Origin of the sequence: Dolomitihabitans soli (assembly GCF_022213955.1) — a bacterium.
Lineage (GTDB): Bacteria > Actinomycetota > Actinomycetes > Streptosporangiales > Streptosporangiaceae > Streptosporangium_A > Streptosporangium_A soli.
Window position 1 is genome coordinate 111,917 of the sequence record NZ_JAKNTW010000017.1, and the last position, 40,982, is coordinate 152,898.

Below are 40,982 nucleotides of genomic sequence, written 5' to 3' on the forward strand. Positions count from 1 at the left end.
TGTCCAAGCAGCTGGGCGAGCTCCGCCGGCACCGGCGCGTGGCCTCCAACCGCCTCAGCAGCGCCATCCTCTACGGCGCCTCCGTCGGCTGCGACGTGGCCGTGTACGGCGACCCGATGACCCTGGAGGAGGAACGGCCCGAGTACGGCGGGACCGAGCGCAGGCTCCGCATGTGGCCCGAACTGCACGGGACCGAGATCGACTCGACCGCCGCACGCGAGGTCGCCGCCTACGAACTCGGGTTCGCGCATCTCGCCGGGCCGGAGGAGCTACGGGTCCTGTTCGGCTGGGCCGACACGCGCCGGGGCAGGTGCGCGTGAACGAGGCGGAAAGCCACATCCCGCCGACGCGCGGCTCGCACAGCCCAGGCGCGCCGTCGGGTGGCGCCCGGACGGAGGGTGCGCGGAGCGGTGGTGTCAGCGGCCGGGTCGTGGCGGCGGGTGCGGAGGACCGGGCCGGGCCGGCGGTGGGCGCGGAGTCGCAGGCGATGCCGGAGAATCTGCGGCTGGTCGGCGGCGAGATGCTGCTCTGGTCCGACGAGCCCGTCCGCGCCGATGGTCGTGACGATTCGGGTGGCGCGGTCCTGCGGGAGCTGGTCGGGCGCGCGGTGCCCGCCCCCGGCAGGGTGCTGCTGGTCGGGCCGCATCCCGAGGGGTTCGTCGAGTGGCTGGCCGGCCGGGCGAGGTCCGTCGCCGTCGCGCTCAGGTCGTTCCCGGACGCCCGCAGGCTCGCCGCGCGGCACGCCGGCCACGATGGGGTCACCGTCTACTGCGGTCGCCTGGAGAAGCTTTCCGCAACGCAGCCGTACGACGTGGTGCTGGCTCTCGACGGATTCGAGCGGGTCCACTCGGCGGAGTCGCCCGACCATCCGTGGCGGGACACCCTGGCCGAGGTCGTGAGGCTCGTCGCGGCAGGCGGCACCCTGATCCTTTCGGCCCGCAACGAGCTGGGCGTCCAGGCGTTCGCCGAGGCCAAGCCGTACGAGCGGGCCGACGGCGACTGGTTCCCCGGCGGGCTCGACCAGACGCATCCCAGCGGTCACGAGGCGATCGGCGGCGAGCTGGCGTCGCACGGGTTCGGCGTCGAGCGCTGTTACGCGGGGTTCCCCACGGCACGCGCTCCGCAGGCCCTGCTCGCCGTCGAGGCGCTGGACTCGGCGGCCGCCCTGCCCGACGCGATCACGGCGGTGGCGTGCGCGAGGACGCACGGGGGCAGGCCGTTGCTGGCCGACCCGGGGCAGCTCGCCAGGAAGATGTTCAGGCACGGCCTGGCCGGTCGGCTCGCACCCGTGTGGGTGACGGTGGCCGGCCGCCACGGCGACCCGCCGGTCGCGGCCCGCACGGCGGACGGACCGCAGGTCATGGGCGGTGACGTGGGCGGCGCGGGCGGGTCGCCGGCTGCGGAAGCTGACGTGGGCGGGTCGCCGGTCGCCGAAGGCGGAGTGCGCGGGTGGCCGGTCGCGGAAGGCGGCGCGGGCGGGTGGCCGGTTGCGGAAGCTGACGTGGGCGGGTGGCCGGTCGCGGAAGGTGACGGTGTGGGCGGGGCGTTGCCGGACGCGCTGGTCGCGGGCGGCATGTGCGCGGGGGCCTGGGCGGTGGTGCACGAGGTGTCCCGCGGCCCGGCGGGCGAGTGGGTGCGCGACGTCCCCGCCGCGACGGCGACGCTGGTCCGCGATCGTGTACGGCGGGAGCCCCGCGCGCTGGCCGGACCCGTGCCCCGGGGCGCCCTGCTGGACGATCTGCTGCTCACCGCGTGTGCATTCGACGACGTCCGCCAGATCAGGGAGACGTTGCGGCACCTCGTGCGGTGGCTGGAGAGCCGGGCGGAGGGCGAGTCGCTGCCGGGCGAGCTGGTCTTCGCCACCACCGACAACCTGGTCAGCGAAGGCGACGATCTAGCGCTGATCGATCCGAGCTGGTCACTGGCCGAGCCCGTGCCGTTCGACGTGGCGCTCACCAGGATCCTGTGGCGCTTCGCCGTACGCCTGCTGAGCTCGGGGCAGCACCATCCCTGGCCGTGGACCATGGAGCCCGACCGGCTGGCTGTGACCCTCCTCGCCGTCTGCGGCAGGCCCTTCGACCGGGAGTGCCTCGACCGGGCGAAGGAGCTGGAGGAGGAGTTGGCCGTGACGCTCGGGGCGGGGACGCCCGGCGGCGGTGTGGAGGCGCCGGAGAGCTACCGGGAGGTGCTCGCCGTACGGGACAGGCTGCGTGACGCGGTGCTCGCCTACCAGGCGCGGATCGACCGTCTGGAGGCGAGGCTCACCCGCCGGGAGCGGGAGCTGCGCAAGGCCCGCAACAAGCTCAGGAACGTCAAGAAGTCCGCAAGCCGGACGACGCGGCCGCCACGGATCGCCGCGCGGCTGCTGCGGCTGCTGCGGGGCCGCCGCGAACTCAGAGAAAGGATGGAGATTCCTTGACCACCATGCCCTCGGCTCCGTGGACGCTTGACGGCGTCCCCGGTCTGCTCGACGAGACGGACACCCGTGTCCTCGACTGGTCGCTCGGCTACCAGTCCCGCTTCGGAATCAGGGGTGACCTGCTCGAACTCGGCGCCTATGTCGGGAAGAGCGCCATCCTCATCGGACGGCACCGCCGCGCGGACGAGCGCTTCACCGTGTGCGACCTGTTCGAGTCCGACGACGACGACACGTTGTCCAGGACCGCGTTCGAGGCCAACTACCTGGCCTTCCACGAGCAGCTCCCGGAGATCGTGCAGGGCCACACGGCGCTGATCCGCGACCACGTGGAGCGGAAGTCGTGCCGGTTCGTGCACGTGGACGCCTCAACCCTGTACGACGACGTCAACGACGACCTCGAAGCCGCCAAGGAGCTGCTCGACGGGGAGGGGATCGTCGTCATCGACGGCTACCGGGCGGAGACCTCGCCGGGTGTCGCGGCCGCCGTCTGGGAGGCGGTCGCCATGCACGGACTGCGCCCGATCTACCTGAGCCCGCAGAAGTTCTACGGCACCTGGGGCGATCCGGGACCGATGCAGACCGAGCTGGCCGCCTGGCTGGCCACCGACTCCGAGGACTGGACGGTCCTCGAGCAGTCGATCGCCGGCCGGCGGGTCATCGGCCTGTGTCACCTCTCGACGTTGCCCAGCCAGACTCTGCCGCTTCCCGAATGCCAGACCTTCGCCCCCTCGTGGACGGAGAAGACGCCGCCGCGCAGGAGACGCAAGAAAAAGAAGAAGACGCTCAGTCGTCGCCTGGCACGGAAGCTACGCATGGGTCTGGCCAAGGCGATCGGACGCAGCCGTTGAATCGGGGATGAACAAGTGCATCTGGTCGGCAACAGGTCCCAATTCGATCGTTTGTTGGAGACCGTCGAAACGTACTGGGAACACCGTCTCCCCGCTCCGGCGGGGAACGCGTGCGTCATCGTGGAGGTGCTCCACCAGGACATCAGGGTGGCGCTGCGGAACCTCACGGTCGCCAACGCGATCCGCCGGGTCGTCCCCGCCAGGCTGGTGGTCGTCACCGGCACGGACCGGCAGTGGAGTGAGGCGCTCTGGCAGGAGTTCGACGTCGACTGCGTCCGGTCGCTCGCGAGGGCCTTCGGCGCGTCCGAGGTCGTCAACGTGCACGAGGCGGCCACCCGGTGGACCGGCGGGCTCACTCGCCCCTTCCCGCCGAGCGGCGTTCCCCCGATCGACCCGGGCACCCTCGACGCGTTCGTGAACGCCACCGTGTGCCGGCTGGATCTCGTGCCCCGCCTGGCGCCCGGTTATGAGAACGATCCCGGCTACCGGTCGCGGCACCGTCGCGGTTCGGCCTTCTCCGCCGTCTACGACGAGGTGTTCGACGGGGTGGACCCGGTCGCGTTGGTGACCAGCCACGTCGACTACGACCAGTGGGGGCTGGCCGTGGAGTCGGCCATGCGCAGGGACGTCCCGGTCGTGCACGTGCAGAGCACCGGCTCGCTGAAGGCGTACGCCCTGTTCCCCCACAAGAGGGTCGGCGGCCTGAGCTACCGGGCCGAGCTGACCAAGCAGATCGGTGAGTACTTCGACCGGGTCATCTGGCCGAACAGGGACCTCATCCGGCCGGCCGCCGAGCTGGTCGCGCTGCGCGCCAAGGAGAATCTGGGGCGGCCCAGCTGGTGGCGCGCGGGCGCGTTCGTGGCGTCCGAGGTGCGCAACGAGGTGGAGCGCGGCCAGGTGCGCGCGCACGGCCTGGCCCGGCTGGGGCTCGACCCGGCCCGCCCGGTCGTCACCGTGTTCAACCACGCCATCTCCGACGCGCTCGGCTCCAACCACGAGATCTTCGACGACCTGGCGCACTGGTTCGAGTCGACCGCCCGGCACGCGGCGGACGACACCTCCGCGAGCTGGGTCTTCCTCGACCATCCCAGCCAGTTCAGATACGACTCCACCGGGTTCTTCCCGGCCATCGCGGAACGCTACTCCCACCTCCCGCACCTGGTCTTCGGGCAGAGCGTGTCGATCTCGAAGAACATGCTCTGGAGCATCACCGACGTAGGGGTGACCGTACGAGGGAGCGTGAGCAACGAGCTGCCCGCCTACGGCATCCCCGTCATCCAGGCGGGCTGGTCGGAGTGGAGTTCGTGCGGTCTCTCGTTCGTCGCGGAGAACCGCGAGTCCTACTGGAACCTGCTGGACGAGGCGATCGCGAAGGCCGCGAAGGGCGGCACGATCCTGGAGGAGGAGCAGCGTGAGCGGGCCAGGCTGTGGCTCTGGCTGTACCGCTCCGCCGCCGACGTCACGACCCCGCTGGTACCCCAGTGGGAGGTCGGCGCGGGCGACGACCTGCTCCGCGCGCTGTTCGTCAACATGAGCCACATCGAGAGTGACGGCGACCCGCTGTTCGCCGCCGTCGAGCGGCTGTGGACCCGCCGTGATCCGTTCCTCACCCGGTTCGATCTGCTGTCTCCGGAGGCTTTGCGATGACTCCACCCATCGGCGCCGGGTTCGGCACCATGTATGACGGGCCGGCCGACGTGCTGGTCCCGCCCGCGGTGGTCGACACCGGCCACACGCCCGGCCTCCAGGTGACCGACCAGGTCTACCGGGGTACCCGCGTGGCCGGGCGGCTGGCCTCCTCGGGGCTCGTCGGGCTGAAGGCGCGGGTCGAGGGGGAGGGGGTCCGGGTCCGGGTCCGCGTCTCCGTCGACGCCAAGTCGGTACGCCAGTGGGACCGGCGGGTCGGCACCCCGGTGGACGCCGGGCAGCTTCCCCGTCTGCTGCTGGTCAGGTCGCAGGGACGGCTGCGGCAGTCGGTCCTCCTGGATCCCCGCTTCGGCGGCCGGCCGCACGCCTGGGCCGTGTTCGACCTCGCCCCGACCGAGGTCCCCGACGACGGCCTGCTCCTGATCGAGCTGCTCGACGCCGCCGACACGCCCTGGGCGTCGCCTGATCTCCTCGCCACGCTCAAGGGCCGGATCGCCCCCTCGGCGGCGACCGGCGTCCGGATCGACCAGATCGAGCTCCTCCCGCTCGACACGCCCACCGACGTCCGGCCCCAGGCGGACGACGCCGACGGTCAGGCGGTCGTCGCCGGTCCCGTCGACGGGCGGACCTGTGAGGCCGCCAACCTGGTCAGCGCGGGCGGGGTGCCGCGCAGGACCAAGCCCGGTCCACGGGTGCTGGACGCGGGGCTGATGGTGGTGAACCCGGGCGGCGGCCCGCTCACCCTCCGCTTCGGCGTGCACAAGGGACGACCGGCCCGCCGGGTCGTCTTCCCGCCACCCGAGTCCGAGGAGGCCACGCCCGAGGACGGGGAGCAGCAGCCGACGCGCGGCGAGAAGGGCCGCCTGCGGCCCGCCGCCGACAAGGACCGTCCCCGCCGATCGAAGGACGGGGAACGTTCGGGCACGGAGAAGGACGACGAGGGCTCAGCCGTGGAGAAGAGCAAGGACCGGCCCCGGGCGGGCGGCGAGAAGGGCCGCAGGCGGTCCGGGGGACGGAAGGGCCGGCGGCGCGGCAGGCGGGGCAGGGCGCTGTGGCGACGCCTGCTGGGCAGGGTGCTGCGCGTCTTCCGGACGATGCGCCGCAAGACGGCCAAGCGGCTCCGCGTGGCCGGAAAGTGGTGGCGGGCGACGCTCCTCCTGCTCCGCCGCGCCGTACCGCCGGAGCCGTGGGTGCTGAGCCTGGCCGATGGCACGGCGGTGCCCGCGACGGTCACCCGGCAGGGGAGCGCCCTCTACCTGGAGATCGCCGTCACGTCCACCGCGCCGCTGCTCGTCGCGACGGAGCCCGGACCGGGCCCCGCTCCGGTCCTGGAATGGGTCAGGTTCAGGTAAGCGTCACGGGTGTGCGCGGCGGGTGGCCTGATCGCCACCCGCCGCGCACGATGTCGTGGCCGGCCGAGCCCCCGCCGGACGGACCCTGTTGAAACGGCTCACCTACGGCGTCACGGTCAGCCGAGGATGCCGCGGAGGAGGTCGATCACGCGGTCCTGGTCGGGTTCGGTCAGGGCCGGGAACAGGGGAAGGGAGAGCTGCTCGGAGTAGTAGGTCTCGGCGTTGGGGCACATGCCCCGGCGGTAGCCGAGGTCGGTGAAGACGGGATGCCAGTAGGCGGGGATGTAGTTGACCTGGACCCCGATGCCCGCCGCGCGCATCCGGTCGTAGACCTCGCGCCTGCGTCCGTCCTGGATACGCACCGGGTACAGATGCCAGACGGGGTCCACGTGGGGACGGCGGACGGGCAGGACCAGGCCGGGCACCCCGGCGAGCAGTGCGTCGTAGCGGGCGGCGAGCGCGGCCCGGCGCGCCTTGAACGCGCCCAGCCGGCTGAGCTGGCTGACCCCGAGCGCGCACAGCACGTCGGGAAGCCGGTAGTTCAGGCCGAACGTGTGCACCTCCTGGTGCCAGCCGCCCTCGTCGGGGGTGCGTTGCTCATCGGGGTCGCGCACCAGGCCGTGGTTCCTGAACGCCGAGGCCGCGCGCAGCCGGGCGCGGTCGGCGACGGCGACGGCGCCGCCCTCGGCCGTCGTCACGGACTTGGTGGGGAAGAAGGAGAACGTGGTGAGGTCGGCGATGGAGCCGACGGGCCTGCCGCGGTAGAGAGAGCCGATCGCGTGGGCCGCGTCGTCGATCAGCACGGCGTCCGCGGCGTCGGTGACCTTCCGCAGGTCGTCGTACTCCGCCGGATGGCCCGCGTAGTCGACGGCGGTGACGGCCCTGGTCCGCGCGGTCACCGCGTCCGCCGCCGCCGCCGGGTCGAGGTTCGCGGTGTCGGGCTCGACGTCGGCGAAGACGGCGCGCGCGCCGAGCAGGTGGGCGGTCGCCGCGGTCGACACGAACGTGATCGGCGAGGTGACCACCTCGTCGCCCCGGCCGATCCCGGCGGCCGCGTAGGCGACGTGCAGCGCCGCCGTCCCCGAGCTGACGCTGACGCAGGGCGAGCCCCCGGCCCACCGCGCCAGCTCACTCTCGAAGGACTGCACGGCCGGCCCGGTGGTGAGCCAGTCGCCGCGCAGCACGGCCGTGACGGCCTCGATGTCGTCCTCGACGACGGAATGCCTGCCGTACGGGAGCATCAGACCTCCACCAGCGACATCGAGCGGAGCTGGTCGACCGACAGCCAGCGCTCGTTGGTGTCGGAGCGGTAGGCGAACCCCTCGGGCAGCACCTCGCCGGTCTGCGGCGGCAGGTATCCCCAGGTGGCGATGGTGGGCTGGACGACGTAGCGGTCGGCGAGGCGCAGCGTGCGGCGGCCGTCGTCGGGCGCGATCATCTCCTCGTGCAGCTTCTCTCCCGGCCGGATGCCGATCTCGTAGGTGGGGCTCTCCGGAGCGAGCGCCTCGGCGAGGTCGGTGACCCGCATGCTGGGGATGCGCGGCACGTAGAGCTCGCCGCCCTGCATCATGTCGAAGGAGTCGACGACGAAGCGGACCGCCTGGTCCAGGGTGATCCAGAAGCGGGTCATCCGCTTGTCGGTGATCGGGATGCTGTTGCCCTCGCGGGCGAGGCGGAGGAAGAACGGCACGACCGACCCCCGGCTGCCCACCACGTTGCCGTAGCGGACGACGGCGAACCGGGTGGGATGGTTGGCCGCGTAGTGGTTGGCGGAGACGAACAGCTTGTCCGCGACGAGCTTGGTCGCGCCGTACAGGTTGATCGGGCTGGACGCCTTGTCGGTGGACAGCGCCACGACTTTGCGCACCTCCGCGTCGATCGCCGCCTCCACGACGTTCTGCGAGCCCGAGACGTTCGTCCTGACGTACTCGAACGGGTTGTACTCGGCGGTGTCGACCTGCTTCAGCGCGGCGGCGTGCACCACGTAGTCGATGCCGTGCATCGCCCGGGTCAGCCGGTCGCGGTCGCGGACGTCGCCGATGAACCAGCGCAGCCGGTCATCCTCCCCGAAGATGTGGCGCGCTTCGTACTGTTTCAGCTCGTCCCTGGAGAAAACGACCAGGCGGCGAGGAGAGAGGACGTCGAGCGCGTGGCGGATGAACGCCTTGCCGAAAGAGCCTGTTCCCCCAGTGATCAAAATCGACGATCCGGTCAGTACACTCACGGGGCCCCCTGCTTTGTGATTACTGGCTGTAGTCGACATAACTGAGCGGGTAGCATAGCGCGACCGCGCATGCACGCACGGTCGGTATGGGGAACGGGGCAATCGGGTGCGCATCATCGGGATTGTTCAAGCACGTATGGGCTCGACGCGGCTGCCGGGCAAGGTCCTTCGCGACCTGTCGGGCCGTACGGTCCTCGGATGGGTGGTCAGGGCCGCCAGGGCCTCCTACGCGCTCGACGATCTGGTGGTCGCGACGAGCACCGACGACGTGGACGAGGCGGTGGCCCGCGAGTGCGCCAGGCTCGGCGTCGCCTGCCACCGGGGGCCCGTGGACGACGTGCTGACCAGGTTCAGCCAGGTGTTGCACGACACGCCCGCCGACGCGGTGATGCGATTCACCGCCGACTGCCCGCTGCTCGACCCCGAAGTGATCCGTGAGGCCGCGCTGGTCTACCGCGCGCTACCCGATCTCGACTACCTCAGTACGGCGCTGCCGTCGACGCTCCCGCGCGGCACCGACGTCGAGATCGTGGGCCGCGCGGCGCTGGAGGAGGCGGACAGGCACGCGGAGACCTACCATCGGACCCACGTCACCTCGTACGTTTACACCCGTCCGGAAAGTTTCCGGATCCTCGGGCTGACTTATCGGCCCTCGGCCGCCGATCTGCGGGTCACCCTCGACACTGAGGACGACTGGCGGCTCATCCACGCGGTCGTCGAAAGTTTCGGTGACGGTCCGCCGTCCGTGCGGACCCTCGTCGAGTGGCTGCGGGCGAGACCGGAGATGGCGGAGATCAACGCGCACGTGCGTCAGAAGGCGTTGCAGGAGGCGTGAAACGGCGTGTCGGGATCCGCTGCGACGCCGGCCCCGCCACCGGGGTCGGCCATCTGGTGCGCTGCGTCGCGCTGGCCGAGGAGCTCCTGGCGCGTGACGACGAAGTGGTCTTCCTGGGCGATCTGGGCGGTCTCCCGTGGGCGGCGGCGCAGCTCGAGCGCAGGGGGTTCCCGCTGATCCCGGCGCGGCAGGCCCCCGAGACGCTGAGCGCGCAGGCCTCGGGCCTCGATCTCGGCGCCATCGTGCTCGACTCGTACGCGCTGCCGGCGGAGACGGGTACGGCGCTGCGGCGGGCGGGGATACCGGTGCTCGCGATCGTCGACGGCGACATCCGCGGCCAGTCCGCCGACCTCTACCTCGACCAGAACCTCGGTGCGGAGGAACGGCACACCGGGCTTCCCGTGCTGGCCGGGGCGCGATATGTCCTGCTCCGCGATGAAGTGCGCCGGTTGTCGGCCACGCCGTCCAGCGGCCGTCCGAACGTGCTGTGCTTCTTCGGCGGCACCGACGCGACCGGCGTCATCCCCCGCTGGGTCGGCGCGCTCGTCGCCACGGCCGTGCCGTTCTCGGCGACGGTGATCAGCCCGTCCGGGCTGGTGCCGCCGCCCGGCCTGCCGATCTCGGTGCTGCCGCCGACCGACGACCTGCCACGCCTGATGGCCACCGCCGACCTGGTGGTCACCGCGGCGGGCACGTCGATCTGGGAGCTGCTCTACCTCGGCGTCCCCACGGCGCTCACCTGGGTGGCGGGCAACCAGCGGGCCGGCTACGAGACGGTGGTCGGCCGTGGGCTCGCCGCCGGTCTCGGCACCGACCCGGAGGCCGCCGTGCCCGTCCTGCGCGAACTGCTCGCCTCCCCGGAGACCCGCCTGTCGTACGGCAAGCGCGGCAGGCAGGTCGTCGACGGCCACGGCCGGGAGCGGGTGGCGGACGCCCTCGCGATGATCAAGTGAGCGGGCCGGCCGGGGCTCGCTGACCGGATCCGGGCCGACGCGGGTATCGCGGTGGCTGGGCCGGTCGCTGCCGGTCAGACGAGATCCCAGGTCAGGGGCGTGCCGACGGTGGCGTCGCGGGTGAAGCGGCGGCCGGTCACCGCGGGCATCGCGTCGGGGTGCAGGCCGCCGGCCGGGCGGATGGACCTGACGTTCCGCTCGGTCACCGGATCTCCGGCGCGCACGTCGGCCACGACGTAGAGGGAGCGGCGGAAGCGCAGGCCCTCGCGTTCGCCCTCGGTCGGCCCGAGCCTGGCCTGCCCGAGCGACTGCCAGGCCCGCTCACTCTCCGTGACGAGCATGGCCAGCTCGGCCGGTTCCAGGGAGAAGGCCGCGTCGACTCCGCCGTCGTCGCGGGCCAAGGTGACGTGCTTCTCGATCAGGCAGGCGCCGAGGGCGACGGCGGCGAGCGCCGCGCCGATCCCGGGCGTGTGGTCCGACAGCCCGACCACGCCGCCGGTGACGCCCTGGAGCAGGGGGAGGGCGCGGAGGTTGCTGTCGGCGGGGGACGCGGGGTAGGCGGCGGTGCAGGCGAGCACGGCGAGCTGCGTGCAGCCCGCCTCCGTGGCCGCCTCGACCGCCGCGTGGATCTCGCCGACGGTGGCCATTCCGGTGGACAGGATCAGCGGTTTGCCGGTGCGCGCCGCGAGCCTGATCAGCGGCAGGTCGACGATCTCGGAGGACGCGATCTTGTAGGCGGGGGCGCCGAGCGACTCCAGCAGGTCGATCGCCGTCGGGTCGAAGGGGGCGGAGAAGGCGATGAGGCCGCGCTCCGCCGCCCGGGTGAAGATCGGCTCGTGCCACTCCCAGGGCGTGTGCGCCTGCTCGTAGAGCCGGTAGAGGTTCTGGCCCGCCCAGAGGCCGTGCCCGTCGCCGATCCGGAAGGCCGGGCCGTCGGCGTCGACGGTGATCGTGTCGGGCCGGTAGGTCTGCAGCTTCAGGGCGTGCGCGCCCGCCGCCGCCACCGCGTCGACGATGGCCAGCGCCCGGCCCAGGTCGCCGTTGTGGTTGCCCGACAGCTCGGCGATGACGAACGGCGGGCGACCGGGGCCGATCGCCCGGCCGGCTATGGAGATCACTGGACTTCCTCCCGGTCGAGCCTGATCCTGACCACCTCGCGGGCGACCCCGTCGACGTCTCTGGTGTAGGTGCCGGCCTCGGTGAAGCCGAACCGCCCGTGCAGCCGCCGTACGGCCTCGTTGGCGGCAAGCACCTCGGCGTACAGCGTGCGCAGGCCGAGCGGGCCGAACGCGTGCTCGATCGCCGCCCGCTCGACGCCGATCCAGGCGGGCAACAGGGCGCCCGCCCGCTCCAGGCCGTCGAGGTCGAGGTAGAAGCCCCAGGAGCCGCTGTGGTCGAGGGTGCCGAGGCCGGTGAAGGTGACCACTCCCGCGGGGGTGCCCTGGTGCTCGTAGACGAGGAGCCTCCTGGCGGGATCGACGCGCAGGTCAGCCCACCAGCGCGCGTGCTCGGCGGGGCGGATCTCGTGGCAGGTGAAACTGGCCGCCCTGACCTTCGGGTGGTTACGCCAGCGGCGCACCGTCTCCAACTCGTGGTCGGCCATCTGTCGCAGCATGAGTTTACCCTTCGCGCTGTTTCCACAACAGAGGGTAGCGAGCGACGGCATCCTTTACTGCATGGATCCGTTGCTCAGTGTGGTCGTCCCGTTTCATGACGTAGAGGGTTATCTGGACGAGTGCCTGCGGTCGCTCTCCGCCCAGAGGCTCACCGACCTGGAGATCATCATGATCGACGACGGCTCGCTGGACGGGAGCCGGCTCATCGCGAAGGAGCATGCCGCGCGGGATCCCCGGTTCACGCTCGTCGGATGCGAGAACCAGGGGCCCGGCCCGGCCAGGAATCTCGGCATCCGCCTGGCCGCGGGACGTTATCTCGCGTTCGCCGACGCCGACGACGTGCTGCCGCCCGACGCCTACGCGCGGCTGGTGGGGAGCCTCGCGCGAAGCGGGTCCGACCTGGCCTGCGGGGCGGTGGAACGGCTGAGCCCGGAGGGGCCGATGCCGTCGCCGCTGCACCACAAGCTGTTCAGGCGCCGCCGCGAAGGCACCCACATCACGAAATATCCGGACCTGGTGAAGGATCGGACGGTCTGGAACAAGGTCTACCGCCGATCCTTCTGGGACGCGCACCACCTGGAGTTCCCCTCCGGGCTGTACGAGGACGTACCGGTCGCGATGGCCGCCCACGTCTGCGCCACCGCCGTCGACGTCCTCCCCGACGTCGTCTACCACTGGCGCCTGCGCGAGTCGGGCGAGACCTCCATCACCCAGCGCAGGACCGATCTCGACAACCTCAGGGAGCGGCTCGCCTCCCTCCGCGGCGTCCAGGCCTTCCTCGCGGACCGGGCGCCCGAACTGCGGCCGGCCTTCGACCAGATGGCCGCCTCCTGGGACCTCGGGATCGTCGCCGCCGCCGTCGAGCAGGCCGAGCCCGGCGATCGGGAACGGCTGCTCGACCTGGTCGGCCCGTTCGCCGACGACCTCGACGAGACCGCGGTCGCGGCGCTCCCCGCGATCCGCCGCCTGGAGCTCCACCTGTTGCGCCACCGCCTGGTTCCCGAACTGGCGCAGGTACGGCGGGTCCGGCAGGAGGGCGACCCCGGCGAGGCCAAGGTCGTACGCCGGGGGATGCGCACCGTCCGCTGGTACGCCGGCTACCCGTTCTTCGGCGACCGGAGCAGGAAGATCCCCGCCGAGCTGTACGACGTGACCGGCGAACTGGAGCTGAGGGCCCGGGTGGACGAGGTCTCCCGGGCCGGCGAGCGGCTGCTGCTCGCGGGGGACGCCTTCATCAAGCCCTTCGGCGCGGCCCGCACCGGCCTGCGGTTCTGGCTCGTCGAGGCCAGGACGAAGACGGTCACCCCGGTCGAGGCGACCCGCGAGGGGCCTGCCCGGTTCGTCGCCGAGATCGACCCCGCGACGCTGGCCGGCGCCGGCCCGTGGGCCCTGCACGTCGAGGTGACGGGCCCGCGCGGGCTGACCATGGAGGGGGGCGTCCGGGCGTCGCGCGCGGCGGCACGGGAGGACTCCAAGGACGGAGTTCTCCAGGTCAAGAGCATGAAATCGACCGGCGCATGCCGGATCGCCCGGCGGAAACCGCGATCAGGTTCGTGATCAAACGCAGCGGTAAAGACTCGGTCAGGACAGCTTCCCAAGGTGGCTAGGCTCCGGTGCGGCCACGCCGTACATCATCATGCTGGCTCTCATGACGACGTACTCGCTAGCGGACGTACGTGCCGTGTGCAAACAACGCGACGCCTGGTGGACGGTCCTGCTCGTCGATCCAATCGCCTGCAGGCTCGTCCGCTTCCTGGCCAGCCGTACGTCGGTCACTCCTAACCAGGTCACCGCGGTCGCGTTCCTGATGGGAATGTGCGCGGCGGTCTCGTTCAGCCTCGGGGAGTGGCGCGCGCTCGCGTTGGGAGCGCTCTTCTTCCACCTCGGCTTCGTCGCCGACTGCGTCGACGGGAAGCTGGCGAGACTCAAGGGGAACGGGAGCACCTTCGGGTTGTGGCTGGACTTCAGCCTCGACCAGCTCCGGATGGTGGCCTGCGCGTTCGCGCTGGCCTACGGCCTCTACCAGCAGACGGGGAGGCCGGAGGCCGGCTTCCTGGCCGGGGTGATCATCGCCTTCGACCTGGCGCGCTACCTCAACGGGCCACAGATGGCCAAGGTACGCCGGACGATGCGCGAGCAGATGGTGAGCGCGCTGCGCGACAACCAGGAATCGCAGCAGAGCGCCGCGCTGGAGCGCCTGATCCGGAAGTCGTCGGAGGACGAGGACACGACGCTGACGGACCAGGCCAAGCATGGCCTGCTGAAGGAGCAGGCCAAGCAGGGCCTGCAGACGGGCTTCCGGTCGCGCTTCCCTTGGTACGACCGTGTGCGGCAGTTGCTGCTCACGCACCGGATCCGCACCCACATGGTCAGCGGCATCGAATACCAGATGGCGGTCTTCGTCGTCGGCCCTCTGCTGGGGCCGTCGGCCGTGCCGTACATCGTGGTGGCGGCGGGGGTGCTGCTGATCATGTTCGAATGCGCGCTGGTCTACAAGCTTTGGATGTCGACGCGTGACTTCAAGCGGGTCATGCGGCGGATGGCGAAGAAGCAGGGTCGCATCGACGCCCGGCTCATCCGCGAGCATCGCTAACACTTTCGGGGGTTTCACATGCAATCGGATCGACCGCTCTTCATCGTGGGCTGCCCACGATCGGGGACGACGCTGCTCCAGCTCATGATGCACGCCCATCCGCGGATCGCGATTCCGCCGGAGACCAGGTTCGTGATGGCGGCCTACCAGCGGCGGCTCTCGTTCGGGGACCTGGGGGAGGCAGGGCGACGCCGCGAGCTGGCCGAGTGGGTGGTGGGACGACGCCAGACCAGGTTCTACGAGCTGGGGCTGGACGCGGAGACCGTCACCGACGAGATCGTCGACGGGCCGGGCACGCTCGGGTCGGCGCTGGGGATCGTCCTGCGGTCCTACGCCGGGCGGTTCGGCAAGCCGCGCTGGGGGGACAAGCGGCCGTCGTACTTCCAGAACATCGAGGTGCTGCTGAGGCTCTTCCCGGACGCCCAGTTCGTGCACCTGATCAGGGACGGGCGCGACTGCGTGGCCTCGCTGAAGGAGATGCCCTGGTACAAGGGCAACGTCTACAGCGCGGTCTCCGGCTGGGCCGAGGCCATCGACTTCGCCCGGCACGGGGCCCAGCGGATGCCGCACGGCAGCTACCACGAGCTCCAGTACGAGCACCTGATCAGCGACCCGGAGACGACGCTGCGCGGCCTGTGCGACTTCATCGGCGAGGACTTCGACCCCGCCATGTGCGAGCCGCACCGGGTGGCCGGGGTCGCGGTGCCCGAGCGCAAGACCTGGCACTCCCGCACCCACGGCGCGGTGACCACCTCCCGCTCGGGGAGCTTCCGGCACCGGCTGGAGCCGTGGGAGATCTCGCTGTGCGAGACCGTGCTCGCCGACCGGCTCGCGGGCTACGGCTACGAGCCGTCCGGCGCGCCGAAGTCGCCGATGACCCGGCTGGCCGCCTACGAGCGGGTCGCGGCGCGGCGCAAGCTGGCCAGGATGAAGCGGAAGACCTTCGACCGCATCGTCCGGATGCGCGAGCCCAACCCGCTCGGCGCCAGGCTCACCACCGGCCAACTCGCCATCGCCGGGGTGCCCAGGCAGCGCAGCGCCTCGCCGGAGTTCGCCGGCATGTAGGAGCGGCCGCGTTCGGCCTGGAGTCGGCTTGTGGGAGCGGCTGCGTTCGGCCTGGAGTGCGCCGGCATGAAGCAGCGGCTGCGCTTGGACTGGAGTCGGCAGGTGGGAGCGGGTGCGTTCGGCCTGGAGCCTGCCGGCAGATAGGAGCGGCCGCGCGTCGCTTGGAGTCCGCCTTCAGGTAGGTGCGCCTCGCCGTACGGCTACCTGGCGAGGTGGGCGAGCAACGCCTCCCACCCGTCCAGGACCGACTCCAGCCGGAACGACGCGGCGTGGGCGCGGGCGGCGGCGCCGAGCCGTCGCCGCTCGCCGGCGGAGGCCATCAGGGCGGCGAGCGCCGCCGCGAACTCCGCCACGTCGCCCGGCGGGACCAGGGTTCCGGTCCGGCCGGGCAGCACCATGGACCGCACGCCGCCCGAGAGGTCGAAGGCCACCGAGGGCACGCCGTACGACGCGGCCTCTCCCACCACCAGCGGGAACCCCTCGTGCTGGCTGGACAGGCCGAGCACCGAGCCGCCGAGATACTCCGCGGCCATCGCCGAGGCGGGCACCCGGCCCCTGAACACCACCCGGTCCGCGACGCGCTCCGCGCGGGCGTGCTCGCGCAGCCGGGGCAGCTCGTCGCCGTCGCCGACCAGGTGCAGCTCCCAGGGCTCCGCCACGGTACGGCTCGCCAGGGCGAACGCCGTGATCAGCCGGTCGAACCTCTTCACCCCCTCCAACCGCCCGACGCCGAGCACCCGGGGCGCCTCCAGCGCGGCGGTCGTCGGCGGCCAGCCGGGCAGCGGGTTGGGAATGGACCAGGTGTTGGGCAGCAGCGCGTGGGTGGCGAACAGGCCGGCGTCGCCCGGACTCAGGAAGACCGCCTGGTCGAGCCGCGACCAGTTCCGCCGGATCGCGCCGAGGTGCCAGGTGCCGCGCGCGTGCTCGTACGACCCGTGGTAGTGCCCGATCGTCGTCAGGCCGGGCGGCAGCAGGTGGAGCGCCCTGCTCACCACGCCGGGCGAGGTCATCACGAGGTGCGCGGGCCCGATCCGTTCCAGCAGCGCGCGCAGCCGCCGGTCGCCGAGCCGCCTGGCGATCCGGCGCACCGGTCCCTGCGGGGTCCGGTGGATCACGTGCCTGCGGTAGGCCGGGTCCTCGACGTAGCCGAACGGGTCGGTCGCCCGGTGCAGCCCGATCACGTGCACGTCGTAGCCGCGACCGGTGAGCCCCTGCGCGACGGTGTGCGTGACGCGCTGGATGCCGCCCAGGGTGTCGGCGTCCATGCACGCGAACACGAACGTGCCGACATCGTGCCGTACGGCCGGCCGCGCGGGCGCGAGGGAGGTCACCGGAGCTCCAGCGGGGCGGCGGGCTCCCGCTCCGCCACGGCGGGACCGCGTCCGAAGAAGGCGTCCACCACTCTGGCCGAGGCGTGGCCGCGCTCGTCCTCGCACCACACGCGGCGGAACTCGGCGTACTTCCCGGCGAAGGACGCCGACAGCGTGTCCAGTTTCCGCACGGCCTCCACCAGCCCGGCGGTCGTGTTCAGGCACGGGCCGGGCGCGATGGCCGGCAGGTCGTAGTAGGCGCCCCGCTCACTGCGCCGGTACTCGTCCCAGTCGTCGATCAGGAACAGCATCGGCTTGCCCGTCACCGCGTAGTCGCACATCAGGGAGGAGTAGTCGGTGACGAGCGCGTCGGAGGCCAGCAGCAGATCGTTGACCTCGGGATAGGAGCCGGCCTGCCGTACGAAGTGGCGGACGTGCTGCGGGACCTGGAAGCGCTCGATCGGGTGGGTGCGCAGGACCAGCACCCACTCGGCGGACAGGCCGTCGGCCAGTTCCGCCAGGTCGGCTCGCACCGAGCGGCCGGAGGACTTGGCGTTGTCGCGGTAGGTCGGGGCGTAGAGCAGGATCCGCCGGTCGTCGGGGATCTCCAGCCGTTCGCGCACCCGGCGGCCGGCTTCGGGGTCGCCGTTCACCAGGACGTCGCAGCGCGGCGAGCCGAATCTCAGCACCGGGCCCGTGTAGTCGTTGGAGGGCACGAAGTTCCGCTCGAACTCCGCGCCCGGTGAGACCAGCGCGTCCCATCTGGCGACCGCCGAACGCCACTGCCGGCGCGGTCCGGCGAAGTCGCCGCGCAGGTCGGGGGCGTTGTAGCCGATGGTCTTGATGCCCTGGCCGTGCCAGGTCTGCAGGTAGCGGGTGCCGCGCGGCTTGGGGAAGTCGAGCGGGAAGCCGTGGCTGTCCACCCAGTAGGCGGCGCGGGCGAGGTGCCAGACGTACTTCCAGCTCATCCGGCGGACCAAGGCGGTGTCGGCGGGAAAGTGGTCCCGCCTGTGCCCGACCGACCAGACGACCTTGAGCGGCAGCCCGCGCCTGCGGATCTCCTCGTAGATGTAGCGCGGGTTGCCGGTGTAGCCCTTGCCCACGTCGGACTCGAAGACGGCCAGGTCGCGGCGGCGGGGCAGCAGCCGGATCAGGCCCTTGTAGACCTTCAGCTTCATCCCGGCCGTGCCCACCTTGCCGAGCGCCCGCTTCCGCAGCCGCAGCACCCGGCTCACCTGGCGGGCCGGCCCTTCGCGCCGCCAGGTCAGCCGCAGGACGGCGGCGGGCCCGTCGGGACGGGCGGTGATCGTGTGACCGGGCACGCGCACGGTGACGGGAGGCGTGCCGGGGGTGATCAGCAGCAGGTCGGTCGTGGTGTGCCCGTCCGGCCTGGTGACGGCGATCCTGGCGTCCTGCCGCCCGTCCGCGCCGAGGCGTCCCCGCACGATTCCCGCCAGGTCGACGCTGGTCTCGGTGACGTAACTGCCGTCGTCCTGCTCGACGGTCGCCAGCGGTGTCCTGCGGCCGTGGATCCGCAGCTCCGCCGTCCAGCCGGGGTTGCCCGCCAGCACGCCGAACGGGTCGAAGGTGCGGACGACCATCGCCAGCCTGGTCCCCGTGGCGGTGACCTCGGTGACCTCGTGCCGCAGCCGCGCCTTGCTGAACGGCAGTTCGGCCAGGCGCATCGAGGTGATGTCGAGCCCGGGTTCCGGCCTGGTCCCCCAGTAGGTGCGCCCGTCCGCCTGTACGGCCTGCCGCGGCGCGGCCCTGGGCCCGTTCAGCGAGCGGGCGGCGACCTCCAGCTCCTCGATCCGGTCGGCCAGGATCAGGGTGCAGCACACCCGCACGATCGGGTCGACGTGCCAGAACGTCTCCCGGTCGAGCTCCGCGATCTCCGCGAGGTAGGGCCGGACGACCGAGGCGAACTCCTTGACCCAGACCCGGTCGCGCGCCGGCAGCGGGTTCAGGTAGACGCGCATGTCCTGCCTCAGGAAGCGGCGCTGCCGTTCGCCGACCAGGTCGGCCAGGCCGTTCTCGCGCAGGATCGCGTCGCTGGCCCTGGCCGCCCGCACGCGCTGCCGTACGTTGTTCATCTCCTTGAGGTTGAGCGAGATCGACGTCTTGGCGTCCGGGCGTTCGACGGCGCGGTGCCAGTCGTAGACCACCCACGGGACGACGGCGAAGCGTCGCGCGGCGCAGTAGAGCCTGGCCGTGAAGACGTGGTCCTCGAAGTGGACGCCCTCCTCGAACCTGAGGCCGTGTTCCTTCAGGAAGCGCACCCGGTAGAGCTTGTTGGTCGCGAAGGAGTCGAGGAACATCTCCGGGTCCTCGCGGATGCCCTCGACGATCCGCCGCCGGTAGATCGCGGGGTAGTAGCGGTGGGTCTTCCAGCTCGACTCGTAGACCCGCTGCAACTGCCCGCTGACGAAGTCGGTCCCGGTGGACTCGATCTCGGCGAGCAGGCTCTTGCAGGCGTGCCTGGGCAGTCTGTCGTCGCTGTCGAGGAACATGATGTACGGCGCGGCCGCGGCGTCGAGGCCGTCGTTGCGCGGCGCGCCGCAGCCGCCGCTGTTGACGCTCCTGCGGATGGACCGGACCCGCGGATCCGCCTGGCAGAGTCTGGCGGCGACCTCGGGGGTGCGGTCCGTGCTCGCGTCGTCCACGATGATCACTTCGAGGTCGCGGAGCGTCTGACCCAGCACGGAGCGTACGGCTCGCGGCAGCCGGGCGGCGTCGTTGTAGGTGATGACGACGACAGTGCAGTCGGGCATGCGACCCCCCCAAGTCGGCATTGAGCCCTATTCCCGGCTTTAGGGGGTAGTTGTCCGCTCTAGGGGAGAGATGACGGTGTTTTTAAGGGTCAGCGGCGTCTGACCAGCTTGCGGATCAGCCACCCCGCGAGGAGCAACCCCAGCAGCGCCGCCGCCACCGGGGCGAGCCGCCTGAAAAGCGGAGCGCCGGCGATCTCCAGCAGATCGAGAGCCTCCTCGTCCGGCGTGCGCGAGGTGCGAGCCGTGCCCGCGGGGCGGGTCTCCGCGGACCTGCTCCCGGGCTTCGGCGTGGTCGCCGCCGGGCGGGCCGGCTCCTGAGCGGGCGGCGAGCCGGTTTCCCCGATTCCGCCGGCTTCCCCGGTTTCCGCGGTTTCCTTGGGTTCACCGGTTTCTTCGGGTTCGCTCGACAGCAGGGCTGAGAGGTTCACCGCGAACCTGTCGATCAGCTTGGTGCCCACCTCCGCCATCACCCCCCTGCCGAACTGCGCCGGACGGCCGGTCACGTTGAAGGTCGTCTCGACGGTGACCTTCGTCGTGTCGCCCTCGGGACGCAGCCGGGCCGTGACGGTGGCGCTGGCCGTACCGCTTCCGCGTGCCTCCTTGCCCGTGGCCTTGACAGTGACGGAACGGCTGTCCTTGTCGACGTCCTGGAACACCGCGGTGCCCCGGTAGGTGACGGTGATCGGGCCGACCTTGACCTTCATCCGGCCGGCGATCTCCTCGTCGGTCACGGAGTCGAGAGCCGCCCCCGGCAGGCACGGCGCGACCCGCTCGACGTCGAGCAGCGTCGCCCAGGCCTGCTCGACCGGCACGGGAACAGTGAACTCATGCTCGAACCGCATCGCCATCGATCCGCTCCTTCGTCTCCCGTACCCACGACACTACGATCCGATCCCGGCAACGGATAGCCCTGCCCTCTCCGGCCAGGTGGCGGTTCCTATACGACTCCCCTACCCGGTGTGTGATCACGTGACGCTTGAAGGAGTCCAAGGGCCATCACGGGCGACGTCCCCGAGACAGAGCCCAGACCGCAGCCAGGCGGCGAAGGTGTGGGCGCACGTGAAGCGCCGCGTCGTGAGCACGTCCTGGGCGAAGTCGACTGCCCTGCCGTCAGCTGCGAGTCGTGCGGACCACCTCGACGACCGGTTTCCGTCCCGCCGTGTCGGCCGGCGGGACGGAGAGCCGCGAAGTGAGAGACATGGTGTTCTCTCTTGGAGGGATGGGCCGGTCAGGCGCGGGCGGCGGTGAGCACCGCGCGGTGGGTCAGGACCCTGGCCAGGTGCCTGCGGTAGTCGGGTTGCGCGTGCAGGTCGGCCGGCGGCGAGGTGTCCGCCGCGGCGTCGCCGCACGCGTCCCTGACCGGGTCGGCGCCGCCGTTGGTCTCGCCGGGCACCGCCGGGGTGATCGCCACCCCGCGCAACGCCGTCTCCGCCGCCCGGGCGCGTACCGGGATGGACGCCATGTTGGTCAGCCCGATCCGCGCCTCCTCGATCGACCCGTTGGACCTGCGTACGGCTGCCGCCACGCCCACGATGGCCCACGACTGCGCGGTCCGGTGGAACTTCTCGTAGTGGTAGCCCCAGCCGGGACCGAGCTTGGGCACCCGGACGCCCAGCAGGATCTCCTCGGGGGACAGCGCGGGCTCCAGGTAGTCGACGAAGAAGTCGGCCGCCGGGATCTCCCGCTCACCCGAGCCGGAACGCACCACGAACGTGCAGTCCAGAGCCAGGGCCACGGCCGGCAGGTCGCCCGCCGGGTCCGCGTGGGCGAGGGAGCCGCCGAACGTGCCGCGATGCCGTACGGCGGGGTCGGCGACCGTGGCCGTCGCCATCGCCACCAGTGGGCACTCGGCGTTGATCAGAGGTGAGCGCACGACGTCGTAGTGCGTGGCCATCGAGCCGATGAACACGTGGTCTGACTCGTCGCGGATCCCCTGCAGCTCCGCCAGGCGGCCCACGTCGACCAGCGCGGTCGGGTAGGCCAGGCGAAGCCGCAGCAGGGGAAGCAGGGACTGGCCGCCGGCCAGCACCTTCGCCTCGTCGCCCGCGTCGGCCAGCGCGGAGCAGGCCTCCTCGACCGACTGCGGGCGGACGTAGTCGAACGCGGCGGGGATCATGCCGCTCCTCCGTTCAGTGCGTGCCGGACCCGTCCGGAGGCGGATGGCATGCGGACGTGGTCGAACGTGGCCGTTCCTCCGCTGCTCAGTGTGTGCCGGACCTGTTCGGAGGCGGATGGCATGCGGACGTTGTCGACCGCGGCCGATCCTCCGTTCAAGGCGCGCCAGGCCGGTTCAGGGATGTACGGCATGCGGACGTTGTCGAACGTGGCGGGGATCATGCCGCTCCTCCGTTCAGGGCGCGCCAGACCCGTTCAGGGGTGCACGGCATGCGTACGTCGTGCACGCCGTACGGGCGGAGGGCGTCGACTATCGCGTTGACCACCGCGGGGGTGGAGGCGATCGTGCCGGCCTCGCCGACGCCCTTCACGCCGAGCGGGTTGCTCGTCGCGGGCGTCTCGGTCCTGTCGGTCACGAACTCGGGCAGGTCCGCCGCCGAGGGCAGCAGGTAGTCGGTCATCGTGGTGGTCAGCAGGTTGCCCTCGGAGTCGTAGACGGCCTCCTCGAACAGCGCCTGCGCGATGCCCTGGGCGAGCCCGCCGTGCACCTGGCCCTCGACGATCAGCGGGTTGACCACCTTGCCGACGTCGTCGACCGCCACATAGGAGCGGATCCTGCTGGCGCCGGTCTCCGTGTCGACCTCGATCGCGCACAGGTGGGTGCCGTGCGGGAAGGAGAAGTTCGCCGGGTCGTAGGTGGCGTCGGCGTCGAGCGCGGGTTCGAAGCCGTCGGGCAGGTCGTGGGCCGCGAACACCGCCAGCGCGATCTCCTGGATCGTCCTCGCCGTGCCCGTGCCGCGTACCCGGAACGCGCCCGCGGTGTACTCCACGTCGTCGGCGGACGCCTCCATCATGTGCGCCGCGACCTGCCTGGCCTTCTCCTTGACCTTCTCGCACGCCTGGAGCACCGCGATGCCGCCCACGGTCAGCGAACGCGAGCCGTAGGTGTCCATGCCCCGGGACGCGACGGCCGTGTCGCCGTGCAACACCGCCACGTCGTCGAACGGCACGCCCAGCGCGTCCGCGACGATCTGGCTCCACGCGGTCGCGTGCCCCTGCCCGTGCGCGGTCGAGCCGGTGACCACCTCGACCTTGCCGGTCGGGAGCATCCGCACCCCGGCGTGCTCCCAGCCGCCCGCGCCGTACGCCAGGCTGCCCAGCACCCGGCTCGGCGCCAGGCCGCACATCTCGGTGTAGGTGGACGTGCCGATCCCGAGTTGGACCGGGTCGCGCCGGTCCCGGCGGTCGGCCTGCTCGGCGCGCAGCTTGTCGTACCCGAACAGCGTCATCGCCCGGTCGGTCGCCGCCTCGTAGTTGCCCGAGTCGTACGTCAGGCCGGCGATGGTGGTGTAGGGGAACTCCTCGTGCTTGATCCAGTTGCGCCTGCGCAGTTCGAGCGGGTCGAGTCCGACCTCCGCGGCCAGTTCGTCGATGAGGCGTTCGAGCGCGTAGGTGGCCTCCGGCCGGCCCGCGCCCCGGTAGGCGTCGGTCGGCATCTTGGTGGTGAAGACGCCGGTGCAGGCGAAGTCGTAGGCGTCCATCTTGTAGATGCCGTTGTACATGAACGCGCCGAGCAGCGGCACGCCCGGCGTGACCAGCATGAGGTACGCGCCCATGTCGGCGAGCAGGTCGACCTTGACGCCGCGGATCCGCCCGTCGAGCTCGGCGGCCACGGCGACCCGCTGGAGCTGGTCGCGGCCATGGTGGACGGTCAGGTTGCCCTCGGACCGCGACTCGGTCCACTTCACCGGCCTGCCCAGCCTGCGGGTGATCAGCAGCGTGAGCACCTCTTCGGCCGTGACCTGCAACTTCGAGCCGAACCCGCCGCCCACGTCGGGCGCGACCACGCGGAGCCGGTGCTCGGGGATGCCGGTGGTCATCGCCAGCATGACCCGCAGGATGTGCGGGATCTGGGTGGCGGAGTAGACCGTGAAGCCCTCGCCGTCGGGGGTGGCGACCACCGCTCGGGGCTCCATCGCGCTCGGGATCAGCCGCTGCTGGACATAGGTCCGCTCGACGACCACCGGCGCCCCGTCGAACGCCGCCTCGATGTCGCCCCCGGCGAACCGCCAGGTGAACGCCTTGTTCCCGGCCTCGTGCACCCGGGGGCTCGCCTCGGTCAGCGCCTCGGTCATGTCGAGTACGGCGGGCAGCGGCTCGTAGTCGATCTCGATCGCCGACAGCGCGTCCGCCGCCTTGTACCGATCGGTGGCCACCACGCAGGCCACCGCCTCCCCGACGTACCTGACCTCGCTCACCGCCATCGGCGGATGGTCGGGGACGACGAGGTCCTCCGTGACCGGCCACGCGCACGGCAGGCTGCCCTGCTCGTCGGCGAAGTCGCGGCCGCTGAAGACGGCGACCACGCCCGGCTGGGCCGCGGCCGCGCCGGTGTCCACCCGGATGATCCTGGCGTGGGCCATCGGGCTGCGCAGGAACGCCACGTAGAGCATGCCGGGCAGTTGGATGTTGTCGGTCCACCGGGTGCGCCCGGTGACCAGGCGCGCGTCCTCCTTGCGGCGTCGCGCTCTGCCGACCTCGGTCATGAGGTGGTCACCTCGCTCGCCTCGTTCATGGCCTGCGCGCCCCGCCGTACCGCCCTGACGATGTTGCAGTACCCCGTGCACCGGCACAGGTTGCCCTCCAGGCCCTCCCGGATGGCCTCCTCCGAGGGGTCGGGGTCCTCGGCGAGCAGGTCGATGGCCGCCATGATCATGCCCGGTGTGCAGTAGCCGCACTGGAGCGCGTGCTCCTGGTGGAAGGCGGTCTGCATGGGATGCCACCGGTCGCCGGTGGCGAGCCCCTCGATGGTGACGACGTCGCACCCGTCGGCCTGTACGGCGAGCACGGAGCAGCTCTTGGCGCTCTTGCCGTCGAGCATGACGGTGCAGGCGCCGCAGTTGCCGGTGTCGCAGCCGATCGGTGTTCCGGTCCTACCCAGGCGATCTCGCAGGAGATGGACCAGGAGGAGACGCGGCTCGACCTCCTCGTCGTAGCGGATTCCGTCGACGGTGACGGTGATTCGGGGCATACGTCCTCCAGACGCGGGCTGCACCAGCGGAAACAGGAGTAGTGAGGCCGATACCTGCGAACGTACGCCCCTGTTACCGCCGGTCAAGCCCCTTGGGCAAGCTCCCGGCAAAGAACGCTCGGCCGGCCCGACGACATCGTCCGCCGCCTGCGGGACGAATCTCGGGATGGCCGCGAGGAACTACTTCCCACGGAGGAGCCGCCCGAACTACCTCCTGCGGACCACCCGCGCGATGACGGCCACGAACCCCGCGACCCCCAGCCCGGCGAGCAGGACCAGCAGCGCGTCGACCGGATCCGTCAGGTCACCGGAGACGAACGCCACCCCCATCGCGACGAACAACAGCCCGCTGAGCAGGGCCATCCAGTCGGTGCGGTGCGTACGGCGCGGCCGCTCGATCTCATGCGGCACGCCGCACCTCCACGTCGCCGACGCCGACCTTCAACGTGAGCACGACCGTCGCCACCCGTCCCTTGGGCGGTGCCTCCGGTTCCAGTTTCCTCTCGTGCCGCACGTTCGAGCCGCCCTTCACCGAGTGATCGATCTGGATGTCGCCGAGCCTGGCCATCCCCGTCACCTCTACCCGCACATCCGGGGGCAGGATCACGACCAGTTCGCCGAGTGAAACCGAGGCGTCGAACTCGGTGCGGGACCCGGCGGGCAACTTGAGCCTCGTCAGGTCCAGCGTCCCGTCTCCGACGCCCACGTCATAGCTCCTGGACGCCGTGGCGAGGTTGGTCGGCTGCCAGGTGAACGACCCGACCGACCTGGGCGCCTCCATCATCGTGGAACTCGCGAGCGCCACCACGAGCGCCAGCACCGTCCCCGCGGCCACCAGCGCGGCGCCGCGCCCGAACCAGGTGGCGACCAGCAGACCCGCGCCGACGGTGAGCAGCATCGCGCCGCCCACCACCGGCATGCTGATCGTCGCCCCGGACGTTCCCTGGATCGCCACGACGATCCCTCCTACGATGAATGCCAGGAAAACGGTGATGGTGCCGAGAAACGTCCGGGGCCGTCGCTGCCGCACCGGGACGGGGATCGTGCCGGCGCCGTACCTGAGCCTCGGGTCCAGCGGCCGGAACGGGCCGTGCGGCGCGAACGGCGCACCCGAGGAGTCATACGACGGCATTCCGGCCGCGTAGGGCCGCCGCTCGCCGTACAGCCCGTCCGCGTGCAGCGGCTCCCCGTACGGCTGGTCGTAGAAGCGGTCCTCGTAGCGCTGACCGGGCTGCACACGACCGGCTCCCGCGTACGACGGGTGGTCGTCCAGCCCCTGATCCCGTGACCACCGGTACGGCTGGTCACGGTCTCCCGTCACGTTGTCGCCCGGATAGGTCCGGGTGTGTCCAGCCGTGTCCTGGGACGACTCCCAGGAGCGCGTCTCGGTCGGCGGGGCCTCGGAGCGCGCGCGGCTCTCGGTCACCCCGCCCGACGACGCCGACGAGGCGGCCGGGTAGGCGTACGTGGGCGCGGCGGGCCGGGGCTCGCCGTAGCCGGAAGCGTCAGGCCGGGGCGCGCCGTGCCCCGGTCCCTCGGCGGGCGGGGAGTACGGCGGCGCGGGGTGCGGAGGCGGGGCGGAGGCCTGGGCGGCGGCCGGGGTGAAGCCCCGCTGCGGGGACGGATTGGTGGAGACGTTGGACCTGCTGTGCAGGTGCATCGGGTCGAAGGCCGGAGCCCGGCGCACACCGCGCTTTCCGGTGACCCGCTCGGGCAGGGAGCGGATGACGGCCAGCACGTCGACCCCGCCCGCGTGCGCGGCGAGCAGCGCGACCGCGAGCATCGTGCCCACCACCAGCGTCCCCGGGCCGATTCCCCCCGACGCCACGTTCATGATCAGCCCGGCCGCGAACACGCCGGTGAGCAGGGCCATCACGGTCTCGGAGTCGAACGACCTGCGGGTCCACTGCTCCAGGTAACCGGGCCCGCCGTCGGTCTCGCGCATCAACAGGAACGCCGCGATGTAGAGGATCCCCCCGATCCCGGAACCGAGGAGGAGCACCGAGAACCCGACCCTGAACAGAACCGGGTCCATTCCCGTGTGCCTGCCGAGCCCGGCACAGACGCCGGTCAGTATCCGCCCCTCGGAACTACGCGCGAGCCCGCGCCAGGGATCCGGCTCCTCGCCCGCCTCCGGTGCGCCACCCGCCGGCTCCTCGCCCGGCCCGCCGGACGGCCCGTCGGCCCGCCCGCCGTCCTGCTCGTCGCCCGGCTTGGCGTCCTGCTTGCCGCTTGGCTCTCCGCCCGGCTTGGCGTCCTGCTCGCCGGTCAGGCCGTCGGCCGAGCCGTGGGCGGCTCCCGTGTCGCTCCGCGGGCCGCCCTCGGCGGGGTCCTCCGGGTGGGGCTGCCGCGCGGCGGCGGCGGAGGTCGTCTCATGGCTCGCCGGGGCACGCTGATCGTCGCGGGCCTCGTCAGGTGTGGGCCCACGTGCGTCGTTCCCGGTGTCGCTCATGTCCCCATCGTCGCTGTTTCTCGTCTCCTGTCACATCCGGGACACCCCTGACTCGTCCCCGAGGTGAAGCCTTCGCCGTACGAGGGTGCCAGAAGAGGGCCCGGGGGTGGGTAAGGGGCGGCTCAGGGAAACGCCCTGATGCGAACGGCGGGACGACGTGTGACGATGCTGACATATGGCTGACCGACAGACTCTTCGCGAGGCGCCCCCGGTGGCGCCGCCTCCCGCGGCGGAGGCCGCCTTCCCGCGGTTGACGCGACCGAGGGAAGGCCAGCTCGTCGCGGGTGTGGCCCAGGGCACCGCCCAGCAGCTCAAACTCGACCCGGTGGTGATCCGGCTCGCCTTCGTGCTGCTCACCGCGGTGCAGGGGCTCGGTGTGGTCGTCTACGCGGCGCTGTGGTTGTTCACGCCGCGCCGGCCTCATGAGGGGCCCCCGCCCGTACGGGACTGGAGCCAGGCCGTCGCGTTCGGCGCGATCGGGCTGGCGTTGATGGCGTTCGGGTGGTTGACGGGCACCGCCAGCGGCGGGATCGGGACGTGGCCGATCGCGGTGATCGGGATCGGCGCGCTGATCCTCTGGCAGCAGGCCGACCCCGCGAGCCGCAAGCGGTGGACGAGCGGCGCGGTCAAGGGAGTGCGCCAGAACCGGATCCGCGGGTTGTTCGGCGCGGGCCTGGTGGTGGTCGGAGCCCTGGGCTTCCTCGCCCAGGAGGGGGAGCTGGCCCAGGCGGGGCCGGGCCTGCTGTTCACCGCCGTCGTGGTCGGCGGCCTGGTGGTGATCGCGGCTCCCTGGCTCGCGGGCCTGTGGAAGGAACTCCAGCTCGAACGCCGTGAGCGGATCAGGCAGGAGGAGCGCGCCGAGGTGGCCGCGCACGTTCACGACTCGGTGCTGCACACGCTGACCCTGATCCAGCGCAACGCGCACGACCAACGCGAGGTCCAGCGGCTGGCCCGCGCGCAGGAACGCGAGCTGCGCAACTGGCTCTACCAGCCCAAACAGGACGCTGACGCCACGCTGGCCGCCGCCGTACGAAGGGTCGCGGCCGAGGAGGAGGACGCGCACGGCGTGCCGATCGAGATCGTCTGCGTCGGCGACTGCGAGCTGGACGCGCGGCTGTCGGCGATGTTGCAGGCGGCCAGGCAGGCGATGGTCAACGCGGCGAAATACTCTGAGGCGTCGGTGGTGTCCGTCTACGCGGAGGTCGAACCCGAGGAGGTGACCATTTTCGTGCGCGACCGGGGCAAGGGATTCGACCTTGACGGGGTGCCGGAGGACAGGATGGGCATCCGCGGGTCGATCCTCGGCAGGATGGAGCGCCACGGCGGCACCGCCAGGGTGCGCACCGGGCCCGGTGAGGGCACGGAAGTCATGTTGACCATGAAGATGGAGACATCGTGAGCACGAGGGTTCTGATCGTCGACGACCACCGCCTGTTCAGGTCGGGAGTCCGGGCCGAACTGGGTGACTCGATCGAGGTCGTCGGGGAGGCGGAGGACGTCGAGTCCGCGATCAAGAAGATCGCCGAGCTGCAGCCCGACGTGGTGCTGCTCGACGTGCACATGCCCGGCGGCGGCGGGCAGGAGGTCCTGCGCCGGGTGCTCGGCTCCGGTTCCCAGGTCCGCTTCCTCGCCCTGTCGGTGTCCGACGCGGCGGAGGACGTCATCGGCGTGATCCGCGGCGGCGCGCGCGGCTACGTCACCAAGACGATCAGCGGCAACGAGCTCACCGACGCCATCCGCAGGGTCGCCGACGGCGACGCGGTCTTCTCCCCCCGGCTCGCCGGGTTCGTGCTCGACGCGTTCGCCTCCTCCGAGGCCCCCTCGATCGACCCCGAGCTCGACTCGCTGACCCAGCGCGAACGGGAGGTCCTGCGCCTGATCGCCCGCGGCTACGCCTACAAGGAGATCGCCAAGGAGCTGTTCATCTCGGTGAAGACCGTCGAGACCCACGTCTCCTCGGTGCTTCGCAAGCTCCAGCTCTCCAACCGCCACGAGCTGTCCCGCTGGGCGACCGCCCGCCGCCTCGTCTGACCGGCGGCGGGACCCGCGCGGGCGGGATCCGGGACCTGGCCGTCGAGATCGAGGAGCTCGGCGAAAGGTCTGCTCGGAGCCCGCCCAGGACGACGATCTCCTCCCGTGCCGTCTTCGGGAGTGTCGTGCGCCCTGATCGTGCTTTCAGCTCGCGCGCGGGCCGGGAATTGGCCACGATGGAGGAGTGACCCGGTATGGGAGGCTCCTCGTCGTCGTTTCGGCGGTCGTCCTGGCGTTCGTCGCGGGCTGCGGGGGCTCCCCCGGTGCGGGCGCGCCGGAAGCCGAGCCGGAGCCGCCCGCCTCGTCGGGCGAGCTCACCGGCCAGACCTTCGAGGACGACGTCAAACTGGCCCTGCGGCTCTCCGAGGATTTCTGGGTCAGGCAGTTCGAGGTCAGCGGCTCGACCTACCGGCCGATCGAGGCGTTCGTCCCCTACCGCGGCGAGGGCGGGCCCGAGTGCGGCGGCCAGCCGTCCGTGCCCGACAACGCGTTCTACTGCCCGGTCGGGCACTTCGTCGCCTACGACGAGACGTGGATGAAGTCCCTGTACGACCGGATGGGCGACGGTTCCGTCTACCTGATCATCCCGCACGAGCTCGGGCATGCCGTACAGGCTCAGCTCATGAGCGACTTCCAGGTCAACCAGCAGCGCGAGTTGCAGGCCGACTGCTACGCGGGCGGCACGCTCGGGTCGCTGATCAGGGAGGGGCGGCTGGGCGCTGAGCCCGGCGACGAGGCGGAGCTGATGCTCAACCTCAGCGCCGCGGGCGACCCGACCGACGCGTGGTGGGAGCCCGACGCGCACGGTACGGCGGCGCAGCGCCAGGAGGCGTTCGCCAGCGGATACAACAACGGGGTCGGCGTGTGCTGACCTGGAACCTGTTCGCAAGCCGCGTTCCGCGGAGTGAGGTCCACGTACACCCGTGCGCCGATGGGCGTGTCCGCCGTGGGGCGGATGTGCGCGTGGCCGGACGGGCCTAGGGTCGGAGCCGTGGTGATCCAACCGTCAGGGGGAGTCATGAAGGGAGTCGCCGCGGAGATCGGCTGGGCGTCGCGCGGCGCCTGCCGTACGAGCGACCCGGAGCTGTTCTTCCCGCTCGCGTCCTCGGCGGAGCAGGTGCGGCGGGCCAAGGCCATCTGCGGGGCCTGCCAGGTGATCTCCGAGTGCCGGGCGTACGCGCTGCGCGCGGGGGAGCGCGAGGGCATCTGGGGCGGCCTCACCCCCGAGGAACGCCGCCGATCCCGCTTCCCCCAGGGCTGGCGCGGCACCGCGGCGAGCTGACACCGCCCGCCGGGAGGCCGGAGGCTACGGCCGATCGTGTGTGCCCCGTGAGCCCCGGCGAGATGACGCGCTGACGTAGCCTGCGAGGGGTGACACTGGGAAGATCAGTCGCCGTGCTGACCGCGGCCAACGTGCTCAACAACCGGATCGTGCCGCGGCTGGCCCCGCTCACCGCGGTCGCCGCCACCGGACTGCTGGTCGCGATGGCCAGGAGGTCGGGGCTGAGCTGGGCCGAGATCGGCTTCGAGCGGCCCGCCCGCGGCGCTCGGGTCGGCGGGGCGCTCGCGGCCGGTGTCGTCGCCGTCTACACGGCGGGCGTCGCGCTGCCCGCCACCCGCCGGTTCTTCCACGACGACCGCGCGCTGTCGCTCTCCCGCGCACGGGCGCTGGAGGAGGCCCTGGTCCAGGTGCCGCTCGGCACGGTCCTGCTGGAGGAGGTCGGCTTCCGCGGCGCCCTGTACGGCATGCTGAGGCGCTCCCACGGCACGGCCGTGGCCACCGCCGTCTCCTCCGCCCTGTTCGGCCTGTGGCACGTGCTGCCCGCGATGGACATGGCCAGGGCCAACCCGGCGCTCGGCCGTCTCGCCTCGGGAGAGGGCGTCGAGGAGACGATCGAGGAGATCGTGACGGAGTTGCGCGACCCCGAATCCCACCAGGCTCCGCGCCCCTGGCGAAAGCACCTCGACACCGCCCGGGTGGTGGCCGGGAGCGTGCTGGCGACGGGGGCCGCCGGGGTTCTGTTCTGCGAACTGCGCAGGCGTGCGGGACTGCTGGCGCCGTCGCTGCTGCACACTTCCACTAATTCGCTTGGATACCTATTTGCCCGGCTTTCTGCCCCGCGAGATGTGAAAGATTCTCTACCTCACGGATGACCTTCGTACTCCTGTGTTGGGCGATTCTCAACAGCGCCGGAAATCCGTCCTTGACGCGGCCCTCGCGTATGGCTTACTACTCCGCGACGCTCCTCCCGCGGCCGGCGCCGCCCGGGAGGCGCGTAGTCGAAATCGCCATTCGTGATTCACGCTCGGAGGTACGGAGGTGGTGCTCCATGCGCATCGTCATCGATGTGGAGAGGGAACTGCTGGAGAAAGCTCGGAGAACGCTTGGGACGTCGGCGGTCAAGGAGACGGTGAACGCGGCGCTCAGAATGGTCGTCGAGCGGGAGACGACTCGGGACGCTTTCGAATCCTTGCGCAGCCGGGACTGGTCGGCCCTCCTGCGACCGGCGGGCAGGAACATGTGACGGGGACCGGGCTGACCTGCCTTCTCGACAAGAGCGCCCTGGCGCGGATCGGCAGCGAGTCCGTGGCCCGGGCACTGGAACCGCTGATCATCGGCAGGACCGTGGCCGTCTGCGCCATCGTCCGGCTGGAGGTCCTGCACACCGCTCGCGGTCCGAACGACTACGTGAGCCTGGAAGGCGACCTGCGTGACGCCTTCCTGACCCTTCCGGTGGGCGCGGAGGTCTGCGCTCGCGCCCTGCGGGTGCAGGGACTGCTCGCCGAACGGTCACGGCACGCCGACGTCGGGGCGCCGAAACTCATCGTCGCCGCCTGCGCCGAGGTCCACGGGGCGACGGTCCTGCACTACGACCGGGACTACGACCTGATCTCGGAGGTCACGGGGCAGCCGGCGTCGTGGGTGGTGCCGGCGGGGTCGGTCCCGTAGCGGAGGTACGGCTCCCGTCGGGCGGGAGCCGTACTCAGGCGGTGGCGACGCGCTGGAAGGCCTCGGCGTAGTGGCCCTCGGGGAGGCCGGCGCGCTGTCCCATCTCGGCGAAGCGGGTGCGCAGGAAGTCGTCGAAGGCGTCCATGTGGGACACCTGGCTGACGTGGGAGTGCAGGGCGGCCAGTTTGCGGTCGAAGGTGGCGGTGACGTCGACGAAGTGGTCGGGGGTGGGGCCGCCGGTGAGCCACACCTCCTTGACGACCCAGGCGTCGAGCCCTTCGTCGGCCAGGAGTTCGGGGAAGGCGTAGGGGTTGCGCGCGTCCGGGTAGACCGCGTCGAGGGCGGATCCGCCGACCGCGCGGTGGTCGGGGTGGCTCGGCGAGATGTTGACGTAGTTGCGCTCGGGGCTGTGCGTGATGACCAGGTCGGGACGGACCTGGCGGATCACCCTCGCGATGTCCCGCCGCAGCGCGAGGCCGGGCTCCACGGTCCCGTCGCCGTAGCCCAGGAACCGCAGGTCGCCGACGCCCACGGCCTTCGCGGCGGCGGTCTGCTCGGCCCGGCGCAGCTCGGCCATGCCCCCGTTGTCGAGCTCGCGGTCGAAGCCGCCCGCGTCGCCGTCGGTGGCGACGCAGTAGGTCACCTCGACGCCCCGGTCGGTGAACAGCGCCACCGAGCCCGCGGCCCCGAAGTCGACGTCGTCCGGGTGCGCGGTCACCACGAGAACCCTGGTGATCTGGTCTTCGCTCAGCACGTGCTCTCCTTTGTCCTCTGCGGCGCAACGCCGTCGTTCCCGGCGCTATTCCGGTGAGCGGCCATGGTTGTCGGCGCCCGGCCATAACCTAGGAACGTGCCCACCCGAGTCTCTGTTGATCATCCCTTGCTCGATGGCCTCAACCCGCAGCAGCGGGAGGCCGTCGTGCACCATGGCAGCCCCCTGCTCATCGTCGCCGGAGCGGGCTCGGGCAAGACGCGGGTGCTCACCCACCGCATCGCCTACCTGCTGGCCGAGCGCGACGTGCGACCGCAGGAGATCCTCGCGATCACCTTCACCAACAAGGCCGCGCGGGAGATGAAGGAGCGGATCGACAAGCTGGTCGGCCCGCGTTCCGCCGCGATGTGGGTGATGACCTTCCACAGCGCCTGTGTGCGCATCCTGCGGCGCGAGGGTAAGCGGCTGGGCTTCCCGAGCAGTTTCTCGATCTACGATCAGGCCGACTCCCAGCGCCTGATGGCGATGGTCTGCAGGGAGATGGACCTCGATCCCAAGCGTTACCCGCCCCGGTCCTTCTCCGCCCAGGTCAGCAACTTCAAGAACGAGCTGATCGACTACGAGACGGCCGCCGAGCGGGCGAGCTCCCATCTGGAGAAGACCCTCGCCCAGGCGTACCGGAGCTACCAGCAGCGGCTGACCGAGGCCGGCGCGATGGACTTCGACGACATCATCATGCTGGCGGTCACCCTCTTCCAGCTCTTCCCCGACGTGGCCGAGCACTACCGGCGCCGGTTCAGACACGTCCTCGTCGACGAGTACCAGGACACCAACCACGCGCAGTACACCCTGATCCGCGAGCTGGTCGGCCGTCCCGAGGCGAAGACCGCCGACGGCGACGTGGTCAGGGCGGGCGACGACCGGTCCGAGCTGTGCGTGGTCGGCGACGCCGATCAGTCGATCTACGCCTTCCGGGGCGCGACGATCCGCAACATCCTGGAGTTCGAGCGCGACTATCCCGACGCGCGCACCATCCTGCTGGAGCAGAACTACCGGTCCACCCAGACCATCCTGACCGCCGCCAACTCGGTGATCTCCCGCAACGAGGGCCGCAAGCCCAAGAACCTCTGGTCCGACCAGGGAGCCGGGCCGAAGATCATCGGCTACGTCGCGGACAACGAGCACGACGAGGCGATGTTCGTCGCGCAGGAGGTCGACCGGCTCACCGACGACGAGGGGGTCGTCCCCGGCCAGGTGGCGGTCTTCTACCGGACCAACGCCGCCTCCCGGGTCTTCGAGGAGATCTTCATCCGCACCGGCCTGCCGTACAAGGTCGTGGGCGGGGTGCGCTTCTATGAGCGCAAGGAGGTCCGTGATCTGCTCGCCTACCTGCGGATCCTGGCCAACCCGAACGACGTGGTGTCGTTGCGGCGCATCCTCAACGTGCCGAAGCGGGGCATCGGCGACCGGGCCGAGGCGATGGTGGAGGCGTTCTCGTCGAGGGAGCGGGTGCCGTTCTGGGACGCGTTGTGCCGGGCGGAGGAGGTGCCGGGGCTCGCGACCAGGTCGCTCAACTCGATCAAGGAGTTCACGGCGCTGATCGAGGAGCTGCGGCAGAAGGCGGAGGGCATGCCGCCGGCCGCGCTCGCCGAGGACGTGCTGGTCAGCACCGGCTACCGGGCCGAGCTGGCGAACTCGGGGGACCCGCAGGACGAGAGCCGCCTGGAGAACCTCGACGAGCTGATCTCCGTCGCGTCGGAGTTCGAGGACGCCAACCCGGATGGCGCCCTCGTCGACTTCCTCGAACAGGTCTCGCTGGTGGCCGACGCCGACCAGATCCCGGAGGGCGACGGCGGGAAGGGCGTCGTCACGCTGATGACGCTGCACACCGCCAAGGGCCTGGAGTTCCCCGTGGTGTTCCTGACCGCCCTCGAAGACGGCGTCTTCCCGCACCTGCGCTCGCTCGGCGAGCCCAAGGAGCTGGAGGAGGAGCGCCGCCTCGCCTACGTCGGCATCACGAGGGCCCAGCAGCGCCTCTACCTCACCCGGGCCGCCGTGCGCAGCGCCTGGGGGTCCCCGTCGTTCAACCCGGCCTCACGTTTCGTCGGCGAGGTGCCGCGCGAGCTGATCGACTGGCGCACCGACCCGGAGAAGTCCGCCTGGGCCGCCGCCACCTCCCGCAGGGAGCCCCCGAAGCCGAAGAAGACCGGCGGCAAGCCCCTCCCCAACCTGACCCCCGGCGACCGCGTCACCCACGACGCCTTCGGCTTGGGCACCGTGCTCTCGGTCGACGGGGTGGCCGAGAAGACCAAGGTCAAGGTCGACTTCGGCGACGGGGAGAAGACGCTGCTGCTCGCCTACGCCCCTCTGGAGAAGCTCTGACGGGTTCGCCGGCCTTCAGGGGGCCGGGCGGACCCGCCGGCTCGCATCGTGAAGACCCTGCTGCTCGCCTACGCCCCCTGGAGAAGCTCTGACGGGTCCGTCGGCCTCAGGGGGCCGGCGGGGCCGCCGCCCACATCGTCTCGAAGTTGGCCGCGTACTGGTCGAAGATCGACCTGTCGTCCAGCCGCAGCAGGGCCTCGTCGTTGCGGCGGAGCGACGTCTCGTTGTAGTTGTGGCTGCCGGTGAGCGTCCAGCGGTCATGGGAGCTCTGCACGAGCAGATACTTGGAGTGGATGCGCCCGGGCAGCGCGCTCCCGGAGCCCAGCACACGCAGGTCGATCCGCGGCTCCGACCGCAGTACCCGCTCGACCCCCTCGTCCATGATCCCGGCGACGATCCGGACCGTGCAGCCCTGCGTGGCGAGCTCCCGGAGTCGCTCGGGGATCGCGATCCGGTAGGTGTCCCACTCCGACATGCCGACGCTGATGCTCGTACGGGTCCGGCAGCGGACTCCCGCGAGGCTCTCGACGATCGGGTCGGTGGTGGCGTCGGTGCCCGCCCGCGGGAAGAACTGGGCCCGGACCCGCCCGGCCGCGACGACCCGGTAGTAGTCGGGGTTCTTCCGCTCCGCCGCCAGGTCGTCGAAGTAGGCGGAGTACGCCCGGTAGAGCCGCTTGTTCCCGGTGATGGTGACCGCGTTGTTCCAGTACGTCGAGGAGTTCAGGTCGGTGAGGTTGGCCGACGACTGGACCACCACGTCATCGGCCCTGCCGGACCGGGAGAACAGGTAGAACTTGTTGTGCTGCCCCTTGGTGCCGATGCAGGCGGCCGTGCCGCCGGACATCGGGCCGGAGCAGGTGTGGAGCCACGAGTCCGTTGACGTGTCGGTGCCCAGCGCGGTGGCCAGTTGTGCCGCGACGGTGGCGCCGCGCGTGTCGCCGTCCACGATGACCTGCACCTTGACGCCGCGCTCGTGCGCCTTGATCAGCACACCGGCGAAGTCCGCGCCGACCGCGCCCGACATGACGAAGTGCGCGACGCGGATCAGGGATCCGGGAGGGGCCTGGTGGATGAGTCCGCACACCTGCCGGACGATGGCCGCGCCGTCGCCCGCCACCGGATCGTTGAAGACCGCACCGGTGGTGACGCGCACCTTCGGCGCGTCCGCGCACGCGGTGCCGCTCGTGGCGTCGCTCGCGGTGTCGCTCGCCGCGGCCGCGCCGGTCCCGGTGAGCGCGGCGGTGGCGGCGACTACGGCCGCCGCCAGTACGGACATGAACCTCTTGGGCATGGATCACTCCATCGTGAGAAGACGAGACAGGGCATGGGTGACCGGTGCCAAGGTCGAGCAGCGGGGGAGTCCCTGTTTTGGGACATCATGAACGGCGAAATAGGGCGTCCGAAAACGACAATCTGGCCACAAGGTCAACGACAGGGAAACATCACCCTCCGCCTCCCGGCCGGGACGCCGACGTTTCGCACCCTCACGCACCCGTGCGAGTCCGTACGGCTCGCCGCCTCCGGGGCCCGGTATCGCCCGTACGGCTCGCGGCCCGGCATAGCCCGTACGGCGAGCCGCTCCGCACCGGTCCGCCCGGGATGGGGCGGCCGGTTGACCCTCACGTAACGGGAGCCCTCACAGCGGGTCTGTGCGCGGCTCGGGCGCTGAGCCGCTTTGGATCGATGGCCGGGCGCGGGGTTCGAACCGGAGAACTCACGTCGAGGGGCGAGTCGAAGCGGCGATCGGCCACGCGCGCCCGAGGAGCGTTGACCCCACGGGACCGCGCCGGCGGCGGCGGGGGGCTTGGGTGGGGCTTGCCGTACATCCTGGGGCTTGGCATCGGCCGGGAGGACACGCGGCCGCGAGAAAGGGAGACGCACGCCCTCCGGGACGGGCGGGTGCGAAGGGCGTGCGAAGGGCGTGCGGAGGGAGCTACTGCGGCAGGGGGAGGAGGGGGATCGAGGGCTGCGGGGGTGCCGCCTCAAGGTCCTTGTAGTCGGCGATCTGGTCGGCGGGCGGCGCCTTGATGTCGAGCTTGGCGCCCCAGCCGCTGAACCGGATGTCGCTCTTCGAGGACGACTTCACGGTCCGCAGGCCGACCGTCTCCTGGACCCAGGAGGTCTCCAGGCGGCGCGGGAGCTGGTCCTTGCCGAGCCAGAGACACCAGGAGACCTCAAGCTTGGCCGACTTGCCGGCGGGCTTCCTGCCGAGGGTGTCGCGGAACGACTTGGACGACTTGTAGAGCTCGCTCAAGGTGATCGTGCCCTTGTGGAGCGTCGTCCGGGTGCCGTCGAGGGTGCCGCTCGCGCGCTTGGTGTCGGTGGTGCCGATGACGGCCTTCAGCGTGGTCGGGTCGAGGACGTTCACCAGGCCGGAGGTCGGGATCGGCGTGATGCTCCCGGGGGGCAGGCGGAGCCACGACTTGCCCTCGGGAAGCAGGCTGGAGTAGATGCCACCCTTGCTGTAGGCGGCGCCCTTCGTGACGACCGTGCGGACCGGCGCTCCGAGATCCTTGAATTCGTCGCCGAGGTCCAGGCCGCGCAGGTCGATGAGAGTGGTGGTGTCGGAGGCCGCCGGTCCCGACCTGCCGAACTGGATCTTGCCCTTGGTGATGACCTTCGTGCCGTTCGCGCCGTTCGTGGAGCTGGTGTTCGTCTCCGAGATGGTGACGCCGTGCTTGTTCACGAACTGGTGCTTGAGGGCGTCAACCGGGCCGGCCGGGGCGGTCTGCGCGCTCGCGGCCGTCGCGGTGGCCAGCGCCGGCACGGTCGCCGCGACGGCCAGTGCGGCGATCCATCGCCTGTTCATCCGGGTTTCCTCCTGCTCGATGCCCGCACCGGACGGCCGAGCCGCAGGGCGGGTGATCTTGGCTACAAAGCTCTCGATCAAATCACGAAATTTGCCCGGCCGGGGGATAAAACCTCAATTAAGAGCCGCGTGTGCACTATTCGGATGTGAAACGGAGTGGAGGCGGCGGCGGCGACGATCGCCCGGCGCTGTCCGGCCGTTACGCCAGGGCTGCACCGGCGGAAGCGCTCACAAAAGCCGCATGCCCTGCCCAGGGATGCGCGAGGCGTTCCCTGAGCAGGGCAGGGCCCGTGGTGACGGGCCTCCGGCGTGGAACTTACTTGGCCGAGGTGAGAATCTTGGCCGGGGTGGAGATGAAGGGGAGCTCGGGGATCTCGGGGAGCTCCTCGTCCAGGTCGTCCTGGTCCGCGACCAGGTCGGCCGCCGGCGCCTTCAGGTCCACCTTGACGCCCCAGCCGCTGAGGCGGGTGTCCGTCCGCACCGCGCTGAGCATGCCGTCGCTCTTCTCGGAGATCGTGGTGACGACGCGACGCGGCAGGTCCTTGCTGTCGAGCCAGAGCTGCCAGGCCAGCTTGGTCTTGCCCGCCTTGGCCGAGAGCTTATTGATGTGCTGACCGCGGAACGCCGGGGAGAGCTTGTACAGCTCGGCGTAGGTGATCGTGCCCTGGTAGAGGGTCGTCTTCGCCCCGTCCACCGTGCCGCCGTTCGTCTTGCGAGCGGCGTCGGCGAGGAGGCCCTTGAGGGTGCGAGGCTCGAAGACGTTCACGGACTGGTTGGAGATCCGCGCCGGGTTCATCGCCGCCGCGCCCTTGCTGCTCACCCACGTCTTGCCCGCGGGAAGCTGCTCGGTGAAGACCGGGCTGGAGAGGTAGGTCACCCCCTTGAGCGCGATGATGCGCATGGGCGTGGTCAACATCTTGACGGTCTGCCTGAGGCTCTCGGTCTCCTCGTCGTCCTCCCTCTCCTCAAGGGCATCGAGGAACTCGTCGGAGAGCTTGGCCCGGCTGGTCACGTCCGCGGCCGCGATACCCGACTTGCCGAACTCATAGGTGCCCTTGAGTAAATTGGTAATGTACACGTCTCCGTCAAGGGACGTCTTGACCGATTCGGTGAAACGGAGACCGTGGTCGTTCTTGAACTGCTTCTTCAGCGCGTCGGCGGGGTTGGGCCCGGCGGCGGTCTGGGCGCTTGCGGGGGTGGCCGTGGCGAGTGCGGGCGCGACGAGCGCGGCGGCCACGACGGCGATAAGTCGCCTCATAGGTGTTGGGTCCTCCCGTTGGTGCCTCGCAGGCAATTGCGAGACAGTGCTGGGACATACTTGCGGTAATTGATCACGGGCGCATCTCGTTATTTGGTGTTTTATGTGTAAAAGGTGTGATTGTTGAGCCGATGTGGTGAATGTCACGCTGGCTTGTTGGGGTCGGTGCGGTTCCCGCCGATGGGGAAGCGGGTGCGGCGCATACGCGGAGCCGGGGCGCGGTTACCCTGCGAGGGACGGAACGCTCCCCTGGAGGTCTGGATGGAAACCGCGGCAAGGATCCGAGTCGTGATCGCCAAGCCGGGTCTGGACGGGCACGACCGAGGCGTGAAGATCGTGGCGCGAGCGCTGCGGGACGCCGGTATGGAGGTCGTCTATACGGGTTTGCACCAGACGCCTGAGCAGATCGTGCACACCGCCATCCAAGAGGACGCTCAGGCCATCGGGTTGTCGATCCTGTCGGGGGCGCACATGACGCTCTTCGCGCGGGTGTTCGAGCTGTTGCGTGAGCAGGACGCCGCCGACATCGTGGTGTTCGGCGGCGGGATCATCCCCGAGGCCGACATGCCCGAGCTCGACCGGCTCGGGGTGGCCCGGGTTTTCACCCCCGGAGCCACCACCGAGGAGATCGTCGCGTGGGTGCGATCAGCGATCCCTGCGCGGGTTTAGTGGCTTTTGTGGAGTTTTGCCTGATCTGTCGGTCAGGTAACCATAGGCAAAACCGGACCCGATGACCTGGGAGGGGGCTGCGGGGAGCTAGGCTTCACTGGCGAAAAACGCCAGGCTTTCGGCAGATCATGGGGTGGCCCGGGCCTGGCCCGCCGACCATGGAAACGTAAAGATCAGCCGGACAAGCAAGGACGGACCCTCGTGGACCTGTTCGAACATCAGGCGAAGGAGCTCTTCGCGGAGTACGGCATCCCGGTGCCGCGCGGCATTGTCGCGCACACCGTGGCTGAGGCGCGTGCGGCAGCCGAGGAGCTGACCGGCCGCGTCGTCGTCAAGGCCCAGGTCAAGACCGGAGGCCGCGGCAAAGCCGGCGGCGTGAAGGTCGCCGACGACGCGGCAGACGCCGAGCAGAAGGCCACCGCGATCCTCGGGATGGACATCAAGGGCCACACGGTCCACAAGGTGCTCATCGAGGAAGCCAGCGCCATCGCGGAGGAGTATTACTTCTCCTTCCTGCTCGACCGCGCCAACCGCACCTTCCTCGCCATCTGCTCCGCCGCGGGCGGCATGGACATCGAAGAGGTCGCGCACAGCGCCCCGGAGAAGGTGGCCAAGGTCCCCGTCTCCGCGCTGACCGGCGTCGACCGCGCCACGGCCAGGGAGATCGCCCAGGCCGGCGGTCTGCCGGAGCGGGCCATCGAGGGGGCGGCCGAGCTCATCGAGAAGCTCTGGTGCGCCTTCCTCGACGAGGACGCCTCGCTCGTGGAGGTCAACCCGATGATCCTGGCCGCCGACGGCCAGGTGAAGGCCTTGGACGGCAAGGTCACGCTCGATGACAACGCGTTGTTCCGGCAGAAGGAGCATGTGGCGTTCGAGGACAAGGGTGCGGAGGATCCGCTGGAGGCGCGGGCGAAGGAGAAGGGTCTCAACTACGTCAAGC

The 40,982-nt window shown here is 70.9% G+C and carries 36 protein-coding genes (1 of these 36 cut by a window edge); 20 read left to right on the forward strand and 16 right to left on the reverse strand.

Annotated elements, in window-relative coordinates; translation table 11 throughout:
• The 5 genes in view from MBA17_RS28670 to MBA17_RS28690 are tightly spaced (at most 54 nt apart) and all read left to right on the forward strand, a layout consistent with a single transcriptional unit that may run on beyond the window.
• Nucleotides 1–320, forward strand: partial view of a hypothetical protein gene (locus MBA17_RS28670; protein WP_238499715.1) — the 3' portion only. The gene continues 430 nt to the left of window position 1, outside the view; only the last 320 of its 750 coding nucleotides appear in the window; the start codon falls outside the window, past its left edge; the stop codon is at nucleotides 318–320.
• Nucleotides 317–2,419, forward strand: coding sequence for a hypothetical protein (locus MBA17_RS28675; RefSeq protein WP_238499716.1), 2,103 nt, complete (start codon nucleotides 317–319; stop codon nucleotides 2,417–2,419). The genes MBA17_RS28670 and MBA17_RS28675 overlap by 4 nt, the downstream gene beginning before the upstream one ends.
• Before the next feature lie 5 nt (nucleotides 2,420–2,424).
• On the forward strand, nucleotides 2,425–3,267 hold the full coding sequence (locus MBA17_RS28680) for a class I SAM-dependent methyltransferase (protein ID WP_238499752.1): 843 nt from the start codon (nucleotides 2,425–2,427) through the stop codon (nucleotides 3,265–3,267).
• A gap of 54 nt (nucleotides 3,268–3,321) precedes the next feature.
• A complete protein-coding gene (locus tag MBA17_RS28685; protein WP_238499717.1) occupies nucleotides 3,322–4,914 on the forward strand; it encodes a hypothetical protein in 1,593 nt (530 codons plus the stop codon).
• Entirely contained in the window at nucleotides 4,911–6,266 is a 1,356-nt protein-coding gene (locus tag MBA17_RS28690; RefSeq protein WP_238499718.1) for a hypothetical protein, read from the forward strand. The genes MBA17_RS28685 and MBA17_RS28690 overlap by 4 nt, the downstream gene beginning before the upstream one ends.
• 116 nt (nucleotides 6,267–6,382) lie before the next feature.
• On the opposite strand, the gene MBA17_RS28695 is transcribed toward MBA17_RS28690, so the two are convergent.
• Both MBA17_RS28695 and pseB read right to left on the reverse strand, forming a co-directional pair.
• Nucleotides 6,383–7,507: a DegT/DnrJ/EryC1/StrS family aminotransferase gene (locus tag MBA17_RS28695; RefSeq protein ID WP_238499719.1), complete on the reverse strand. Its 1,125-nt coding sequence runs from the start codon at nucleotides 7,505–7,507 to the stop codon at nucleotides 6,383–6,385.
• Nucleotides 7,507–8,490: a UDP-N-acetylglucosamine 4,6-dehydratase (inverting) gene (gene pseB / locus MBA17_RS28700; RefSeq protein WP_238499720.1), complete on the reverse strand. Its 984-nt coding sequence runs from the start codon at nucleotides 8,488–8,490 to the stop codon at nucleotides 7,507–7,509. Before pseB ends, MBA17_RS28695 begins: the two co-directional genes overlap by 1 nt.
• Nucleotides 8,491–8,596: 106 nt before the next feature.
• Here pseB and MBA17_RS28705 point away from each other — a divergent pair, with 106 nt between their 5' ends.
• Nucleotides 8,597–9,325, forward strand: a complete 729-nt coding sequence (locus MBA17_RS28705; RefSeq protein WP_455432872.1) for a cytidylyltransferase domain-containing protein — start codon at nucleotides 8,597–8,599, stop codon at nucleotides 9,323–9,325.
• Nucleotides 9,322–10,278 carry a PseG/SpsG family protein gene (locus MBA17_RS28710; RefSeq protein WP_238499722.1) on the forward strand — a complete coding sequence of 319 codons (957 nt, stop codon included), beginning with the start codon at nucleotides 9,322–9,324 and terminating at the stop codon, nucleotides 10,276–10,278. Before MBA17_RS28705 ends, MBA17_RS28710 begins: the two co-directional genes overlap by 4 nt.
• 74 nt (nucleotides 10,279–10,352) lie before the next feature.
• Here MBA17_RS28710 and pseI read toward each other — a convergent pair whose 3' ends face one another.
• Both pseI and pseH read right to left on the reverse strand, forming a co-directional pair.
• A complete protein-coding gene (pseI, locus tag MBA17_RS28715; protein WP_238499723.1) occupies nucleotides 10,353–11,396 on the reverse strand; it encodes a pseudaminic acid synthase in 1,044 nt (347 codons plus the stop codon).
• Nucleotides 11,393–11,893: a UDP-4-amino-4,6-dideoxy-N-acetyl-beta-L-altrosamine N-acetyltransferase gene (pseH, locus tag MBA17_RS28720; RefSeq protein ID WP_238499724.1), complete on the reverse strand. Its 501-nt coding sequence runs from the start codon at nucleotides 11,891–11,893 to the stop codon at nucleotides 11,393–11,395. Before pseH ends, pseI begins: the two co-directional genes overlap by 4 nt.
• 61 nt (nucleotides 11,894–11,954) lie before the next feature.
• On the opposite strand from pseH, the gene MBA17_RS28725 reads away from it, so the two are divergent.
• From MBA17_RS28725 to MBA17_RS28735, 3 genes are all read left to right on the forward strand, one after another.
• Nucleotides 11,955–13,451, forward strand: coding sequence for a glycosyltransferase (locus MBA17_RS28725; RefSeq protein ID WP_238499725.1), 1,497 nt, complete (start codon nucleotides 11,955–11,957; stop codon nucleotides 13,449–13,451).
• Nucleotides 13,452–13,542: 91 nt separating this feature from the next.
• The gene (locus MBA17_RS28730) at nucleotides 13,543–14,487 is read left to right on the forward strand and encodes a CDP-alcohol phosphatidyltransferase family protein (protein WP_238499726.1); all 945 of its coding nucleotides are present in this window, start codon (nucleotides 13,543–13,545) and stop codon (nucleotides 14,485–14,487) included.
• Between the two features lie 18 nt (nucleotides 14,488–14,505).
• Nucleotides 14,506–15,552: a sulfotransferase family protein gene (locus tag MBA17_RS28735; protein WP_238499727.1), complete on the forward strand. Its 1,047-nt coding sequence runs from the start codon at nucleotides 14,506–14,508 to the stop codon at nucleotides 15,550–15,552.
• A gap of 200 nt (nucleotides 15,553–15,752) precedes the next feature.
• On the opposite strand, the gene MBA17_RS28740 is transcribed toward MBA17_RS28735, so the two are convergent.
• The 8 genes from MBA17_RS28740 to MBA17_RS28775 all read right to left on the reverse strand — a co-directional run bounded on the left by MBA17_RS28740 (nucleotide 15,753) and on the right by MBA17_RS28775 (nucleotide 27,231).
• The gene (locus tag MBA17_RS28740) at nucleotides 15,753–16,883 is read right to left on the reverse strand and encodes a glycosyltransferase (RefSeq protein WP_238499728.1); all 1,131 of its coding nucleotides are present in this window, start codon (nucleotides 16,881–16,883) and stop codon (nucleotides 15,753–15,755) included.
• Nucleotides 16,880–19,633 (reverse strand): bifunctional glycosyltransferase/CDP-glycerol:glycerophosphate glycerophosphotransferase, encoded by a 2,754-nt coding sequence (locus MBA17_RS28745; RefSeq protein WP_238499729.1) that lies wholly within the window; start codon nucleotides 19,631–19,633, stop codon nucleotides 16,880–16,882. Before MBA17_RS28745 ends, MBA17_RS28740 begins: the two co-directional genes overlap by 4 nt.
• Before the next feature lie 89 nt (nucleotides 19,634–19,722).
• Nucleotides 19,723–20,481 carry an SRPBCC family protein gene (locus MBA17_RS28750; RefSeq protein ID WP_238499730.1) on the reverse strand — a complete coding sequence of 253 codons (759 nt, stop codon included), beginning with the start codon at nucleotides 20,479–20,481 and terminating at the stop codon, nucleotides 19,723–19,725.
• Nucleotides 20,482–20,861: 380 nt separating this feature from the next.
• A complete protein-coding gene (locus MBA17_RS28755) occupies nucleotides 20,862–21,749 on the reverse strand; it encodes an FAD binding domain-containing protein (protein WP_238499731.1) in 888 nt (295 codons plus the stop codon).
• A 217-nt stretch (nucleotides 21,750–21,966) separates the two neighbouring features.
• Nucleotides 21,967–24,294 carry a xanthine dehydrogenase family protein molybdopterin-binding subunit gene (locus tag MBA17_RS28760; protein WP_238499732.1) on the reverse strand — a complete coding sequence of 776 codons (2,328 nt, stop codon included), beginning with the start codon at nucleotides 24,292–24,294 and terminating at the stop codon, nucleotides 21,967–21,969.
• The gene (locus MBA17_RS28765) at nucleotides 24,291–24,779 is read right to left on the reverse strand and encodes a (2Fe-2S)-binding protein (RefSeq protein WP_238499733.1); all 489 of its coding nucleotides are present in this window, start codon (nucleotides 24,777–24,779) and stop codon (nucleotides 24,291–24,293) included. The genes MBA17_RS28760 and MBA17_RS28765 overlap by 4 nt, the downstream gene beginning before the upstream one ends.
• Nucleotides 24,780–24,986: 207 nt before the next feature.
• The gene (locus MBA17_RS28770) at nucleotides 24,987–25,190 is read right to left on the reverse strand and encodes a hypothetical protein (RefSeq protein WP_238499734.1); all 204 of its coding nucleotides are present in this window, start codon (nucleotides 25,188–25,190) and stop codon (nucleotides 24,987–24,989) included.
• On the reverse strand, nucleotides 25,180–27,231 hold the full coding sequence (locus MBA17_RS28775) for a PspC domain-containing protein (protein WP_238499735.1): 2,052 nt from the start codon (nucleotides 27,229–27,231) through the stop codon (nucleotides 25,180–25,182). Before MBA17_RS28775 ends, MBA17_RS28770 begins: the two co-directional genes overlap by 11 nt.
• 175 nt (nucleotides 27,232–27,406) lie before the next feature.
• On the opposite strand from MBA17_RS28775, the gene MBA17_RS28780 reads away from it, so the two are divergent.
• From MBA17_RS28780 to MBA17_RS28810, 7 genes are all read left to right on the forward strand, one after another.
• Nucleotides 27,407–28,630, forward strand: coding sequence for a PspC domain-containing protein (locus MBA17_RS28780; protein WP_238499736.1), 1,224 nt, complete (start codon nucleotides 27,407–27,409; stop codon nucleotides 28,628–28,630).
• Nucleotides 28,624–29,262 (forward strand): response regulator, encoded by a 639-nt coding sequence (locus MBA17_RS28785; protein WP_238499753.1) that lies wholly within the window; start codon nucleotides 28,624–28,626, stop codon nucleotides 29,260–29,262. The genes MBA17_RS28780 and MBA17_RS28785 overlap by 7 nt, the downstream gene beginning before the upstream one ends.
• A gap of 184 nt (nucleotides 29,263–29,446) precedes the next feature.
• Nucleotides 29,447–30,133, forward strand: coding sequence for a neutral zinc metallopeptidase (locus MBA17_RS28790; protein WP_238499737.1), 687 nt, complete (start codon nucleotides 29,447–29,449; stop codon nucleotides 30,131–30,133).
• 147 nt (nucleotides 30,134–30,280) lie between these two features.
• Nucleotides 30,281–30,544 (forward strand): WhiB family transcriptional regulator, encoded by a 264-nt coding sequence (locus MBA17_RS28795; protein ID WP_238499738.1) that lies wholly within the window; start codon nucleotides 30,281–30,283, stop codon nucleotides 30,542–30,544.
• An 89-nt stretch (nucleotides 30,545–30,633) separates the two neighbouring features.
• Nucleotides 30,634–31,416, forward strand: coding sequence for a CPBP family intramembrane glutamic endopeptidase (locus MBA17_RS28800; protein WP_238499739.1), 783 nt, complete (start codon nucleotides 30,634–30,636; stop codon nucleotides 31,414–31,416).
• A gap of 176 nt (nucleotides 31,417–31,592) precedes the next feature.
• The gene (locus MBA17_RS28805) at nucleotides 31,593–31,787 is read left to right on the forward strand and encodes a type II toxin-antitoxin system VapB family antitoxin (protein ID WP_238499740.1); all 195 of its coding nucleotides are present in this window, start codon (nucleotides 31,593–31,595) and stop codon (nucleotides 31,785–31,787) included.
• Nucleotides 31,784–32,212 carry a PIN domain nuclease gene (locus MBA17_RS28810; RefSeq protein WP_238499741.1) on the forward strand — a complete coding sequence of 143 codons (429 nt, stop codon included), beginning with the start codon at nucleotides 31,784–31,786 and terminating at the stop codon, nucleotides 32,210–32,212. The genes MBA17_RS28805 and MBA17_RS28810 overlap by 4 nt, the downstream gene beginning before the upstream one ends.
• Before the next feature lie 34 nt (nucleotides 32,213–32,246).
• Here the strand turns inward: MBA17_RS28810 and MBA17_RS28815 are convergent, their stop codons facing one another.
• Entirely contained in the window at nucleotides 32,247–32,966 is a 720-nt protein-coding gene (locus MBA17_RS28815) for a PIG-L deacetylase family protein (protein ID WP_238499742.1), read from the reverse strand.
• A 96-nt stretch (nucleotides 32,967–33,062) separates the two neighbouring features.
• On the opposite strand from MBA17_RS28815, the gene pcrA reads away from it, so the two are divergent.
• On the forward strand, nucleotides 33,063–35,306 hold the full coding sequence (gene pcrA, locus MBA17_RS28820) for a DNA helicase PcrA (protein ID WP_455432873.1): 2,244 nt from the start codon (nucleotides 33,063–33,065) through the stop codon (nucleotides 35,304–35,306).
• A 106-nt stretch (nucleotides 35,307–35,412) separates the two neighbouring features.
• On the opposite strand, the gene MBA17_RS28825 is transcribed toward pcrA, so the two are convergent.
• From MBA17_RS28825 to MBA17_RS28835, 3 genes are all read right to left on the reverse strand, one after another.
• Nucleotides 35,413–36,597, reverse strand: a complete 1,185-nt coding sequence (locus tag MBA17_RS28825; protein WP_238499743.1) for a phospholipase D-like domain-containing protein — start codon at nucleotides 36,595–36,597, stop codon at nucleotides 35,413–35,415.
• Nucleotides 36,598–37,239: 642 nt separating this feature from the next.
• Nucleotides 37,240–38,115, reverse strand: coding sequence for a hypothetical protein (locus MBA17_RS28830; RefSeq protein ID WP_238499744.1), 876 nt, complete (start codon nucleotides 38,113–38,115; stop codon nucleotides 37,240–37,242).
• 316 nt (nucleotides 38,116–38,431) lie between these two features.
• Nucleotides 38,432–39,373: a hypothetical protein gene (locus tag MBA17_RS28835; protein ID WP_238499745.1), complete on the reverse strand. Its 942-nt coding sequence runs from the start codon at nucleotides 39,371–39,373 to the stop codon at nucleotides 38,432–38,434.
• Nucleotides 39,374–39,634: 261 nt separating this feature from the next.
• Between MBA17_RS28835 and MBA17_RS28840 the strand changes: the two genes are divergently transcribed.
• On the forward strand, nucleotides 39,635–40,042 hold the full coding sequence (locus MBA17_RS28840) for a coenzyme B12-dependent isobutyryl CoA mutase small subunit (RefSeq protein WP_238499746.1): 408 nt from the start codon (nucleotides 39,635–39,637) through the stop codon (nucleotides 40,040–40,042).
• A gap of 201 nt (nucleotides 40,043–40,243) precedes the next feature.
• The coding region (locus MBA17_RS28845; RefSeq protein WP_238499747.1) for an ATP-grasp domain-containing protein at nucleotides 40,244–40,982 on the forward strand (739 nt) is incomplete at its 3' end.

Excerpts from the sequence above, each read along its gene's own strand:
- MBA17_RS28680 (WP_238499752.1), top strand. The coding sequence starts at position 2,425 with ATGCCCTCGGCTCCGTGGACGCTTGACGGCGTCCCCGGTCTGCTCGAC.
- MBA17_RS28690 (WP_238499718.1), top strand. The coding sequence starts at position 4,911 with ATGACTCCACCCATCGGCGCCGGGTTCGGCACCATGTATGACGGGCCG.
- MBA17_RS28695 (WP_238499719.1), bottom strand. The coding sequence starts at position 7,507 with ATGCTCCCGTACGGCAGGCATTCCGTCGTCGAGGACGACATCGAGGCC.
- pseH (WP_238499724.1), bottom strand. The coding sequence starts at position 11,893 with ATGCTGCGACAGATGGCCGACCACGAGTTGGAGACGGTGCGCCGCTGG.
- MBA17_RS28725 (WP_238499725.1), top strand. The coding sequence starts at position 11,955 with ATGGATCCGTTGCTCAGTGTGGTCGTCCCGTTTCATGACGTAGAGGGT.
- MBA17_RS28730 (WP_238499726.1), top strand. The coding sequence starts at position 13,543 with ATGACGACGTACTCGCTAGCGGACGTACGTGCCGTGTGCAAACAACGC.
- MBA17_RS28735 (WP_238499727.1), top strand. The coding sequence starts at position 14,506 with ATGCAATCGGATCGACCGCTCTTCATCGTGGGCTGCCCACGATCGGGG.
- MBA17_RS28745 (WP_238499729.1), bottom strand. The coding sequence starts at position 19,633 with ATGCCCGACTGCACTGTCGTCGTCATCACCTACAACGACGCCGCCCGG.
- MBA17_RS28750 (WP_238499730.1), bottom strand. The coding sequence starts at position 20,481 with ATGGCGATGCGGTTCGAGCATGAGTTCACTGTTCCCGTGCCGGTCGAG.
- MBA17_RS28755 (WP_238499731.1), bottom strand. The coding sequence starts at position 21,749 with ATGATCCCCGCCGCGTTCGACTACGTCCGCCCGCAGTCGGTCGAGGAG.
- MBA17_RS28760 (WP_238499732.1), bottom strand. The coding sequence starts at position 24,294 with ATGACCGAGGTCGGCAGAGCGCGACGCCGCAAGGAGGACGCGCGCCTG.
- MBA17_RS28765 (WP_238499733.1), bottom strand. The coding sequence starts at position 24,779 with ATGCCCCGAATCACCGTCACCGTCGACGGAATCCGCTACGACGAGGAG.
- MBA17_RS28775 (WP_238499735.1), bottom strand. The coding sequence starts at position 27,231 with ATGAGCGACACCGGGAACGACGCACGTGGGCCCACACCTGACGAGGCC.
- MBA17_RS28780 (WP_238499736.1), top strand. The coding sequence starts at position 27,407 with ATGGCTGACCGACAGACTCTTCGCGAGGCGCCCCCGGTGGCGCCGCCT.
- MBA17_RS28795 (WP_238499738.1), top strand. The coding sequence starts at position 30,281 with ATGAAGGGAGTCGCCGCGGAGATCGGCTGGGCGTCGCGCGGCGCCTGC.
- MBA17_RS28805 (WP_238499740.1), top strand. The coding sequence starts at position 31,593 with ATGCGCATCGTCATCGATGTGGAGAGGGAACTGCTGGAGAAAGCTCGG.
- MBA17_RS28825 (WP_238499743.1), bottom strand. The coding sequence starts at position 36,597 with ATGCCCAAGAGGTTCATGTCCGTACTGGCGGCGGCCGTAGTCGCCGCC.
- MBA17_RS28830 (WP_238499744.1), bottom strand. The coding sequence starts at position 38,115 with ATGAACAGGCGATGGATCGCCGCACTGGCCGTCGCGGCGACCGTGCCG.
- MBA17_RS28835 (WP_238499745.1), bottom strand. The coding sequence starts at position 39,373 with ATGAGGCGACTTATCGCCGTCGTGGCCGCCGCGCTCGTCGCGCCCGCA.
- MBA17_RS28840 (WP_238499746.1), top strand. The coding sequence starts at position 39,635 with ATGGAAACCGCGGCAAGGATCCGAGTCGTGATCGCCAAGCCGGGTCTG.